This window comes from Chelonobacter oris, from assembly GCF_000772535.1.
Lineage (GTDB): Bacteria > Pseudomonadota > Gammaproteobacteria > Enterobacterales > Pasteurellaceae > Chelonobacter > Chelonobacter oris.
In genome coordinates, this window is sequence record NZ_JSUM01000001.1 from 1 (window position 1) to 57,500 (window position 57,500).

At 47.2% G+C, this 57,500-nt stretch carries 56 protein-coding genes, 1 tRNA gene and 2 pseudogenes (1 of these 59 running past the window's edge); 26 read left to right on the forward strand and 33 right to left on the reverse strand.

The annotated features are described in order from the left end of the window. Positions 1-102: 102 nt before the first annotated feature. Both OA57_RS12300 and OA57_RS00010 read right to left on the reverse strand, forming a co-directional pair. Positions 103-201: a methionine/alanine import family NSS transporter small subunit gene (locus tag OA57_RS12300; protein WP_034611790.1), complete on the reverse strand. Its 99-nt coding sequence runs from the start codon at positions 199-201 to the stop codon at positions 103-105. A 177-nt stretch (positions 202-378) separates the two neighbouring features. Then, positions 379-1,860, reverse strand: a pseudogene (locus OA57_RS00010) (sodium-dependent transporter); the annotation flags it as partial. 278 nt (positions 1,861-2,138) lie between these two features. On the opposite strand from OA57_RS00010, the gene OA57_RS00015 reads away from it, so the two are divergent. Next, a complete protein-coding gene (locus OA57_RS00015) occupies positions 2,139-2,741 on the forward strand; it encodes a nitroreductase family protein (RefSeq protein ID WP_034611792.1) in 603 nt (200 codons plus the stop codon). Positions 2,742-2,802: 61 nt separating this feature from the next. Here OA57_RS00015 and aroE read toward each other — a convergent pair whose 3' ends face one another. From aroE to OA57_RS00040, 5 genes are all read right to left on the reverse strand, one after another. Beyond that, positions 2,803-3,609, reverse strand: a complete 807-nt coding sequence (aroE, locus tag OA57_RS00020; protein WP_034611793.1) for a shikimate dehydrogenase — start codon at positions 3,607-3,609, stop codon at positions 2,803-2,805. Positions 3,610-3,613: 4 nt separating this feature from the next. Next, positions 3,614-4,168, reverse strand: coding sequence for a Sua5/YciO/YrdC/YwlC family protein (locus OA57_RS00025; protein ID WP_034611795.1), 555 nt, complete (start codon positions 4,166-4,168; stop codon positions 3,614-3,616). Positions 4,169-4,173: 5 nt separating this feature from the next. Further along, on the reverse strand, positions 4,174-4,713 hold the full coding sequence (locus OA57_RS00030; RefSeq protein ID WP_034611797.1) for a DNA topoisomerase family protein: 540 nt from the start codon (positions 4,711-4,713) through the stop codon (positions 4,174-4,176). 62 nt (positions 4,714-4,775) lie between these two features. Continuing rightward, entirely contained in the window at positions 4,776-5,921 is a 1,146-nt protein-coding gene (dprA, locus tag OA57_RS00035; protein ID WP_034611799.1) for a DNA-processing protein DprA, read from the reverse strand. 137 nt (positions 5,922-6,058) lie between these two features. Continuing rightward, on the reverse strand, positions 6,059-6,451 hold the full coding sequence (locus tag OA57_RS00040; protein WP_084589829.1) for a TRAP transporter large permease subunit: 393 nt from the start codon (positions 6,449-6,451) through the stop codon (positions 6,059-6,061). A 159-nt stretch (positions 6,452-6,610) separates the two neighbouring features. Here OA57_RS00040 and OA57_RS00045 point away from each other — a divergent pair, with 159 nt between their 5' ends. Then, positions 6,611-7,129 carry a FadR/GntR family transcriptional regulator gene (locus tag OA57_RS00045; RefSeq protein WP_052122301.1) on the forward strand — a complete coding sequence of 173 codons (519 nt, stop codon included), beginning with the start codon at positions 6,611-6,613 and terminating at the stop codon, positions 7,127-7,129. 446 nt (positions 7,130-7,575) lie between these two features. On the opposite strand, the gene mscL is transcribed toward OA57_RS00045, so the two are convergent. The 7 genes from mscL to selA all read right to left on the reverse strand — a co-directional run bounded on the left by mscL (position 7,576) and on the right by selA (position 15,723). Next, positions 7,576-7,974, reverse strand: a complete 399-nt coding sequence (gene mscL, locus OA57_RS00050; RefSeq protein ID WP_034611803.1) for a large-conductance mechanosensitive channel protein MscL — start codon at positions 7,972-7,974, stop codon at positions 7,576-7,578. Positions 7,975-8,135: 161 nt separating this feature from the next. Further along, on the reverse strand, positions 8,136-9,512 hold the full coding sequence (trkA, locus tag OA57_RS00055; RefSeq protein WP_034611806.1) for a Trk system potassium transporter TrkA: 1,377 nt from the start codon (positions 9,510-9,512) through the stop codon (positions 8,136-8,138). Positions 9,513-9,550: 38 nt separating this feature from the next. Then, entirely contained in the window at positions 9,551-10,849 is a 1,299-nt protein-coding gene (rsmB, locus tag OA57_RS00060; RefSeq protein ID WP_034611808.1) for a 16S rRNA (cytosine(967)-C(5))-methyltransferase RsmB, read from the reverse strand. Positions 10,850-10,863: 14 nt separating this feature from the next. Next, on the reverse strand, positions 10,864-11,820 hold the full coding sequence (fmt, locus tag OA57_RS00065) for a methionyl-tRNA formyltransferase (protein WP_034611811.1): 957 nt from the start codon (positions 11,818-11,820) through the stop codon (positions 10,864-10,866). A gap of 60 nt (positions 11,821-11,880) precedes the next feature. Further along, a complete protein-coding gene (def, locus tag OA57_RS00070; RefSeq protein WP_034611814.1) occupies positions 11,881-12,387 on the reverse strand; it encodes a peptide deformylase in 507 nt (168 codons plus the stop codon). 76 nt (positions 12,388-12,463) lie between these two features. Continuing rightward, on the reverse strand, positions 12,464-14,335 hold the full coding sequence (gene selB, locus OA57_RS00075; protein WP_034611818.1) for a selenocysteine-specific translation elongation factor: 1,872 nt from the start codon (positions 14,333-14,335) through the stop codon (positions 12,464-12,466). After that, positions 14,332-15,723, reverse strand: a complete 1,392-nt coding sequence (gene selA, locus OA57_RS00080; protein WP_034611821.1) for an L-seryl-tRNA(Sec) selenium transferase — start codon at positions 15,721-15,723, stop codon at positions 14,332-14,334. Before selA ends, selB begins: the two co-directional genes overlap by 4 nt. Positions 15,724-15,813: 90 nt before the next feature. On the opposite strand from selA, the gene OA57_RS12545 reads away from it, so the two are divergent. The 13 genes from OA57_RS12545 to OA57_RS00145 all read left to right on the forward strand — a co-directional run bounded on the left by OA57_RS12545 (position 15,814) and on the right by OA57_RS00145 (position 26,505). Beyond that, positions 15,814-15,908 (forward strand) — tRNA-Sec (locus OA57_RS12545). A 55-nt stretch (positions 15,909-15,963) separates the two neighbouring features. Next, positions 15,964-16,419 (forward strand): FMN-binding protein MioC, encoded by a 456-nt coding sequence (mioC, locus tag OA57_RS00090; RefSeq protein WP_034611825.1) that lies wholly within the window; start codon positions 15,964-15,966, stop codon positions 16,417-16,419. 410 nt (positions 16,420-16,829) lie between these two features. Further along, positions 16,830-18,734, forward strand: a complete 1,905-nt coding sequence (gene mnmG / locus OA57_RS00095; RefSeq protein WP_034611828.1) for a tRNA uridine-5-carboxymethylaminomethyl(34) synthesis enzyme MnmG — start codon at positions 16,830-16,832, stop codon at positions 18,732-18,734. Beyond that, positions 18,727-19,347 carry a 16S rRNA (guanine(527)-N(7))-methyltransferase RsmG gene (gene rsmG / locus OA57_RS00100; RefSeq protein WP_152596689.1) on the forward strand — a complete coding sequence of 207 codons (621 nt, stop codon included), beginning with the start codon at positions 18,727-18,729 and terminating at the stop codon, positions 19,345-19,347. Before mnmG ends, rsmG begins: the two co-directional genes overlap by 8 nt. A gap of 231 nt (positions 19,348-19,578) precedes the next feature. Next, positions 19,579-19,962 carry an ATP synthase subunit I gene (locus tag OA57_RS00105; RefSeq protein WP_034611833.1) on the forward strand — a complete coding sequence of 128 codons (384 nt, stop codon included), beginning with the start codon at positions 19,579-19,581 and terminating at the stop codon, positions 19,960-19,962. A 24-nt stretch (positions 19,963-19,986) separates the two neighbouring features. Then, entirely contained in the window at positions 19,987-20,787 is an 801-nt protein-coding gene (atpB, locus tag OA57_RS00110) for a F0F1 ATP synthase subunit A (protein WP_034611836.1), read from the forward strand. Positions 20,788-20,844: 57 nt separating this feature from the next. Continuing rightward, on the forward strand, positions 20,845-21,099 hold the full coding sequence (atpE, locus tag OA57_RS00115; protein WP_034611839.1) for a F0F1 ATP synthase subunit C: 255 nt from the start codon (positions 20,845-20,847) through the stop codon (positions 21,097-21,099). 57 nt (positions 21,100-21,156) lie between these two features. Then, positions 21,157-21,627 (forward strand): F0F1 ATP synthase subunit B, encoded by a 471-nt coding sequence (gene atpF, locus OA57_RS00120; RefSeq protein WP_034611842.1) that lies wholly within the window; start codon positions 21,157-21,159, stop codon positions 21,625-21,627. Positions 21,628-21,641: 14 nt separating this feature from the next. Continuing rightward, positions 21,642-22,175, forward strand: a complete 534-nt coding sequence (gene atpH / locus OA57_RS00125) for a F0F1 ATP synthase subunit delta (RefSeq protein ID WP_034611846.1) — start codon at positions 21,642-21,644, stop codon at positions 22,173-22,175. A gap of 12 nt (positions 22,176-22,187) precedes the next feature. After that, on the forward strand, positions 22,188-23,729 hold the full coding sequence (gene atpA, locus OA57_RS00130; RefSeq protein WP_034611848.1) for a F0F1 ATP synthase subunit alpha: 1,542 nt from the start codon (positions 22,188-22,190) through the stop codon (positions 23,727-23,729). Positions 23,730-23,753: 24 nt separating this feature from the next. Beyond that, positions 23,754-24,620, forward strand: coding sequence for a F0F1 ATP synthase subunit gamma (gene atpG / locus OA57_RS00135; RefSeq protein WP_034611851.1), 867 nt, complete (start codon positions 23,754-23,756; stop codon positions 24,618-24,620). Between the two features lie 22 nt (positions 24,621-24,642). Continuing rightward, positions 24,643-26,016: a F0F1 ATP synthase subunit beta gene (atpD, locus tag OA57_RS00140; RefSeq protein ID WP_034611856.1), complete on the forward strand. Its 1,374-nt coding sequence runs from the start codon at positions 24,643-24,645 to the stop codon at positions 26,014-26,016. Positions 26,017-26,076: 60 nt separating this feature from the next. Beyond that, positions 26,077-26,505: a F0F1 ATP synthase subunit epsilon gene (locus tag OA57_RS00145; RefSeq protein ID WP_034611858.1), complete on the forward strand. Its 429-nt coding sequence runs from the start codon at positions 26,077-26,079 to the stop codon at positions 26,503-26,505. A gap of 32 nt (positions 26,506-26,537) precedes the next feature. On the opposite strand, the gene OA57_RS00150 is transcribed toward OA57_RS00145, so the two are convergent. From OA57_RS00150 to cyaY, 6 genes are all read right to left on the reverse strand, one after another. Further along, positions 26,538-27,149 carry a protein-methionine-sulfoxide reductase heme-binding subunit MsrQ gene (locus tag OA57_RS00150; protein WP_034611861.1) on the reverse strand — a complete coding sequence of 204 codons (612 nt, stop codon included), beginning with the start codon at positions 27,147-27,149 and terminating at the stop codon, positions 26,538-26,540. Continuing rightward, positions 27,149-28,075, reverse strand: coding sequence for a protein-methionine-sulfoxide reductase catalytic subunit MsrP (msrP, locus tag OA57_RS00155; RefSeq protein ID WP_034611864.1), 927 nt, complete (start codon positions 28,073-28,075; stop codon positions 27,149-27,151). The genes OA57_RS00150 and msrP overlap by 1 nt, the downstream gene beginning before the upstream one ends. Positions 28,076-28,243: 168 nt before the next feature. Beyond that, entirely contained in the window at positions 28,244-28,786 is a 543-nt protein-coding gene (gene sodC / locus OA57_RS00160; RefSeq protein WP_034611868.1) for a superoxide dismutase family protein, read from the reverse strand. 106 nt (positions 28,787-28,892) lie between these two features. Then, complete coding sequence (locus OA57_RS00165) at positions 28,893-29,780, reverse strand: aldo/keto reductase (protein ID WP_034611874.1); 888 nt, start codon at positions 29,778-29,780, stop codon at positions 28,893-28,895. A 70-nt stretch (positions 29,781-29,850) separates the two neighbouring features. After that, a complete protein-coding gene (gene recQ, locus OA57_RS00170; RefSeq protein WP_034611876.1) occupies positions 29,851-31,716 on the reverse strand; it encodes a DNA helicase RecQ in 1,866 nt (621 codons plus the stop codon). Next, positions 31,716-32,024: an iron donor protein CyaY gene (cyaY, locus tag OA57_RS00175; RefSeq protein ID WP_034611878.1), complete on the reverse strand. Its 309-nt coding sequence runs from the start codon at positions 32,022-32,024 to the stop codon at positions 31,716-31,718. The genes recQ and cyaY overlap by 1 nt, the downstream gene beginning before the upstream one ends. A gap of 119 nt (positions 32,025-32,143) precedes the next feature. Here cyaY and lptM point away from each other — a divergent pair, with 119 nt between their 5' ends. After that, entirely contained in the window at positions 32,144-32,263 is a 120-nt protein-coding gene (gene lptM / locus OA57_RS12785; protein WP_084589831.1) for an LPS translocon maturation chaperone LptM, read from the forward strand. Positions 32,264-32,279: 16 nt separating this feature from the next. Beyond that, on the forward strand, positions 32,280-33,530 hold the full coding sequence (gene lysA / locus OA57_RS00180) for a diaminopimelate decarboxylase (protein ID WP_034611880.1): 1,251 nt from the start codon (positions 32,280-32,282) through the stop codon (positions 33,528-33,530). 266 nt (positions 33,531-33,796) lie between these two features. On the opposite strand, the gene fruA is transcribed toward lysA, so the two are convergent. The 4 genes from fruA to OA57_RS00200 all read right to left on the reverse strand — a co-directional run bounded on the left by fruA (position 33,797) and on the right by OA57_RS00200 (position 38,701). After that, on the reverse strand, positions 33,797-35,479 hold the full coding sequence (gene fruA, locus OA57_RS00185; RefSeq protein WP_034611882.1) for a PTS fructose transporter subunit IIBC: 1,683 nt from the start codon (positions 35,477-35,479) through the stop codon (positions 33,797-33,799). Positions 35,480-35,483: 4 nt separating this feature from the next. Further along, positions 35,484-36,425, reverse strand: coding sequence for a 1-phosphofructokinase (gene fruK, locus OA57_RS00190; RefSeq protein WP_034611883.1), 942 nt, complete (start codon positions 36,423-36,425; stop codon positions 35,484-35,486). Between the two features lie 2 nt (positions 36,426-36,427). Next, positions 36,428-37,972, reverse strand: coding sequence for a fused PTS fructose transporter subunit IIA/HPr protein (gene fruB / locus OA57_RS00195; RefSeq protein WP_034611886.1), 1,545 nt, complete (start codon positions 37,970-37,972; stop codon positions 36,428-36,430). A gap of 243 nt (positions 37,973-38,215) precedes the next feature. After that, a complete protein-coding gene (locus OA57_RS00200) occupies positions 38,216-38,701 on the reverse strand; it encodes a hypothetical protein (RefSeq protein WP_034611887.1) in 486 nt (161 codons plus the stop codon). Positions 38,702-38,863: 162 nt separating this feature from the next. On the opposite strand from OA57_RS00200, the gene OA57_RS00205 reads away from it, so the two are divergent. The 3 genes from OA57_RS00205 to glpE all read left to right on the forward strand — a co-directional run bounded on the left by OA57_RS00205 (position 38,864) and on the right by glpE (position 40,759). Continuing rightward, positions 38,864-39,406 (forward strand): TIGR00645 family protein, encoded by a 543-nt coding sequence (locus OA57_RS00205; RefSeq protein WP_407637065.1) that lies wholly within the window; start codon positions 38,864-38,866, stop codon positions 39,404-39,406. Between the two features lie 33 nt (positions 39,407-39,439). Continuing rightward, positions 39,440-40,318, forward strand: coding sequence for a DMT family transporter (locus OA57_RS00210; protein ID WP_034611891.1), 879 nt, complete (start codon positions 39,440-39,442; stop codon positions 40,316-40,318). A gap of 111 nt (positions 40,319-40,429) precedes the next feature. After that, positions 40,430-40,759: a thiosulfate sulfurtransferase GlpE gene (gene glpE, locus OA57_RS00215; protein ID WP_034611894.1), complete on the forward strand. Its 330-nt coding sequence runs from the start codon at positions 40,430-40,432 to the stop codon at positions 40,757-40,759. Here glpE and OA57_RS00220 read toward each other — a convergent pair. Then, on the reverse strand, positions 40,756-41,070 hold the full coding sequence (locus OA57_RS00220; RefSeq protein ID WP_034611897.1) for a DUF5389 family protein: 315 nt from the start codon (positions 41,068-41,070) through the stop codon (positions 40,756-40,758). The genes glpE and OA57_RS00220 overlap by 4 nt on opposite strands. Positions 41,071-41,162: 92 nt before the next feature. Between OA57_RS00220 and OA57_RS00225 the strand changes: the two genes are divergently transcribed. From OA57_RS00225 to OA57_RS00240, 4 genes are all read left to right on the forward strand, one after another. Next, positions 41,163-42,026: a rhomboid family intramembrane serine protease gene (locus tag OA57_RS00225; RefSeq protein ID WP_034611898.1), complete on the forward strand. Its 864-nt coding sequence runs from the start codon at positions 41,163-41,165 to the stop codon at positions 42,024-42,026. Between the two features lie 95 nt (positions 42,027-42,121). Beyond that, a complete protein-coding gene (gene ubiA, locus OA57_RS00230; protein WP_034611901.1) occupies positions 42,122-42,988 on the forward strand; it encodes a 4-hydroxybenzoate octaprenyltransferase in 867 nt (288 codons plus the stop codon). Positions 42,989-43,262: 274 nt separating this feature from the next. Next, positions 43,263-44,921, forward strand: a complete 1,659-nt coding sequence (locus OA57_RS00235) for a sulfatase family protein (protein ID WP_034611903.1) — start codon at positions 43,263-43,265, stop codon at positions 44,919-44,921. 80 nt (positions 44,922-45,001) lie between these two features. Next, positions 45,002-46,192, forward strand: coding sequence for an anaerobic sulfatase maturase (locus OA57_RS00240; RefSeq protein ID WP_034612083.1), 1,191 nt, complete (start codon positions 45,002-45,004; stop codon positions 46,190-46,192). A gap of 109 nt (positions 46,193-46,301) precedes the next feature. Here OA57_RS00240 and rpoH read toward each other — a convergent pair whose 3' ends face one another. Beyond that, complete coding sequence (gene rpoH, locus OA57_RS00245) at positions 46,302-47,144, reverse strand: RNA polymerase sigma factor RpoH (RefSeq protein ID WP_034611904.1); 843 nt, start codon at positions 47,142-47,144, stop codon at positions 46,302-46,304. A 362-nt stretch (positions 47,145-47,506) separates the two neighbouring features. On the opposite strand from rpoH, the gene OA57_RS00250 reads away from it, so the two are divergent. Beyond that, entirely contained in the window at positions 47,507-48,139 is a 633-nt protein-coding gene (locus OA57_RS00250) for a LysE family translocator (RefSeq protein WP_235424608.1), read from the forward strand. A 24-nt stretch (positions 48,140-48,163) separates the two neighbouring features. Here OA57_RS00250 and OA57_RS00255 read toward each other — a convergent pair whose 3' ends face one another. Together OA57_RS00255 and asd are read right to left on the reverse strand one after the other, a co-directional pair. Further along, positions 48,164-49,105, reverse strand: coding sequence for an alpha/beta fold hydrolase (locus OA57_RS00255; RefSeq protein ID WP_034611908.1), 942 nt, complete (start codon positions 49,103-49,105; stop codon positions 48,164-48,166). A gap of 143 nt (positions 49,106-49,248) precedes the next feature. Next, positions 49,249-50,358, reverse strand: coding sequence for an aspartate-semialdehyde dehydrogenase (gene asd / locus OA57_RS00260; protein WP_034611910.1), 1,110 nt, complete (start codon positions 50,356-50,358; stop codon positions 49,249-49,251). Between the two features lie 328 nt (positions 50,359-50,686). On the opposite strand from asd, the gene ytfE reads away from it, so the two are divergent. After that, positions 50,687-51,358, forward strand: coding sequence for an iron-sulfur cluster repair protein YtfE (gene ytfE / locus OA57_RS00265; protein ID WP_034611912.1), 672 nt, complete (start codon positions 50,687-50,689; stop codon positions 51,356-51,358). A gap of 83 nt (positions 51,359-51,441) precedes the next feature. On the opposite strand, the gene OA57_RS00270 is transcribed toward ytfE, so the two are convergent. The 5 genes and pseudogenes from OA57_RS00270 to OA57_RS00290 form a co-directional block, all read right to left on the reverse strand. After that, on the reverse strand, positions 51,442-52,116 hold the full coding sequence (locus OA57_RS00270; RefSeq protein WP_034611913.1) for a DNA-3-methyladenine glycosylase I: 675 nt from the start codon (positions 52,114-52,116) through the stop codon (positions 51,442-51,444). Beyond that, the gene (locus OA57_RS00275; RefSeq protein ID WP_034611915.1) at positions 52,113-52,877 is read right to left on the reverse strand and encodes a DeoR/GlpR family transcriptional regulator; all 765 of its coding nucleotides are present in this window, start codon (positions 52,875-52,877) and stop codon (positions 52,113-52,115) included. Before OA57_RS00275 ends, OA57_RS00270 begins: the two co-directional genes overlap by 4 nt. Positions 52,878-53,081: 204 nt before the next feature. Beyond that, positions 53,082-55,564 (reverse strand): annotated as a pseudogene (locus OA57_RS00280) (DEAD/DEAH box helicase). A gap of 58 nt (positions 55,565-55,622) precedes the next feature. Continuing rightward, positions 55,623-57,080, reverse strand: coding sequence for an Eco57I restriction-modification methylase domain-containing protein (locus tag OA57_RS00285; protein WP_235424610.1), 1,458 nt, complete (start codon positions 57,078-57,080; stop codon positions 55,623-55,625). Then, a protein-coding gene (locus tag OA57_RS00290; protein WP_200883576.1) for an SAM-dependent DNA methyltransferase crosses the window boundary here: on the reverse strand, positions 57,064-57,500 show its 3' portion. The gene runs 34 nt beyond the window's last position; only the last 437 of its 471 coding nucleotides appear in the window; the start codon falls outside the window, past its right edge; the stop codon is at positions 57,064-57,066. Before OA57_RS00290 ends, OA57_RS00285 begins: the two co-directional genes overlap by 17 nt.

Consider the following 57,500-nt stretch of genomic DNA (forward strand, 5'->3'; position numbering starts at 1 on the left):
CCCTTTTTTTATTTGCTCGCCTGTTTTTTGCTCAAATCATCATTATTTTGTATAAAAAAAGGCCGTTCCTTGTGAGAACGGCCGGATATTTCGCTTTTACAGCTATTTATCACTATGGATCAAACGAATAATCGCTGTCGCCAAACCGCCCCAGATAATTACCAGCGCAATAACCATCATAATAATTGCTGACGTACTCATACGGATCTCCTATTTTTCATCATGTGAGACTTGATTAACCGGCCCGTCCTGGGTCGCTATATTTAAACCGGCCGATTCGCGCAATTTAATCACTTTATAATCCAGTTGTCTGTCCAAAATCGGCGGCGCAACCGGCGCACCATCAATATCATGCTGGTATAATCCGGAACGTTTAGACCAGTTAACCCGTGACAGCAGGAATGAAACCACCACGATACCTATCGCCATTCCCCAACCGAAGGTATTCACAAACCAATCCGGATAACCGCCATAGCCTTCGGATAAACGTTTAACGATTTCAGTGATTAAAATATAGCCCAGCATTACCGGCGTAATACCGCCGACAAAAATCTGCCATTTACGCCCCAACCGGAAAGAAGACGTTGCATTTAAATGGTTACGTAAACTCGGCAATGCGCTGACGCCGGCAACCAAGAAAACCACCGACACCAATGCGGCGGCTACAATACCGAAATTATTCACATAAGCATCAACGACATCCAGTAATGACAGCCCCGTTGTTGTCGGGAACAACAATACGGACACCAGCATCATCGGAAGACTGACCACCAAGGTTGCTTTAACCCGTTTCATTCCCCATTTATCCTGAAATGACGAGATAATCACCTCCAGAATAGAGATCATCGAACTTAAACCGGCAAACACCAGTGAGCCGAAGAATAAAATACCGATTAACTCACCGAAAGGCGCCTCTGAAATAATGGTCGGAAAGGCAATAAATGCCAACCCGATGCCGGATGCCGCCACTTCGGAAACCGGTTTGCCCGCGGCAGTCGCCATAAAACCTAATGCAGCAAAAACCCCGATACCCGCCAAAACTTCAAAACTGCTGTTGGCAAAACCGACCACCAACCCGGAACCGGTCAAGTCCTCTTTTTTCTTCAAATAGGAAGAGTAGGTCAACATAATGCCAAAGCCGACCGACAACGAGAAGAAAATTTGCCCGTATGCCGCCACCCAAACGGAAGCATCGCTTAATTTAGACCAATCCGGCGTAAACAAAGTATTTAACCCTTCGACCGCCCCCGGTAAAAACAGCGAACGTATCACCAGAATCAGGAACATTAGCAACAATAACGGAATGAAAATAGCGGACGATTTGGCAATTCCTTTTTGCACACCCATTGCCAAAATACCGATCACCACCAGCCAAACCGCAATCAACGGCCAAGTCACCGAGGCGACAAAATCAAAACTCACCCCCGGTTCACTCGACATTTTCAGGTATTCACCGAAAAAGAAAGCCGCCGGATCACTGCCCCAGCTGTGATTAATCGAGAAAAAGGTATAAGATGCCGCCCAACCGATGATCACCGCATAGTACAACCCAATCATCACACAAATCATGGTTTGCCACCAACCGACGGTTTCCATACCGCCGAATAAACGGCGGAATGCCAACGGCGGCGAGCCGCGGTATTTATGCCCGATGGCATAATCCAAGAACAACAGCGGAATTCCTGCCGTTAACAACGCAATAACATAAGGCAGAATAAACGCCCCGCCCCCGTTTTCATAAGTTACATAGGGAAAACGCCAAATGTTTCCCAAACCGACTGCCGACCCGACCGCAGCAAAAATAAATGCCCGGCGACCGGAAAATGTCTCGCGTGAAGAAGGCACATGATGTTGAGCCATACTTCAACCTCCTAAAATAAATGTAATATGTTAAAATAATCAAGAATAGATAATATCTAATCATAGCAACTATATATCATATTTTCAGGCTTAAAAAGTAATTTGTTTTAAAAAATCACTATAAAATAACGTCAAACACTATTTTATGCTTTTTCAAACCGCACTTTTGGACGTTATTATTTCCTGTGGTGAAATGGTGGATCAACATTTTTACCATTTACAACGGCAATAGTTCAAAATAAGATACCAAAAACCCGCCCTAAATCAGGAGAAAATAAATGAGTTCCACCTTTAACCAATTACAAGCAAAACGCCGTTCTATTTATAACCTCGGCAAAAACGTCGCTTTACCGAAAACCGAATTAACCGCACTGATTAAACAAACCGTGCGCGAAACGCCTTCTTCTTTTAATTCGCAATCTTCTCGTGTCGTTATACTATTCGGCGCAGAGCATGAAAAATTATGGAATATCGTGCTGGAAACCCTGCGAAAAATCGTTGCCGCCGAAGCGTTTAGCGCAACCGAAGCCAAAATCAACAACAGCTTCAAAGCCGGTTTCGGTACCGTATTATATTTTGAAGATCAAGCTGTCGTAGAAGATTTACAACAAAAATTTGCGGCTTATGCCGACAATTTCCCGATTTGGTCGGAGCAATCCGGCGGCATGGCGCAATATGCGGTTTGGGTAGCATTAGCTGAAGCCGGTTTAGGCGCAACATTGCAGCACTACAATCCGATTATTGACGAAGAAGTGGCAAAAACTTGGAACATCCCGGCAAGTTGGAAGTTGCGTGCACAAATGCCATTCGGCAGTATTGAAGCCGCCGCCGGTGAAAAAACCTATATGGATGACGAAAGCCGGTTTAAAATTTTCGGCTAATCTCGAATAACATCAAAAAGATACACTGATGCGTGTATCTTTTTTTATGCAGAAAACCGTGCTAAACGCCCTGCTGCAATAACCGCTGACTGTCCGGCATGACTCCGAACCATAGTTCAAAAGCGTGCGCAGCCTGCCCAATTAACATACCTATTCCGTCAGTAGTACGAGTTGTACCGCATTTTTTCGCCAATGCCAAAAACGGCGTATCTTCGCCTTTGCTGTATTGCATATCATAAGCCGCACCGCACTTTTGTAGAATATCAGTTTGAATTTCAACCACTTTTCCCTGTAATCCAAGGGAAGTGGCATTAATCACCACATCAAATCGCTGATCGGGAATTTGATCTAACGCCACGGCCTGAATTGTGCCGTATGATTGGAGCTTTTCTGCCAATTGCTGTGCTTTATTCAAAGTGCGGTTTGCCACTATGATTTTCTGTTGAGCCTGCAATAATGGCATTAATACGCCTTTGGTCGCACCACCGGCACCCAAAATTAAAATAGTATTATTTGGTTTTAACCAGTCCAAACGCTGCAAATCGCTGACCAAACCAGCGCCATCAGTATTATCGGCATATAACCGCCCGTCCGGCATTTTTTTCAACGTATTACAGGCTTCAGCGCTTAAACAGCGTTCGCTATGCTGATCTGCCAAACGAAAAGCGCGTTCTTTAAATGGTGCGGTGATATTACAACCTTGTCCACCGGCGGCAAAAAAATCCTGTAATTGCTGTTCAAACCGCACTTCATCACCTAATATCCGTTCATATTGCAACGCAATATTGTGTTGTGCGGCAAAATGCTGTTGAATCTGCGGTGATTTACTCTGCTCAATCGGGTTGCCCCAAACAGCGTATTTATTCATTAACTTAGCCCTGTCTAATAATTTGATTAGTAAAAATATCCCGAATTTCCGACGGTTTATCAGCGTTGCCGACCGCACTTTGCAAGAGCGGAAACTTCCCGCCGAATTGTAATCGCACGTCTTGCGCAGTCCGACACGGCGGCATACCGCTGAGATTGGCACTGGTCGACGTCAATGCCGTTTGTGCCGCTTCGCAAAGTGCGGTTACCCCAGCATGGTGACAAAGCCGCACCGCAATACTGTCAAATTCCCCGCTGAGAAAATCGGGCGTGACCGCACTTTTCGGCACCACCCAAGTGACCGGACGATCATAATCGGCTTGCAAGCGTTGCCAATGTTCTGTCTGCAAACGGCGTTGATCAATAAACGGCAATAGATAATCCAAGTGCGGTGCAATCACAATCAACCCTTTTTCCGGCGGGCGTTGTTTCAACGCCAACAATTTCAGCACCGCACTTTCACTGTTCGGATCACACCCCAATCCGAACACCGCTTCGGTCGGATAGGCAATAACCTGTTGTTGTTTAATCAATTCTGCTAATTGCGAGATGGTATACATGCGATTTATTCAACTTCAAACTGGTGGCGGCAAGCTTTATGACAGCATTGATAATGGCGTTCATTTTTATGAAATGCCAACGTATAACCGCACTTCGGGCAAGTCCGGTTATACGGCTGATTAGGCAAACTAAAGCGACATTTCGGAAATTGATCGCAAGCATAAAAGACTTTTCCCTGTCTGCCGCGACGTGCCACCAGCAGCCCTTTTTGACAAGACGGACAAGGCACATTTTGCTGCGGCTCGGCACTTTCCACTTCATCGTGCACAATATAATCACAACTTGGAAAATGGCTACAGCCGATAAACATGCCGTAATGCCCTTGTCGCAACACCAACGGGTGAGCGCATTGCGGGCAGACTTGTTGCAACACTTTCAAAATTTTGCTGTCGTGTTGCTGTAACGGTTTCAGGTAATCACACGCCGGATAAGCGGAGCAGCCTAAAAACAGCTTTTTTTTGCCGCGACGCAACTGTAGTGCCGAACCGCACTTCGGACAGTGTTCAACGTGGCGGGCGGACTCAAACAGCGGTTCTTTATGCATGGCATGTCACTATTCTATTCATGGGTAGCGGTATATTAACCTGAATAGATTAAAGAATTCAATTAACGGCGGCAATATCCGCCGCTAACGCTGTGAACCGCCCCTTCCAGCTCCAATTCCAGCAATTGCGACAACACTGTTGCTATCGGCAGCTTAGCCGCTGTTGCCAAGTCATCGGGGCTGATAGGCTGAAACCCGATCTGTCGGTACAACTCGGGATAAGCAACCTGACGTTGGTCAACCGTTTGCGGTCGCTCAGGTGTTTGTTCGTTATCGATTGTCGTTTCGGATTGGCGGCATATCGTTGGTTTTCGAGCGTTTTTTGACGGCGGCAACCGCACTTCCTGCCCTAAATTTTCTAAAATATCCTGATAGGTTTCTACCAGCAAAGCCCCCTGTTTAATCAACGCATGGCAACCGCGGCTGAAGCGGTTTTGGATCGCCCCCGGCAAGGCAAATACATCCCGATTTTGCTCCAACGCATAACGGGCGGTGATCAGCGAACCGCTCTTGATATCGGCTTCAATGACTAACGTGCCTAAACTCAAACCGCTGATAATCCGGTTACGGCGCGGAAAATTTTCTGCCAACGGCGGTTGGTCGGGCATAAATTCACTGACCAATGCGCCTTGATCGATAATGCGCTGTGCCAGTTTGCGATTGCGTTTCGGATAGAGTTGATTCAAACCGCTGCCCAGCACGGCAATGGTTTTACCGCCGCTGTCGAGCGCCGCCCGATGGCTGTAACTGTCAATGCCCAACGCCATTCCGCTGGTGATCACCAAGCCCTGCCGGCTTAGTTCGCCGGCGAAATAGCGGCTCCAATACTCACCGTAATCGGAACAATCACGGCTGCCGACCAACGCAATTTGGCGCTCGTTCAACAAAGTGCGGTCGCCTTGCAAATATAATAGCAACGGCGCCGAAGCGATTTGTTTTAACAGATAGGGATAATCTTCATCAAAAATCGTTATCACCTGATTAACCGCACTTTGCGCCTGCCACGCCAATACGGGATCGATATACGCCCGATTTGGCTTTAACCAACGCTGAATCTGTTGTGAATTCCAACCGAAATGCACCAATTCAGCCGCACCATAGTGCAGCAAATCTTGCAACGCAACCTTTTTGAGTAAACGCAAAATAGTCGCAGCCCCCAAATTGGGGATTTGGTTTAAACGAAGCAATAATTCTAACGGCATAGTGATAAACCCGATAATAAAAGTACGTTATCATCGCAAAATTATTGTACTTCAGGCAATTGAAATAGTATTTTTGGAAGCAAGATCGCAAAGATTAAAAACATGGTGATAAAACGTGTTACCACCTTGTGATCCAAAAGACTTTATTTCACTAAAAAAAGTGCTATATCAGGAAAAAGAATCAACAAGGTCAATAAAATAATTTGGAGTAAAATAAATGGTAAGACCGATTTAAAAATATCGACTAATTCAATGCCTTCCGGTGCAACACTGTGTAAATAAAAAGCAGCGGGACCAAAAGGCGGAGATAAGAAGGAAACCTGCATATTGACACAAAATAAAACACCGAACCAAAAAAATAATCCCAATACTAAAAGAATCAGCATCATAATAAGGATAATCCCAATCGGCGGTAAACCAGACCCGACGAGTAATGATTCGACAAAATGATTGCCACCGACCAAATTATATACGCCAACTAAAATGTAAGCACCAATACCAAGCCGAGTGGGTAGACGCATTAAAGAAGAACGCATTGCTTGCGGCTATGAGTTGTCCTCATTTGCCCAAACCGCTGCTGAACGCATTGACGAATGGCACAAGAAGCGCGGTTTTAAACGCACTGCTAAAGCCATTGCCTTTAATCCACATTTAAAACATATCGGCTATCCATTATTCCCAAAAAGAGAAGTATCGTGAATGAAGTTGAGAGCTGGAATTGGTTAGATCCCGATATTTTAGATTTTTTCTCAAAAATACAGACAAACACGCTATTTGTTAAAAATTTATTGATAGCAAGATTGACTTTCGAACCCAGTATATGCGCAATTGCAGCTATAAATTCAAACGTAAAAGATTTAGCTGATATTGAACACGGATACAATATGATGCAGGAAGGCGCTAACAAAAACGACAGGAATTTATTTTTATCGGGGGACACTCTCTTTCACCACGCCGTTGTTAAAGCCTGTAAAAATCCTTTTTTATCTTCACTAGAAGGAATGCTATCGACGGCAATGTTAACTTCACTAAACAAAACATTAGAAGATCATATTGACAACACATTACCGGCTCTCAAATCACATGCAGAGCTACTAGAGCCTATCAGGATAAGAAATTCGGAAAAAGCAAAATCAATGTCAAAAAAAATTATACTTGAAGCGATTCGAAAAACATTCGATGATAATTTTGATAAAGCTATTTTAGAAATTTAAACTTTAATTTCTAAAATCAGCCTAATAAAATCCAAGATTAAAACAATAAATGTCGCTAATAACTCAATTAGGCACTATAACGGGCAAAGTTTCGCATTTGAAAGATCCGTACTCTGTATTTTCCATTTTGAGCAAACATAGCTGTCACTGGCTATATAAACATCTTCTTCAAACAACACCTTTTCCACTCGCTCTTTGCTATCCAAGACAGCGTGCAATACCAATCTTTTCAACTGTAAAAAATAACCTTTATTGTCATTTACTTAGTTTTACTCTGATGAGATACCGCACTTTCACCCTTACTAAATTTTAATCGCAGCTTCGTCTGCTGCCAAATCCAACCATGAAAATAAAAGTGCATGGTTAGATGATGAATTTAGCTGAATCAACATAAAAAAACCCTTTCGATTCGTACCGAAAGGGTTTTATTTGTCCAGACTCATGAATTATTTTTTCAACAAATCACGAATTTCGGTCAATAATTTTTCTTCGCTTGAAGGTTCTGCCGGGGCTTCTTCTTCCGCAGGTTGCTCACGTTTTAACTTGTTCAGGGCTTTGATCATCATAAAGATAGCGAAAGCAACGATAACGAAATCAAATACGTTTTGGATAAACGCACCGTAATTCAGGGTAACGGCTTCGGTTTCGCCCACGGCTTCTTTTAAGACGATATGCATATCTTTGAAATCAATGCCGCCGGTGAAAATGCCGAGCACCGGCATAACGACATCAGCCACCAACGAGCTGACAATTTTACCGAATGCACCGCCGATGATGACACCGACCGCCATATCGACCACATTGCCGCGCATTGCAAATTCACGAAATTCTTTCATCATGCTCATAACGAGATCCTCTATCAAAAATAAAAAATTAAGTTGTACAAAAGTTAATCAAAATGACTTTAGGAGCGTATTATAGTTATCCTTTACAAGATGTAAAGTTATATTTTTTAATTTTACATTTTTAAAATGTGATTAATTTGTTGTTAAAATATCACACGCTGTTAAATAAAGAACGGAGTCGGCTGGAAAAGCTTTTCGATTTCCGGCACTTGTTTTTTATCGTTTAAAAACAGTACCACGTGGTCGTTATCCTCGATCACCAAATGATTGCTGGCGATAATGGCGTTTTCACCGCGTAAAATCGCACCGATGGTACAGCCGCTCGGTAATTTCAGGTCTGCGATTTTGCGTCCGACCACATAAGAGGTTTCTTTGTCGCCGTGGGCAACGATTTCTATTGCTTCAGCATTGCCTTTACGCAGGGTGACGACATTGCGCACATCGCCTTTGCGCACATGTCCGAGCAGAGCGGAAATAGTGGCTTGCTGCGGCGAAAAACCGATGTCGATAGTACCGCCCTGAATCAAGTTCAAGTAAGCGATACGTTGGATAAGCACCATTGCTTTTGCCGCACCGAGCCGTTTTGCCAACAGCGCCGCCATAATATTGGCTTCGTCATCACTGGTTAATGCAATAAAAACATCAATATTTTCAATATGTTCTTCGAATAATAACGATTGATCGGAAGCATCGCCGGCGAAGACCATGGTTTTGGACAATTTTTCCGCCAGCTGTTCCGCCCGTTGCGGGTTGCGCTCAATCAGTTTTACCCGACAGCGATCCTCCAGATATTTTGCCAAACCGGCGCCGATATTGCCGCCGCCGATAATCATCACTCGGCGATACGGGCGCTCCAGTCGCTGTAATTCACTCATGACAGCCCGAATGTAAGGCGTGGCGCAGATGAACACCACTTCGTCGCCGGCTTCGATAATGGTTGAGGCTTGCGGACGGATATAGCGTTCCTGACGGGTAATCGATACGATTCGGGCGTCCAAGTGCGGTAAATGCTCTTTTAAGGCGGAAATGGCATAACCGACTAACGGGCCGCCATAATAGGCTTTGACCGCAACCAGACTGATTTTTTCATCGCCAAAATGGGCTATTTGTAATGCGCCGGGATAATCGATCAAACGGGCAATATCATCGATCACCAGCTTTTCCGGTGCGATAATATGATCGATCGGAATGATATCGGGTTGAAACAATTTGTCTTTTTCACGAATATATTCATTTTCACGAATACGGGCGATTTTGCTCGGCGTACCGAACAGCGTGTAGGCGATCTGGCTGGCAACCATGTTGGTTTCATCGGAGCTGGTGACCGCCACCAGCATGTCGGCATCGGCAGCGCCGGCTTCACGCAACACGCGCGGCGAAGAGGCATTGCCCAAAATCGCCCGCAAATCGAATTTATCTTGCAGCGTGGTCAGGCGCTCTTGATTGTTATCAATCACGGTAATGTCATTGTCTTCACTGACCAAATTCTCCGCCAGCGTGCCGCCGACCTGTCCTGCGCCGAGGATAATTATTTTCATTTTCCGCCGTCCGTTTTGTATTATCGTGAATGGTTATATTATGCGGTTTTGACTAATTTAGCATAATAAAAACCGTCACCGCCATTTTCCGTCGGCAAAAATTGTTTATCGCTTACCGTGTTTTGCCCCAAAATCGGCACAATGGCTGCATTCGGTTGATTTACCAAAAAAGCCTCGATTTGCTGCTGATTTTCCTGTTTTAGAATGGAACAAGTGGCATACAGCAACGTACCGCCGACTTTCAGCCGTGGCCAAAGTGCGGTCAGAATCCGGCGTTGTAATGCGCTCAATGCGGCAATATCCTGTTCTTGACGCAGCCATTTGATATCGGGATGGCGGCGAATTACACCGCTGGCAGAGCAAGGCGCATCAAGTAAAATACGATCGAACATGGCCTCATCGGCAAGCCATTGTTGCGGTTGCGCGGCATCGCCGCAAATGATTTCAGCCTGCTGTTTCAAGCGTTGCAGATTTTCTTTAACCCGTTGCAGGCGGGCGGCTTCAACGTCCAACGCCATCACCTCGGCTTGTGGGGAGAGTTCTAAAATATGGGTGGTTTTGCCGCCCGGTGCGGCACAGGCATCAAGGATCCGTTCACCGTTTTGCGCATCTAACAGCCATGCCGCCCATTGAGCATGGCTGTCCTGCACCGTGACCCAGCCCTGTTCAAAGTGCGGTAATTGATGGATACCGACCGCACTTTGTAATCGAATCGCACCGTCAGGCGAACCCGCTTCAGCGATAATCCCCTGTTCAGCCAATAAGTGCAAATAATGTGCGGTCGTACAATGCTGTTGATTGACCCGTAACCACATCGGTGGTTTTTGGTTATTGGCTTCGACAATTTCACGCCAATTTTCGGGATAATCTTTTTTCAGCCGATTAACCAACCACTCCGGATGCAAGGTTTGCCAGTGTTTATCCACCGTTGCCAAAATAGTTTGCCGTTCGCGCAAAAAAGCACGTAAAACCCCGTTAATCAAGGCGCGAAAATTGTCGCTTTTTAACATTTTGGCGGCATTCACCACTTCATCGACCGCTGCATGTGGCGGAATGCGCAGATACAACAGTTGATATAAACCGACCAACAACAGGCAATGTACGATTCGGGTTTTGCCTTTCAGCGGTTTTTGCACCAACAAGCCGATAATCCGCTCCAAGCGCGGCAATACCCGACAAATGCCGAAACAGATTTCCTGTAACAGCGGCAGATCCTGCGCTTTGATTTGACTTGCGGCTTCGGGTAATAATGCAGATAGCGATTTGCCCTGATCCAATACCTGTAGCATAACCCGTGCCGCAGCGGCGCGGGTTGAAAGGGCGGGAGATTTTTTCATGCTGATTTCCTTATTCAGGCTAAAGTGCGGTCGAGCGGAAACCAGTCACGGCGCGAATTGAGCAAATCTTGAATGCTCATCGGTTTTTTGCCGGCCGGCTGCAATAGGGTTAGGTTTAACACCCCATCGGCGGTGGCTATCTGAAGCCCGTTTTTATCGGCGGCTAAAATCGTACCGGCCGCTTTTGCCACATGCGGCAGCACATTTGCCTGATAGACTTTAATTGTTTGCGGCTGCTGTTTTTCATCTGTGGTAACAAAATAGCTGACCGGCCACGGATTAAAGGCGCGAATACAGCGTTCCAGCTGTGTTGCCGACAGATTCCAATCCAGTTTGGCTTCTTCTTTACTGAGTTTGGCGGCATAACTGCTGTCGGCTTCATGTTGCTTTTCTGCGGTAAATTGTTTGTTATCTAAGCCGTCCAACACTTCAATTAATGCCGGTGGTGCGATCCTCGCCAGTTTTTGATACAGCGAGGCGGCAGTTTCATCGGGGCTTAACGGACAACCGACTTTATGCAGCATATCGCCGGTATCCAAGCCGATATCCATCTGCATAATGGTAACGCCGCTTTCACGGTCGCCTGCCCAAACCGCTCTTTGAATCGGCGCCGCCCCGCGCCAGCGCGGCAATAATGAACCGTGTACATTCAGGCAGCCGAAACGGGGGGCGTCTAATACCGCTTGCGGCAATAACAGGCCGTAAGCCACCACCACCATCACATCGGCATCAAGTGCGGTCAATTGTTGCTGTGCTTCGGCATTGCGCAGTGATTTCGGTTGATAAACCGGCAAATTGTGCTGTTCGGCAAGCTGTTTGACCGCACTTTGCTGTAGCTTTTTGCCTCTGCCTGCCGGTTTGTCCGGTTGAGTATAAACGGCGATCACTCGGTGTCGGCTGTTTAACAATGCTTGCAAATGCTGAGCGGCGAAATCCGGCGTACCGGCAAAAATAATTTTGAGTGGTTTCATAATGTGCTGCGTCGTCTAAGTGATGAAAATAAAAACCTCTCAAACGAGAGGCTATTCAGGTTATTTGGCGGCCAAACGGTTCATTTTTTCCATTTTTTGTCGGATACGCTGTCTTTTTAACGGCGACAGGTAATCGACAAACAACACACCGTTGAGGTGATCGATTTCATGCTGAATACAGATTGCCAACAGTTCATCCGCTTTCAACGTAAATTCGTTACCGTTACGATCAAGCGCTTTGACCGTGATAAAGGCTTTGCGCGGCACTAAACCGCGGCAGCCCGGAATCGACAGACAGCCTTCTTCGATCCCGGTTTCGCCTGATGATTCCAGAATTTCCGGATTAATCAGCACAATTTGATTTTGTTTGTCGCCTTCGATGTCAATGGTAATAATTTGGCGGTGAATATCCACCTGCGTTGCCGCCAAACCGATACCTTCATCGTGATACATGGTGTCAAACATATCGTCGATAATCTCACGAATCGCATCGTCCACCGCTTCCACCGGTTTCGCTTGAGTTCGCAAGCGTTCGTCGGGATATTTCAAAACCGTTAAAATGCTCATATGGTTTTCTCGTTTGTCAAAATAAAAGAATGGGCTATTCTAACGATTTTTCCGGCATAAAGGAATAAAAGTGCGGTCAACTGATTTCAAAAATATCGCCATCACGCAACAGATGACTATCCCCTTTACGGCGTAAAAAACCGCACTTGTCAAAATATTCGATTAGCTGCACTGTCATTTTACGCCCGAATTGTAGCTGATCGCGCAGTTCGTTTACCGAAATCGCCCCATGCTGCCGAATATGTTGTTTAATCCTGTCCGCATAGGCATAAACGGTTTGGCTGAGGAAAAAACGATCACGGATAATTGCAATCAAGTAGCCCTGTTTGCCGGCTTTATACAAAAAATTGCGCATTGCCGTTTCGTCATATCCCAGCTGTTTCGCCAAATCGCGTACCCAGAGAGCTTGTCCCTGTGCCGCCGAAAATGCCGCTTCCACCTGTTGCCACAATGCCTGTTCTTGTACTGTAAATGCGATTTTGTGATCGGGCAGGTGTATCCAACCACGCGTCTGTGCCAGTTGCCCGCTATCCAATAAATCCTGAATAAAGCGGTAAATCACAATTTGCGGTTGCTTTAGCGCCGCTATGCGCTGTAAACGAGCTTTGGACACGCCAAGCTGATCGCCATACTGTTGATGGTAATGCCGCACCGCCTGTAGCAGGCGCTGCTGTTGCAAGTGTTCATATTCTCCATCAAACGAACAGTGTTGTACCGATTTAAACCCGAGGCATTGCTGCAAATCCAAAAACTGTCGATCATGCAATTGTTCCAACCAGCATACCGCACTTTGCTCGACACAGCCCTGTTGCAGATATAATGCCATGCGCTGCTCGATGTTTTTCGCCTGAACCAGCCTCCACAAATAGGCTAACCGCACTTCGTTGCGTTTATAACGTGTCGGTGAATTGATCTCCAATACCTTTGCCCCGGCGACAGTCTGCCGATTATCACCGCTGCGCAAAATCAGCTTATCGCCGAACGCCAAAAACAGCGGCTGCTGCAATACCGCTTCCGCCAATACCGTTTCACCGGATTTAGCCGCTGTTTTTTCAAGCAGAGTTAATGTTGCCGTGGTATGGCTGGCGGCGTGGTAAAGATGAATTGCGTGACTGGATTTTAATCCTTGAATCGGGTTGAGCAGCAGCGTAATCCGCTCGGAACTGATTGCCTGCGGTGTTGAAAACAACCAATCGCCGCGCAAGATCGGTTGTTTTTCCGTCTCTCCGCCCAAATTGAGTGCCAGTCGCTGTCCGGCGACGCCGCTGCCGTTCGGTCGGTTTTGCGCATGAATTTGTTTAACCCGCAGCGGCGTCGCCGAACTGCTCGACAGATAAACCCGATCATCGCTCTCCACTTTGCCGCCAAATGCCGTACCGGTCACCACTTTGCCCGCCCCTTTCACATGGAAAATCCGATCGATCGCATAACGAAACGGCTTACTGCTATCGTGGCAAAGTTCAAGTGCGCTCAAATGCCGTTTTAATTCCGCAATCCCTGTCCCATTGACGGCAGAGGTGATGAAAACCGCACTTTGCGTTAAAAACGGGTAACGGGTGAATAACTGCCGTTGCAAGTCGGTAATCCGTTGTGAAGAAACCTTATCCGCTTTCGTGATCACCAACATAATCCGTTTGAATTCAAGCAGCTGCAAAATCGTCAGATGCTCTTCGGTTTGCGGTTTAATGCCTTCATCGGCGGCAACCACCAACATGGCATAATCCACTCCGCCGACTCCTGCCAACATATTGGATAAAAAGCGTTCATGCCCCGGCACATCGATAAAGCCAAGTATTTTCCCGTCTGCCGACGGCAAATAGGCATACCCCAAATCAATGGTCATGCCGCGTTTTTTTTCTTCCGGCAGATGGGTGGTATCGACACCGGTCAAAGCCCGTATTAGCGCTGTTTTGCCGTGATCGACATGGCCTGCACTGACTATAATCATAATTCGTCCAAGGTGGTTAAAAGCCTTTCAGGATTGGCGACACCGCGCAAATCCAGCCAGAGCTTGTTATTTTCAATCCGTCCGATAATAGGCCGGCTCAATTGTTTCAGTGAATGGATCAGCTGCATCAAATCGCTGTTTTTGTCCGAATACGGACATAAGGTCAGCGCCAGTGACGGAATGCGAGACATCGGTTGCGAACCGCTGCCGATTTGTGCCGAACTCGCTTCGAGTTGCAGACAATAATCCGCGCCGAGTTTTTCCTGTAATTTTAGCAGCAGTTGCTCGGCGGTTTGCCGCAAGGTATCAAGATCCCGAGTCAACAGCTGCAACGTCGGATTTACTTCCGTCAATTTTTCGGGAAACAGATAATCGCGCAATGTTGCTTCCAATCCGGCCAAAATCACTTTATCACAGCGTAATGCCCGTTTCAGCGGATGCTGTTGCAAACGTTCGATATACGCTTTTTTACCGACAATAATGCCGGCTTGCGGGCCGCCCAACAGCTTATCGCCGGAAAACGACACTAAATCAACCCCGTCCGCCAACATTTTTTGCGGTGTCGGTTCGCCCGGTAAACCGTATTGCGTCAAATCAATTAATGCGCCGCTGCCTAAATCACTGATTAACGGCAGTTGGTGCTGCCGAGCCAGCTGTGCCAATTCCGCTTCGGCAGTGCTTTCGGTAAAACCGCAAATTTGATAGTTACTACAGTGAACTTTCATCAAAAGTGCGGTATTTTCGTTAATTTGCCGTTGATAATCGGATAAACGGGTACGATTGGTGGTGCCGACTTCCACTAACCGGCAATTCGCCTGCTGCATAATATCGGGAATTCGAAACGCACCGCCGATTTCGATCAGCTCGCCGCGCGAAATAATCACCTCTTTTCCATTGGCGAACGTTGCCAACATCAACAAGACTGCCGCAGCGTTATTATTGACGATACAGGCGGCTTCCGCCCCGCATAATTGTGCCAATAGTTCGCCGATATGCTGATCGCGATGGCTACGCTTGCTCTGTGTCAAATCAAATTCCAGCGCGACATTTTCCTGCATTGCGCCCAATGCCGCCTGTTGTGCCGAGCGACTCCATAATGCTCTGCCTAAATTGGTATGCAACACTGTACCGGTCAGATTGTGTACTTTTTTGATTGCGACCTGTTGCTGTAGTTGCAAATCATGCGCCACTTTTTTATAAAGCACTGAAAAATCGCTGAAATAGCGCGGCAATTGCTGTTGTTGCTGAATATGTTGCCGCGCCTGCCGCAACTGACTGCGCAGCTGGGCGACCACCGCCGCATGGCCGAAACGGGCGACAAGCAATCCGCCTTGCTCGCTGTTGAGGATCTTGTCGATAGACGGTAAGGCACGGTAAAGAGTATTCATAACACCACCACAGCAATATAATCATAATTATTGCGTTTGATTTTAATGTTATTTCGATTAAAATTCAGTACAATATTACAAAATTTGCGGGGAAGATCGTCGTTTCCGGTGAAGCGGCAGGACTTCAAATCCTGTTGAGGCTGCCAGCAGTCTCGGGTGGGTTCAACTCCCATGATCTTCCGCCAATTTCTCAAAATCCTTCCCTACCCGAAAAACAACCTTATTAAACAGGAATCGTTTATGCAACAAACGCTTTGTATAATCAGCGGCAGTACACTGGGCAGCGCCGAATATTTGGCGGAACATTGTGACGATATAATGCAGCAACACGGCATTCAAACCGCACTTTTTCATGGGCCGGACTGGGATCAAGTCAAGGATTATCAAGCTTGGCTGCTGGTCACTTCAACCCACGGAGCCGGCGATCTGCCGGATAATTTACTGCCGTTATTCGAACAAATCGAAAGTGCGGTCGATTCCTTATCGCACTTGACTTTTTCCGTGATCGGACTGGGAAATTCCGATTACGACACATTCTGTTTTTCCGTCGATAAAATTGAAAAAATATTAACCGAAAAACAAGCGGTGCAGCTTTGCGACAGCTTGAAGATAGATGTCCTGAGCGGTTTTGATCATGATCAGCAAGCGGACAACTGGCTGCCGGGATTTATCGCTCAGCTTAAAAAAACAGCATAACAATAAAAAAAGACCTGTGGATAAATCAGATCAAAATTGTATACAAGCTGTATTTTTTCATTTAACAAATTAATCAAAACATCGGTCTGTGGATAAAACCGCACTTTATCCACAAGTTGTTTAGATACCGAAAGGATCTTCTCCACAAGATAGTATCGTAGTTAAGATCTTATGAACAAAGAAAAAAAGGATCTTTTCTACAGGATCGTGGCATGCTAATAATCACTATAATAAGATCTTTATATATAAAAAGATCTTATCTTTATAAACACCACGGATCTTTTTTGATCGGCAATTATCCGCACAATAAATTTGCTTTCACCCACCGATTAAATTCAGTAGAATAGCGCCCAATTTCATGATTCTTACATAACGACTTGATCGCGAATCTGATCAAGCAAAGGTTTTTTATGATCTATAACAAAACATACGATGTGATCGTTGTCGGCGGCGGACACGCCGGCACGGAAGCCGCACTTGCACCGGCAAGAATGGGGCTGAAAACGTTACTGCTGACGCATAATATTGATACTTTAGGGCAAATGTCCTGTAATCCGGCGATCGGCGGGATCGGTAAAGGTCATCTGGTTAAAGAGATCGATGCCATGGGCGGTTTGATGGCAACGGCCGCCGATCAGGCCGGGATCCAGTTTCGTACGTTGAACGGCAGTAAAGGCCCGGCGGTACGTGCGACGCGTGCGCAGGCCGATCGGGTTTTATACCGCCAAGCGGTTAGGATCGCTTTGGAAAATCAGCCGAATCTGGATATTTTCCAACAGGAAGTGATCGATATTTTACTCGATCAAGATCATGTCAGCGGCGTTAAAACCAAAATGGGTCTGATTTTCCAGGCTAAATCGGTGGTGTTGACCGCCGGTACGTTTTTGGCAGGTAAGATCCATATCGGTATGGAAAACTATGTTGGCGGTCGTGCCGGCGATCCGGCTTCGGTTATGCTCGCTGATCGTTTGCGCGAATTGAATTTGCGTGTTGATCGTTTAAAAACCGGTACGCCGCCGCGTTTGGACGCGCGGACGATTGATTTTTCGGTGTTGGAAAAGCAGCACGGCGATACGATCCTGCCGGTCTTTTCGTTTATGGGATCAGTCGATCAACACCCTCGTCAGATCCCGTGTTATATCACCCATACCAATGAAAAAGCGCATGATCTGATCCGTGCCAATTTGGATCGCAGTCCGATGTATGCCGGCGTGATCGAAGGGATCGGCCCGCGTTATTGCCCGTCGATCGAAGATAAAGTCATGCGTTTTGCCGAACGCAACAGCCATCAGATCTATTTGGAACCCGAGGGGCTGACCAGTAACGAGATCTACCCGAACGGGATCTCAACCAGTTTACCGTTTGATGTGCAGATTGGGATCGTCAATGCCATGAAAGGGCTGGAAAATGCACGGATCGTCAAGCCGGGTTATGCGATCGAATACGATTATTTTGATCCGCGCGATTTGAAACCGTCGCTGGAAACCAAAGCGATCAACGGGCTATTTTTTGCCGGACAAATTAACGGTACTACCGGTTATGAAGAAGCGGCTGCGCAAGGCTTACTGGCCGGGATCAATGCCGCGTTGTCGGTACAGCAGAAAGCGCCATGGTATCCTCGCCGCGATCAGGCTTATTTGGGCGTATTGGTCGATGATCTTTGTACGTTGGGCACCAAAGAGCCGTATCGGGTCTTTACCTCACGCGCCGAATACCGCTTGTTATTGCGCGAAGACAATGCCGATTTACGTTTAACGCCGATAGCCAAGGAACTAGGCTTAATTGACGATCAGCGTTGGGCGCGTTTTAATCAAAAACTGGAAAATATCGAACGTGAACAACAGCGCTTGCGTCAAATATGGATTCATACGCAATCGATGCATTTGGCTGCGGTCAATGCCGTTTTGAATACGCCGTTGACCAGAGAAGCCAGTGGTGAAGATTTACTGCGTCGACCGGAAGTGGATTATCAAAAACTGACCGCACTTTCGGTTTTTGCGCCGGCGATTGAAGACAAAGAAGCGGCGGAACAAGTTGAAATTTCGATTAAATATCAAGGTTATATCGAACATCAACAGCAAGAAATCGAACGGCATAAACGCCATGAAAGCACTGCAATTCCGGCTGATTTTGATTATGACAAGGTTAGCGGACTTTCCAATGAAGTTCGTGCCAAGTTGACCCAGCACCGTCCGGTTTCAATCGGGCAGGCGTCACGGATTTCCGGCATTACGCCGGCGGCGATTTCGATTTTGTTGGTCAATTTGAAAAAGCAGGGCATGTTAAAGCGCGGGGACGAACATGAATCTGTCTGAAAAACTGGATCAGCTATTAGCCGAAACCGCACTTGAAGTCAGCCTGCCGCAACGACAACAACTAATCGCATTTGTCGAATTGTTGCACAAGTGGAATAAAGCTTACAACCTGACCTCGGTGCGTGATCCGCAAGATATGCTGGTAAAGCATATTTTGGACAGTTTGGCGGTAACTCCTTATTTACAGGGAAAACGTTTTATCGATGTCGGTACCGGTCCCGGTTTGCCGGGTATCCCATTGGCGATTATTAATCCCGATCAGCACTATTTTCTGCTTGATAGTCTGGGAAAACGGATCACCTTTATCAAACAGGCTATTCGCCAGTTAGGATTAACTAACGTGACGCCGATTCAAAGTCGAGTGGAACAATACCGGCCTGAAGAGCGGTTTGACGGAGTGCTGAGCCGAGCGTTCGCTTCGTTGCAGGATATGACCGAATGGTGTTGCCATTTATTAGCCGATTCCGGTCGTTTTTATGCGTTAAAAGGCATTCTTCAAAGCGAAGAGCTGGAAAATTTGGAGTCTGATTTTTATTTGCATGAAAAAATTAAGCTTTTTGTTCCACAATTAATCGGTGAAAGGCACTTGATTGTGCTTTCGAAGGTTTCATAAAATCGTTAAAAAACAGTGTTAATGCATAATTGTGATAAAAAGGTAAAAAAATTTTAGTAAATGTTAACTAAATAACATTTTTGCCGCCTTTAATCATTGCAATAATTAAATCTGACCGTATAATTTAACCAGTTTTGCTTAGTTGCAGTTTACCTCTTCGGAGGTAGTCTTTTAAGCGTCAAGCAACCGAAACAGGCAAACAGAAATGTCGGTTTGTTAACAGGATATCAAATGTCGGCCGTACTGGATAAAAATAAAGCACATTATCGCAAAATATTCTTGGTTCAATTTGTGTTGATAGTGGTCGGTTATACATTGATCAATCTGTCGCAACCCGCACTTTCCCTTTCCTTGTTATTGGGCGCCTTAATCGGCTGGTTGCCGCAGCTGGCTTTTGCCGTTTATGTTTTTTATCTGCGGGCAAATGTGCCGTTGCAAGATAAACTCAAAATTTTTTACCAAGGCGAAGGCATTAAAATCGCGTTAACCGTGATTTTATTGTTGTTGGTTTTCGTTAACATTACTATCGACCCGCTGCTGTTCTTTGCGGGTTATTTTGGTTTAATATTACTTAATAACCTTTTACCTTTTATTTTGACAAAAAGTAAAAATTAACTCACTTGCGAAGTAGGAAATTGTATGGCTGCTGAAGGTTCATCCCAAACTTCTATTGAATATATTCAACATCACCTTTCATTTCTCACCCATGGCGACGGTTTCTGGTCGGTTAATCTTGACTCTCTGTTTTTTTCATTGCTGACCGGTATTTTGTTTCTGTTTATTTTCCGCAAAGTAGCCAAAAAAGCGACCAGCGGAGTGCCGGGGAAATTTCAGTGTGCGGTTGAAATGCTGGTGGAATGGATTGACGGCGTAGCCAGGGAAAATTTCCACGGCAGCCGAGAATTTATCGGGCCGTTGGGTTTAACGGTATTTGTCTGGGTATTGCTGATGAATACCGTTGATTTGATTCCGGTCGATTATTTGCCGCAAATCGCACATGCGCTGGGATTTGAATATTTACGGGCGGTGCCGACTGCGGACATGAACGTAACTTTCGGGATGTCGATTGCGGTTTTCTTTCTGATTATTATCTATACGGTAAAATCCAAAGGATTCGGCGGCTTGGTGAAAGAATACACCATGCATCCGTTCAATCATCCGCTCTTTATTCCGGTCAACTTCCTGTTGGAAACCGTCACTTTACTGGCAAAACCGGTTTCGCTGGGCTTGCGTCTGTTCGGTAACCTGTATGCCGGCGAACTGATTTTTATCCTGATTGCACTGACCTACTCCGCCAATTATCTGGTGGGCGGGCTCGGTATCGGTTTGCATTTGGCATGGGCGATTTTCCACATTTTGGTGGTGGTATTGCAGGCGTTTATTTTTATGATGCTGACCATTGTCTATATCAGTATCGCTTACAATAAAGCGGAACACTAATTTTTATTTTTAACCCGGCAATTTTGCCAATACTTTAACTTAAACATGGAGAAAATCATGGAAACTGTAATCTCGGCAACAATTATCGCTTCTGCAATTATGATTTCAATTGCAGCATTAGGCACGGCTTTAGGCTTCGGTTTATTGGGCGGTAAATATTTAGAGTCGGCAGCACGTCAACCTGAACTGGCTAACTCTTTGTTAACCAAAATGTTTATCGTTGCAGGTTTACTTGATGCGATTTCAATGATTGCAGTGGGTATTGCGCTTTACTTTATCTTCACAAATCCGTTCGCTGCGTTGCTGGGCTAATTTTCTCGTTACGGCTGAAAAGCTGTATCACCGGTAACCATTATTGAGGAGGACGTTGTGAATATTAACGCAACACTGATTGGACAATCGATTGCATTCCTGCTGTTCGTCTGGTTCTGCATGAAGTTTGTCTGGCCGCCGATTATTAAGGCAATCGAAGAGCGTCAATCCGGCATTGCCAATGCGTTGGCATCGGCAGAAGCCGCCAAACAGGAACAGGCGGACACCAAGGTGCTGGTTGAACAAGAACTGAATGCCGCTAAAAGACAGGCGCAGGAAATCGTTGATTTGGCCAATAAACGCCGCAATGAAATGTTGGACGAAGTGCGGTCGGAAGCCGAATCCGTCAAAGCCAAAATTATCGAACAAGGCTATGCCGAAGTGGAAGCCGAGCGTAAGCGTGCACAAGAAGAGCTGCGCGTCAAAGTCGCTTCATTGGCGTTGGCCGGTGCGGAAAAAATTGTGGGTCGTTCGATTGATGAAGCGGCTAACAGCGATATCATCGATAAACTTGTTGCAGAACTATAAGGAAGGTGGGGCTAATGTCAGAATATATCACAGTCGCACGCCCCTATGCTAAAGCTGCATTTGATTTTGCGGTTGAACAGAACCGGTTGGATCAATGGCTGCAAATGTTGAATTTCAGTGCCGCCGTGGCGGAAAACGATCAGATGAAAATTTTTCTGAAAGAAGCGTTTTCACCGCAAAAAACCGCGACCGCATTCATTCAGATTTGTGGTGATCAGCTGGATCAGTACGGGCAAAACCTTATCCGTTTAATGGCAGAAAACAAGCGGTTAACCGCACTTCCCGACGTGCTTCGGCTGTTTCAACGCTTTGTTGACGACTATAAGGCGCTGGCTGACGTTGAAGTGATTTCCGCTGAACCGTTAACGCAGAAACAACAACAAAATATTCTCCAGGCAATGGAAAAGAAACTTGCCCGCAAAGTGAAATTAAATTGCAGCATTGATAAGAGCTTGATTGGCGGCGCGATTATTCGCGCAGGTGATTTGGTCATCGACGGCAGCAGCCGTGGTCAGTTAAACCGCTTGGCCAATGAGTTGCAATTATAAGAGGAAGATAAGATGCAACTGAATTCTACAGAAATTAGTGAACTGATTAAGAAACGGATTGCCGATTTTAACGTGACCAGCGAAGCGCGTAATACCGGCACTATCGTTTCGGTAAGCGACGGAATTATCCGGATTAACGGCTTGAGCGATGCCATGCAAGGTGAAATGATCGCCCTGCCGGGTAACCGTTTTGCCATTGCCCTGAACTTGGAAAGAGACTCGGTCGGTGCGGTGGTGATGGGGCCTTATTCCGATTTGGCGGAAGGTATGGAAGTACAGTGTACCGGCCGTATTTTGGAAGTGCCGGTCGGACGTAACCTGTTGGGACGTGTCGTTAATACGTTGGGACAGCCGATTGACGGAAAAGGTGAAATCGTTGCCGATGCCTACTCGCCGATTGAAGTGATTGCACCGGGGGTTATCGATCGTAAATCGGTTGATCAGCCGGTACAGACCGGTTATAAAGCGGTTGACTCCATGGTGCCGATCGGACGTGGTCAGCGTGAATTGATTATCGGTGACCGCCAAACCGGGAAAACCGCACTTGCGATTGATGCGATTATCAATCAGCGTGATTCCGATATTAAATGTATCTATGTTGCTGTCGGGCAAAAAGCCTCGACTATTGCCAATGTGGTGCGCAAGCTGGAAGAACACGGCGCATTAGCCAATACCATCGTGGTGGTGGCGTCTGCTGCGGAATCCGCCGCATTGCAATATTTGGCGCCGTATGCCGGTTGTGCAATGGGAGAATTCTTCCGTGACAACGGTGAAGATGCGCTGATTGTTTACGATGATTTATCGAAACAAGCGGTTGCCTATCGTCAAATCTCCCTGTTGTTGCGCCGTCCGCCGGGTCGAGAAGCGTTTCCGGGCGATGTTTTCTATCTGCACTCCCGTTTATTGGAACGGGCGGCTCGCGTCAGTGCTGACTATGTAGAGAAATTTACTAACGGACGGGTGAAAGGCAAAACCGGTTCTCTGACCGCACTTCCGATCATTGAAACCCAAGCCGGAGATGTTTCCGCATTCGTACCGACCAATGTGATTTCGATTACCGACGGCCAGATTTTCCTTGAATCGGATCTGTTCAACTCCGGCATTCGACCGGCGGTCAATCCGGGGATTTCGGTTTCCCGTGTCGGCGGCGCAGCACAAACCAAAGTGGTGAAAAAGCTGGCTGGCGGAATTCGTACCGCACTTGCGCAATACCGTGAACTGGCGGCATTTGCCCAGTTTGCCTCGGATTTGGATGATGCGACCCGTAAACAGCTTTCTCACGGTCAGAAAGTTACCGAGTTGTTGAAACAGACCCAATATTCGCCGTTAAGTGTCGGCCAGCAAGCGCTTGTGCTGTTTGCGGTGGAATTCGGTTATCTGGATGATGTCGAACTGGAGCGTATCGGTTCGTTTGAAAACAGTCTGTTTGATTTTGCCAATAATACCGAAGCGGAATTTCTGAAAGAATTGTCCAGAACCGGGGATTATAACGACGAAATCAAAGATAAACTGAAAGCTATCTTGGATAACTTTAAAGCCAAAGGTTCATGGTAAGTATTGACCTAACGGAGAGATGAAATGGCAGGTGCGAAAGAGATCAGAACCAAAATTGCCAGTGTGAAAAGTACGCAAAAAATCACCAAGGCAATGGAAATGGTTGCAGCCTCAAAAATGCGCAAAACGCAGGAACGCATGTCTTCTTCACGTCCGTATTCGACAGCAATACGCAACGTAATTAGCCATGTTTCCAAAGGGAATATCGAGTATCGGCATCCTTTTTTAGTTGAACGTGAAATCAAAAAAGTCGGTTTTTTGGTCATCTCCACTGATCGCGGGTTATGCGGCGGTTTAAATGTTAACTTGTTTAAAACCGCACTTAACGAATTTAAGCAGTGGAAAGACAAACAGATCAGTGTGGAAGTCGCGTTGCTGGGTTCGAAAGCGATTAGTTTCTTCCATTCGTTGGGATTGACGATTCGCGGGCAGACTTCCGGTATGGGGGATACGCCCTCGGTCGAACAAATCATTGGGATTGCCAATACCATGTTCGACAGTTACAGCAGCGGCGAATATGACGCCATCTATATTGTTTATAATAAGTTTGTCAACACCATGTCACAAAAACCGGTGGTGCAGCAGCTGATTCCTTTGCCCGAATTGGAAGAAGATGAACTGACGACTGAAAACAGCTGGGACTATCTGTATGAACCGAACTCCAAATATTTATTGGATAAACTGCTGACCCGTTATCTGGAAGCGCAGGTTTATCAGGCTGTAGTGGAGAATCTGGCGTCGGAGCAGGCTGCACGGATGGTGGCAATGAAATCAGCAACGGATAATGCCGGCAACTTGATTAATGACTTGCAGTTGGTTTACAACAAAGCTCGTCAAGCCAGTATTACAAATGAATTAAATGAAATTGTTGCCGGTGCGGCCGCAATTTAAAGAAAATAGTAGAGGATCGGTAATGGCAACAGGAAAAATTGTACAAATCATCGGTGCCGTCATTGACGTTGAGTTTCCGCAAGATGCAGTGCCAAAAGTTTATGATGCGCTGAAAGTTGAAACCGGGTTAACCCTTGAGGTTCAACAACAGTTGGGCGGCGGAATCGTGCGTTGTATCGCGATGGGGTCGTCAGACGGATTGAAACGCCATTTGAGCGTCATCAACACCAATAACCCGATTTCGGTTCCGGTAGGTGTGAAAACACTGGGTCGTATCATGAATGTGTTGGGTGATCCGATTGATGAGTTGGGGCCTATCGGGGCGGAAGAAAGTTGGTCGATCCACCGCGAAGCGCCAAGTTATGAAGATCAAGCCAACAGTACCGAACTTTTGGAAACCGGCATCAAAGTTATCGACTTGGTTTGTCCGTTCGCCAAAGGGGGAAAAGTCGGCTTATTCGGTGGTGCCGGGGTCGGTAAGACTGTGAATATGATGGAATTAATCCGTAATATCGCGATTGAGCACTCAGGTTATTCGGTTTTTGCCGGTGTTGGTGAGCGTACCCGTGAAGGGAACGACTTCTACCATGAAATGCAAGACTCTAACGTATTGGACAAAGTATCGTTGGTTTACGGTCAAATGAACGAACCGCCGGGCAACCGTTTGCGTGTTGCCTTAACAGGGTTAACCATGGCGGAAAAATTCCGTGACGAAGGGCGCGATGTCTTATTCTTCGTGGATAATATCTATCGTTATACCTTGGCAGGTACCGAAGTTTCGGCATTGCTGGGGCGTATGCCGTCGGCGGTAGGTTATCAGCCGACCTTGGCGGAAGAGATGGGCGTTTTACAAGAACGGATTACGTCAACCAAAACCGGTTCGATTACCTCGATTCAGGCGGTATACGTACCGGCGGACGACTTGACCGACCCGTCACCGGCAACCACGTTTGCCCACTTGGATGCAACGGTGGTACTTAGCCGCCAAATCGCCTCATTGGGGATTTATCCGGCGGTGGATCCGCTGGATTCGACTTCTCGTCAGCTCGATCCGTTGGTCGTCGGCAAAGATCACTATGAAGTGGCGCGCGGTGTGCAATCGACGCTGCAACGTTATAAAGAATTGAAAGATATTATTGCGATTTTGGGGATGGACGAGTTGTCGGAAGATGACAAACTGGTTGTTGCCCGAGCGCGTAAAATCGAACGTTTCTTGTCGCAGCCGTTCTTCGTGGCAGAAGTCTTTACCGGTTCCCCGGGTAAATATGTGTCACTGAAAGATACGATTGCAGGCTTTAAAGGTATTTTGGACGGCGAATATGATCATATTCCGGAACAAGCGTTCTATATGGTCGGTTCTATCGATGAAGTATTGGCAAAAGCCGAGAAAATGTAATCACTCCTCAGGGTATGTGAGATACAGCGGAACGACATAACCAAATGATAGGAGAAGAAGATGGCATCTTCATTTGAACTGACGGTAGTTAGTGCGGAGAAACAGATTTTTCACGGTAAAGTCAGCAGTATTCAGGTTTCCGGTATTGAAGGGGATCTGGGGATTTTGCCGGGACATACGCCATTATTGACGGAAATCAAGCCCGGTGTTTTGCAAATCAGGCAAGAGGGCGGTCAAGAGGTGATTTATGTTTCAGGCGGCTTCCTTGAAGTACAGCCGGAAGTGGTTACTGTGCTGGCAGATACGGCGATTCGGGGCGACGAACTGGATAAAGACCGGATTCTGGCTGCTAAACGGCGGGCTGAGGAAAATACGCATTCCAAGCATGGTGATGTGGATTATTCCTTGTTGTCATCGAAGTTATCACGCGAATTGGCAAAACTGCACGCCTATGAATTGACTGAAAAACTGACTAAAACCAAACGTTAGTAAAATCATTGCAATATAAACCCGCTAGCTTTTCAACAGTCGGCGGGTTTGTTTTTATAGGCGATAATCGGTTTGGCAAAGCATTTCCAGAAAAGCACCATAACGGCAAATCCGAGAAAAAATCGAGGTTGTAACGTAAGTCCTTTGCTCGACCAATAATAGTGAATAACCGCCAACACGATGGCTAAATTGCTGAATTGATGCAATATAAACCAATTTTTTGCCATTTTACCGCGCAAATAAGGAATCGAGCTGACGGCAATTGCCAATAAAAGTAAGAATGCGATAGCGCCTAGCAGTAAATAGGAGCGCTTTATGATTTCAGAGAAAAATAATCTGTAATCGAAGGCAAGTTCTAAAAACAGATAGCTGCCGAGATGCAGCATCAGCCAAAATAATCCCCATAATCCTAAATCACGGTGTAGGCTGCGTAAGCGCTGATGACCGCTGAGTTGGGTGATAATTCGTAATATAAACAGCGCACTAAAAATATAAAGTGCGGTCAGTCCCAGGAAGTGAATTAACTCTTTCACCGGATCGGCGCCGAGTGTTTGATCGATATCGCCGTAACGAAGGATATAACCCAGCCATAACAACGGCGACAGACAGCAAATGTGAATGAGCAGACGAATTAAATTAAACATTAAAAATAAGTCCGTAAATCCAGATCACGATATAACCAAGCGACTTGTTCCGCATAGCCGTTAAACATCAATGTCGGTTGGCGTTTGGCTGAAAACAGACCGCCGCTGCCGATAACACGCTCACTGGCTTGCGACCAGCGAGGATGATCCACTTGCGGATTGACATTGGCATAAAATCCATATTCATTCGGTGCCAGTTTCTGCCAAGTATTTAACGGTTGCTGTTCGGTCAGCGTGATTTTGACAATCGATTTAATACTTTTAAAGCCATATTTCCACGGCACAGCCAAACGTACCGGCGCACCGTTTTGCGGCAATAGTGTTTTACCGTATACGCCGACCGCCATTAACGTCAGCGGGTGCATTGCTTCTTGTATGCTCAGGCCTTCAATGTAGGGATACGCGATTCCGCCGCCGAAATAACGATCACGCTGTCCCGGCATTTGCTGCGGATCATACAATGTCTCAAAACGGACATATTTGGCATTGCCGGTCGGATTGGCGGCTTTTAACAATTGATTGAGCTCAAAACCCAGCCACGGAATGACCATTGACCAAGCTTCGACACAGCGGAAACGATAAATTCGTTCTTGCAAGGCAAAGCGTTGATGTAAATCGTCCCAGTCGAGGGTTAACGGGTTATGTACCTCACCGTCGACGCTCAACGTCCAGGGATTGGTTTTAAAATCACGGGCATATTGCTGCGGATCTTCTTTGCCGACACCGAATTCATAGAAATTGTTATAACCGATCACTTTATCTTCCGGTGTGGGATTCAGTTCGCTATTCTCCGTTAATACGGCTTGTGCACGGGCAAAATCGGGCAGCAGCAAACTGCTGCCGGCAATACCCAGTGCGGTCAGAATCTTACGGCGTTGGTGAAAGATCCGCTCGTCGGTTACATCGTTTTCCAGATATTTTTTCATGTGTAATGCCTTTATTATTAATTGATTACGTTGCGATACTGTTTATGACAGAAATAAAGTGGAAAAGTGCGGTCTATCGATTGTTGTTTGGTATAAAAAATGTGTGGAATCATCTAAAAAATAACCTTGATAAGATATCAAGGTTATCACTAAATGGCATATTCGGTGTTATTGAATGACACCGCAGGCCATTCTGGCGCCACCGCCGCCCAATGGTGCCGGATGATCGGAATGGTTATCGCCGCCGGCATGAATCATGATAGCGCGCCCTTTAATCTGCTCAAGTTTTTTGAGTCGCGGCGCTAAAACCGGATTGGTTGCGCTGCCGTCCTGATTGACGGTTAACGCCGGCAAGTCGCCTAGGTGGGCGTTGTCTTCCCAAGGAAAGCCGTGTCGTTCGGTTTTATTCGGATCCCAATGTCCGCCGGCGGATAATCCGGCAACCGTCTTGCCGTCCTGCTCTTTGGCGTCGCAGCTCGGGTTTTGATGGATATGGAAACCGTGCAAACCCGGGGTGAGATCGCGTAACTCAGGCGTGAAGACCAAACCGTATTTTGATTCCGTTACCGTAACCTTGCCGATATCTTTGTTGCCATCGGTCGGATTCAATAGCTGAACATGAATAATGATATTTGCTTCATCAGCGAATGTTGTTGCCGGAAAAGACAGTGCACAGAGTGAAAGTGCGGTGACCAGTAACGTTTTTTTCATACAATCTCCTTAGTGGACGAGAAAATCCGATCAGTAATAACCGGATAATTTTACGATAAAGCATTATTGCCCGAATCTTAAGTGATCCGCTTCACAAATTTGAATATTAAGGAATATCGAACCCTTGCGCCGCTTTATACACTTCAATCCACTCCTGTTCGCTAAAGCGGATCGAAAGTGCATTAACCGCTCTTTTAATCCGCCGTAATTCGCCGGAGCCGATCACGGGCGTGATTTTTGCCGGATGATTCAACAACCAAGCGAACGCCAGCGTATCCAAATGGGTTTCGTTAACACGTTGTCCGATATCCAGTAATGCTTTGCGCACTCGCACGCCGGCAGGGTTGTCTTTGTTGAACAGCTCGCCGCCCGCCAGTGGCGACCATGCCATCGGTCGAACCCGTTTTTCCATCAGATAATCCAGCGTACCGTCATCAAACGGTGCCAAATGCAGCGCTGAAATTTCAATTTGGTTGGTGATCAGCGGTTGCTTGACGTAGGATTGCAGCATACTGAATTTGGACGGCGTATAGTTCGACACCCCGAAATACCGCACTTTGCCGCTGTCGTACAGCTGTTCAAAAGCGCTTGCCACTTGTTCGGGGTCTACGCAAGGCGATAAACGGTGGATCAGCAACACATCCAGATAATCACAGTGCATTTTTTTGATTGAACGTTCGGCGGAGGCGACAATGTGTTCACAACTGTTGTCGTAATAGTGGCTGTCGATATTCGGAAATTCTTGGCTTGGAAACAGAATACCGCACTTGGTTATCAGCTTGATTTGCTGCCGTAGCGACGGCTTCAGTTTTAACGCTTGTCCGAAAGCTTCTTCATTAGTGAATGAACCGTAGCAGGCGGCATGGTCAAAGGTGCTGATCCCTAATTCAATAACTTGTTCGGTCAGTTGCAACAGCTGTTGTGCGGTCAGATTCCATTGCTTTAAACGCCAATAACCGTGCACTAAGCGATCCAGTTGAAATGTGCTTGTCATGATCTCCCCTCTTTTTAACGGTGAATAAGCGGAATCATAACGCAAAAGTGCGGTATGGCGACAGGTTATTTTAGCGGTTTTGCAAATTTGCCCGATGTTCTTTAATCAAGGCGATAAACGGCTGTGCGAAGCGATCCAGTTTGCGCAGGCCGACACCGTTGATTTGCAACATTTCGGTTTGAGAGGTCGGCAATAGTTGCGCCATTTCCTGTAAGGTGGCATCGTTAAATACGATATACGGCGGAATACTTTCCCGATCGGCAATTTGCTTGCGCAGAAAACGCAGACGGGCGAACAAATCTTTGTCGTAATTTTTCAGGCCGCTGCTTTGTGAGCGCTGAATAACCGACATCGATAATCGCGGCATTGCCAGCGAAAGTGCGGTTTCGCCGCGTAAAATCGGGCGGGCGGCTTCGGTCAGGCGCAAGGCGGAAAACTGCATGATATTCTGTTCGATATAACCGAGATGGATCAGCTGGCGAATGACATTAAACCAATATTCCTGGCTTTGCGTTTTGCCGATGGCAAAGACCGACAGTTTGTCGTGCCCGTATTCCTTAATCCGTTGGTTTTGCAAGCCGCGCAAGACGGCGACCACATAATGAATCCCGAAATTTTGCCCGACCCGATAAATCACCGACATCACTTTTTGTGCATCGAGCAAGCCGTCATAGGATTTCGGCGGATCAAGGCAAATGTCGCAGTTTTTGCACGGCGTATTGCGGTGCTCGCCGAAATAGTTGAGCAGCACCAGACGGCGACAGGTTTGTGATTCGGCAAACGCGCCCATGGCTTGTAATTTATGTTGTTCGATCTGGCGTTGCTTGTTGTCCGCTTTTTCCAGCAGCATTTTATTCAGCCAGGCATAATCGGCGGGGTCATATAACATCACGGCTTCTGCCGGCAGGTCATCGCGTCCGGCACGGCCGGTTTCCTGATAATAGGCTTCGATGCTGCGCGGCAGGTCAAAATGCAGTACAAAACGGACGTTGGATTTATTGATGCCCATGCCGAAAGCCACGGTTGCCACCACCACTTGAATATTGTCACGCTGAAACGCCAGCTGGGTGGCTTCACGCTGTGTAATTTCCATGCCGGCGTGATACGGCGCACAGTTTATTCCGCGTTTGCTCAGGCTTTCGCATAACTGCTCGGTTTTTTTACGGCTGTTGCAATACACAATACCGCTCTTGCCCTTTTGTCCCAATACAAAACGGCACATCTGCTCAACCGCCTTATATTTTTCCACCAAGGTATAACGAATATTGGCGCGATCGAAACTGCCGATATAGAGATACGGCCGATTAAAATCCAAATATTGCAGAATATCCTGTCGGGTCGCTTGATCGGCGGTGGCGGTCAGCGCCATGACCGGCGTGTCGGGGAAGCTTTTTTTCAAGCCGCCAAGTGCGGTATATTCAGGGCGAAAATCATGCCCCCATTGGGAAATACAGTGTGCTTCATCAATGGCGATAAAGCTGACCCGACATTGACGGATAAATTGGAAAAAGCCGGTGGTCATGACTTTCTCCGGGGAAATGTATAACAGTTTCAGCTCGCCGCTAATCGCTTTATTCTGCACCTGCTGCTGCTCGGCGAATGATTGGCTGGAGTTGAGATAGGCGGCTTCCACCCCGTTGCTCAACAGCTGATCGACCTGATCTTTCATCAACGAAATCAGCGGTGAAATCACTAAGGTCAAACCGGCAAAACAGAGTGCCGGTACTTGGTAACAAAGCGATTTTCCGCTGCCGGTCGCCATGACCACCAACGTATCCTGCCCGTCCAGCACCGCTTCGATAACCTGCTGCTGCCCTTGGCGAAAAGCGTGATAACCGAACACTTGCTGCAAGACATCAAGTGCGGTTTGCAGCCCGGGCGCGGTAGATGATAATTCGGTAGAAGCGGCGATCTGCGCCGCAGAAGGGGATAACATCAGGCGAAATCGACCTGTTCGCCGTAAGCCGCCATAGCCGCCTGCAACAGCCGGAAAAACTCCTGTTGATCGTTGGTCAGCCAGGCGCCGTCACGATATTTGAAATGGTAGCCGCCCAGTTTGCTGGCAAGCCATAATTCCAACAGCGGCTCCTGCTTGTTGATTACGATTTGCTGCCCGTTTTCAAAGCTGATTGAAAATACCGAACCCTGAGTGTCGCAATCGACGTCGATCGCCTGTTGCTCTAGCTGTTCTTCGATATAAGCCCAAGTGGTTTCAACTTGGCGGTGAAATTCTGCTGTGTTCATAACGATTATTCATTGGTTAAGGGGAAGTGATAAATTATAGTAATTCTAACACAATAGTGATAGCACAATAGCTTAATTAATGGTAAAAAGAGCGGTAATCACAGCAATCAGAGGCAACTATGAACAAATGGCTATACCGCACTTTGGCGGTGATAATGATATTATCGGCAACGGCGTGCGGCGTAAAAGGGCCGCTGTATTTTCCGCAGGAAGAACCGACACAGACAGAAACGCAATAACAGTACAGGATTCAAGATGGATTTTTTTCAGTATCGGCAAAACCGCCTCATGGCAGAACAATGCGCTGTCGCCGACATCGCCCGACAATTCGGAACTCCGCTTTATATCTATTCGCGCGCCACATTGGAACGTCACTGGCATGCTTTTGACAAAGCATTCGGCGATCACCCGCACTTAATCTGTTTTGCGGTGAAATCCAATCCGAATATTGCCATTTTAAATGTCATGGCAAAATTGGGATCGGGCTTTGATATTGTGTCGCAAGGCGAGTTGGAACGGGTGTTGGCGGCAGGCGGTGAGGCCGGCAAAGTGGTGTTTTCCGGTGTTGCCAAAACCGAACGGGAGATTGCGCGGGCGTTGGATGTCGGCATTCGCTGTTTTAACGTCGAATCGGTTTCCGAGCTGAAAACAATCAATCGAATTGCCGGTGAAAAGGGCAAGATAGCGCCGATTTCATTACGGGTCAACCCGGATGTCGATGCCAAAACCCACCCTTATATTTCGACCGGCTTGAAAGAGAATAAATTCGGTATCAGTGTCGACGAGGCAAGTGCGGTTTACCGTCTGGCGGCAGAGTTGCCGCACATTGAAATCTGCGGCATGGATTGCCATATCGGCTCGCAACTGACCGAACTGCAACCGTTTTTAGATGCAACCGATCGCGTGCTGGTGCTGATGCGGCAATTGAAACAAGACGGCATTGAGTTGCGTCATCTGGATCTGGGCGGCGGACTGGGGGTGTCTTATCGCAATGAAACACCGCCGCATCCGACGGAATACACCACCGCACTTTTACAAAAACTGCAAGCCTACCCTGATCTGGAAATTATTCTGGAACCGGGGCGGGCGATTACCGCCAATGCCGGCATTTTGCTGAGTAAAGTGGAATACCTGAAAAGCAACGAATCACGCAATTTTGCGATTGTTGATGCCGGCATGAACGACATGATTCGCCCGGCACTGTATCAGGCTTACATGGAAATTATCGAAGTTGACCGCACTTTGGCACGCCGGCCGGCGCTATACGACATTGTCGGCCCGATCTGCGAAACCTCTGATTTTCTCGGCAAACAACGTGAATTGGCGATTGCCGAAGGCGATCTCATCGCCCAACGATCCGCCGGCGCTTACGGCGCGAGTATGTCTTCCAACTACAATTCCCGCCCCCGCACCGCCGAAGTCATGGTAGACGGCGAGCAGGCGCATCTGATCAAACGTCGGGAAACCTATCCGGAATTGTGGCAGTTGGAACAGATGTTACCGTAATTTAAGCGATACCGATTCAAACGAGTGATTTTTACGGTAACTCATTATGAATCAACGCAATGCTGTTTTTTAACGTTTTCTTTGCGGTATTGAGATGTTTTTTTAACTCAGTGGTTGCGCCTGCAAGAAATATGCATTAACAGACAATGTTATCCCAATAGGATACAAATTATCCCTAAAGAAAGATGGCTGTCGGGGTTGATGTTCAAATAAAAATTAACCCCCGTTTTTTACGGGGGTTATCGTCAGTTTAAAAGTAAGTATGGTTAAACCAACTCTTCCTCTTTCGGTTTAATTGCGGCGTACAGGAAGCCGGTGACAGCGGTGCCTGCCAGAATGGCGACTAGGTATAGCAGTACCGGTTGGATAGCGCCGGGGATTGCCAGTACGAAAATGCCGCCGTGCGGTGCCATTAGTTTTGCACCGAACAGCATGGATAGGGCGCCGGTCAATGCGCCGCCGATCATGCAGCTTGGGATGACGCGCATCGGATCGCGGGCGGCAAACGGAATCGCGCCTTCGGAGATAAAGCATAAGCCTAATACGAATGAGGCTTTGCCCCCTTCCCGCTCGTTGGCGGAGAATTTTTTACGTGCAAGGAATGTTGCTAAACCCATGCCCAATGCCGGCACCATGCCTGCCGCCATAACCGCGGCCATCGGTAGATAAGATGCGGACGCCAACAGACCGACACCGAAAGTATAAGCCGCTTTATTGACCGGCCCGCCCATGTCGAAACACATCATTGCCCCCAAGATAATGCCCAGTAGAATCGCACTGCCGGATTGCATACCGGTCAGGAATTCGGTCATGCTGGTCATAATCCAGGCAACCGGTTCACCAACGATATAAATCATCACCAGACCGACAACCAATGTCGCCAGGAACGGGATAATCAGAATCGGTTTTAAGGCATTCATGGTCGGCGGCAGTTTTACATGATCGGCAATCGCTTTGGCGACATAACCGGCTAGGAAACCGGAAATAATTCCGCCGAGGAAACCGGCGCCGATTGAGCTGGCGAGCATGCCGCCGACTAAGCCCGGCGTCAGTCCCGGACGATCTGCGATCGAATAGGCGATATAACCGGATAAGACCGGAATCATTAAACCGAAGGCGCTGCCGCCGCCGATTTGCATTAATGCGGCGGCAAGCGTGCCTTCTTCTTTAAAAGCTTCGATCCCGAAAACAAATGACAGGGCGATAATCAAGCCCCCGGCAACCACGACCGGCAACATATGCGAAACACCGGTCATCAAATGGCTGTATATGCCTTTTTTCTCGGTTTTGACTTCTTGTTTGACCGCACTTTGTGCTGCTGCGGTAAATACCTTGGCTTCCTTAAAGGCTTTATCAAATTCCTGAGCGGTTTTTTTCAACGCCAGACCGGTTGAAGTGCGGTACATTAGTTTGCCGTCAAATTTGCTTAAATCGACATCAATATCAGCGGCGACAAAAACCAAGTCTGCGCCTGCCACTTCTTCGGGACTGATCGGATTCCCGGCACCGACTTGACCGCGGGTTTCGACTTTGACGTTCCAACCTTGTTGTTTGGCATAGGCTTCGATGGCTTCCGCCGACATAAAAGTATGGGCGACGCCGGTCGGACAGGCGGTGACGGCAACGATATTTTTTACACCGGCTGCGCTTAGTGTATTGCCGACCGCACTTTCTGTCGGCGCTACATAATCGCTGGCGTGATCCAATGCATCGGATAAGGTTTTTTCCGGCGCGGAAAATGCACTTTCCAAGTCTACCAAATAGACTTTTTTCCCGTTCAGTTGCGGATTATGCGGCAGAGTGTTACCCAACACGACAGCGATATCGGCATCGGCGGTATTCTCGACCACGTTATGTGAAGCATTGGCAGCGGCAGCGGCGAAAACCTGACGGACCAAAAAGGTTTTGGCTTTGCCGGTGGCGGCATCTTCTATCAGTAGAATATTCATTTAATTATCCTTCTAAAACGTTAATTTCAACTTGCTGCAAAATAGTATCGACTAAAGTGCGGTCACTGATGCCGACATTGCTCTGTGAAACGGCAAAAGCCGAAACGGCGCTGGCAAATGCCAGTGTTTTTGTCTGATCCCAGCCTTGGCTGATACCGTAAATCAGTCCGGCGACCATAGAATCGCCTGCACCGACCGTACTGACCACATTTTCACATTTCGGCGGTTTTGCTTGTACAACGGCATCGTCACTCAGCCAAACCGAACCTTCGGCGCCCATTGAAATGATGACATTGGCGATGCCTTGCGCTTTTAACTGTTTCGCGGCGGCAATAATTTGTTGCAGATTGTCGAGCGGTTTGCCGATCCATGCTTCCAGTTCGCGGTGGTTCGGTTTAACCAGCCATGGATTAGCTTTTAAGCCGGCGGTTAAGGCGGCATTGCTACTGTCGAGCACCACTTTTACTCTGTTTTGCGATAATTTGCTCAACCAAGCGGTAAATTGTGCGGCACCCACGCCGTGCGGTAGGCTGCCGCAAACGGCGACGATGTCGTAATTTTGGCTCCAATTCAATGAATCTTGAGAGAATTTTGCCCAACCGGCATCATCAATTTGATAGCCTGAAAAATTGAGGTCGGTGACGTCAGCCTCAGTTTCAGTGATTTTTACGTTGATTCGTGTCTTACCGGGAACACGCTGGAATTTGTCTTCCAGATTCAACGCCTGAAACATTCGGCTGAAGTCACCTTGGTTCTCTTCGCCGAGAAAGCCGCCCACCGTGACATCAACGTCCAAATCATGCAGCACTTTTGCCACATTGATGCCCTTGCCCGCCGGAAACAGGCCGAGGGTTTCGACCGTATTGACTTCGCCCGGTTCAATCCGTTTTAAGCGTCCGACCAGATCATAGGCGGTATTCAGGGTGATAGTTGCGATCTTTGCCATGCTTATTCTCCTAAGCCGGCGGCAATTGCCGCACCGATGGCATCAATCGCCTGTTGTGCATCATCGCCTTTGGCGACAAAGCGCATTTTCTGCCCTTTCACGACACCCAGCGCCACCACTTTCATCATACTTTTGGCACTAACTGCGGCGGAGTGGCGATCCAAGTTTTCCACTGTGATGGCGGATTGGAATTTTTTGGCTTCCTGCACCAATAATGCGCAAGGTCGGGCGTGTAGGCCGTGTTCGTTTTTCAGAATGAAGACGCCTTCCGCCTGTCCATCGTTTGACGTTGTTGCTGAAGACGTTGTGCCGGTGGCAACTGCGGTTTCAGCAGCGATCGGCGTATTGATTTCTTCAATGCTGTCAGCCTGTTTCGGCGTAATACCGGCGCCTTCGCCCAAACCGTCGGCAATAGCACTGCCGATGGCTTCAATGGCGGCTCTGGCATCGTCACCTTCGGCGACAAAACGTAAACGGTGGCCGACAGTGACGCCCAAGGCAACCAATTTCATCAAACTTTTTGCATTGACGGGGTTACTCGGGCGATCCAAATTCTCTACCGTTACTTTAGCTGTAAACGGTTTGACGGCGCTGACCAGTAATGCGCCCGGTCGGGCATGCAGGCCATGTTCGTTACGAATGGTAAACGTGCCGATGACCTGATTAACCGCACTTTGCAGCGTGTTGTTTTTTGTCGTTTCGACAGCCGCCGTAGGCGCGGTTTTTCCTTCCAATACGGCAATAATCTGATCGGCTGTCGCGGCATTCAGCAAGGCTTGTCGGGTTTCTGCCGTCAGTAAGCGGCTTAATAGCGGGTTGAGTTGATCATCTATTGCCGCGACAGTGACAACAGCCTGTGCGGTTTTGCCATTGGCGGTTGTGAAAGGCTGTTTGGCACGACTGAATGCAACGGCATTGTATCGGTTGCCCTGTGCATTGTCGTTCAGCCAGATACCGTCGCCGACCGCCAGTGGGCGGTCGGTAATAACATTGCTGACAAAACGGTTGTCAACCGCACTTTTAGCTTCCAGTTTGCCCGCATTAACGGCGGTTAAGGTCAGAAGGCTGTCGGTGTCAATCGCCAGTGAGACAAAGTCGTTTTGCAGCGCCGCTTCTGTTTTTTCGCCCATTAAGACGGCGCGGAATGCCGCTTTATCCTGCATATTCACCAGCGAAGCGGCGGTATCGTCGTCGCCCAATACGTGGGTCAGCTGGCGTAATAATGCCAAATGTTCATCAGAGCGTGCGGCAATTCCGATCACGATATAGGCGGTGTTGTCTTCACCCCATGGGATCCCTTGCGGGAATTGAAAAATTTGGACGCCGGTTTTTTTCACCAGCTCACGGGTTTCCAGTGTGCCGTGCGGAATGGCGATACCGTTACCCAAGAATGTGGAGGTCTGCTGTTCGCGTGCCAACATGCCTTGTAAATAGCCTGCCTCGACATAACCGCCTTGCACTAGCGCATTGGCGGCCATTTCGATCGCATGTTGTTTATTATCGGCGCTCGCCGATAAGTGAATGTTGTTTTCCGGTAAGTTAAACATTCAGTGCTCCTGTTGATGTGAAGAAAAAGAAATCATCATTCCCTGTTGCTGCACGAAAATCAAGCAAAACGCTTGATTTTTATTAATTGAAACGTTTCAGCTTGCGGGTAAAAATTTTGCCATCGCATAAAGGAAACAGCGTGGCAAATTCAGATTTGCGTTATTATTAGCCATTCGCCTGTTCTGTTCAAGGCGGGCAAAAGGAAATATGCTCAAAAAGTGACGTATATCACGTTTTATCCGCTATTTTTGACACGTTGCCAAGAATTGTTCGGTGCCGGTAGTCAGGTAGGGATCATTTTCTGCCCGTAACCGCACTTTGCGTAAATCACGCATCGCATCATAAATCCCTTGCGTCAAACTGGGTTTGTTCAGTTGTGACCAGCAGTCTTTACTTAAACGGGAAAAATTGTGCTGCAACTCGCCGGCAAAGACAATGCCGCTGCGGAAGGCGTAAACATCGCTGTCTTGCAGTTGGTTATACAGTGTTTGGCGAATTTCGGATACGCTTTGTTTGATATCGCCGCGATACCACGCCTGAGCGCCACGGGCAAAAGCGTCGACTTCATAATTTTTATCGACAATGCCGTCAAACGATTGTACGGTCGTTTGATAAGCGACGGCATAGGATTTTGCATCACGCTGGTTTTCCGGCAGATCGATCACTGCGGTTGTGCTACAGCCTGCCAGCAGCAGTGCGGCGACCGGATAAAGTATTTTTTTTAACATCCGTTTTCTCCTTAAACCGCACTTTTAGCAAGTGCGCTTTATTTTATGCCACTTCCTGCGGTTTTTGTCGATAATTTTCTGTGTGCAATCTTGCTATTTGACGTGAAAATGGGTAATTTTCCACACACTTTATTTACCCTACCGTTTACCGAGAAGATGAAAATGGATACAACAAGCGAAAAACAAGATCGGGTCAGAAGAACCTCGATTTTCAGTAAAATTATTTTTGCCAGTCGCTGGATTCAGCTGCCGATTTATATCGGGCTGATAGTGGTGCAGGTTATTTATGCCTATAAATTTATCAAATCGTTGTGGGAGCTGCTGGTCAATCTCAACCAGATGAACGAAAATGCGATTATGCTGGCGGTGCTTAACTTGATTGATGTGGTGATGATTGCCAATCTGTTGATTATGGTGATTGTCGGCGGTTATGAAACCTTTGTTTCCAAGCTGAACACCGACGGTCATCCGGATCAGCCCGAATGGTTGAACCATGTCAACGCTTCGGTGTTGAAGGTGAAACTGTCGATGGCGATTATCAGCATTTCTTCGATCCATATGCTGCAAACCTTTATCAATGTGGCAAATCTGCCGGAAAAACAGATGATGTGGCAATTGTTACTGCATTTAGGATTTCTTGCTTCGGCGTTGGCGATGGCGTACACCGATAGAATTCTGTACGGCACAACCCATAAAAACCATTAATCCGATAAAGTCTAACGACAAGGTGCGGTCAAGATGACAAATCTGAGTAAAGGCATTCTCGCCATGCTGATCTCCGCCTTGGGCTTCACCCTGATGGCGGTGTGCGTCAAACTGGCGGGCGATTTGCCGGTAGTGGAAAAAGCCATTTTCCGCAATGGAATTGCCGCGCTGTTGAGCGGGTATCTGGTGTGGAAAAACCGCACTTTGTTTTTCGGCCAAGCGCTTAACCGTAAAACGTTGCTGTTGCGCTCGTTCTTCGGGCTGTGCGGCGTGCTGCTTGGATTTTATTCGATTGATCATCTGTTGTTGAGCGATGCCGACATGATCATGAAGCTTTCGCCGTTTATCTTGATCGGCCTGTCGGCGGTTTTTCTGCAAGAGCGAGTGACGGTACGACAAATTCTGTTGTGCCTTGTCGCGTTTGGCGGCGTATTACTGATTATTCGCCCGAATTTCGGCGCAGACGAGGCACAAACCGCACTTTATGTTTACTTGCTTGCCGTTCTCGGGGCGGTTTTTGCCGCCGCCGCTTATTTGATGCTGCGGGTTCTGGCGTTGAGCCCGAAAGCGGAATCGCCCTATACCATCGTCTTTTTCTTTTCATTTTTTTCCACCGTTATGTTGATTCCGCCGCTGCTTTGGCAGTTTCAGCCAATGTCGCCGGCGCAATTCGGGTATTTATTGCTGTCCGGTGTGATGGCGACGGTGGGACAATTCGGAATTACGCTGGCATACCGTTACGCCAGCGCCAAAGAGGTGTCGATTTATTCCTACGCTTCGGTGCTGTTTGCCGCACTGTTCAGCGTGCTGCTGTTTGAACAATATCCTGACTTATTCAGTTGGCTGGGGTATCTGCTGATTTTTATCGGTGGTTATCTGATGTTTTTGCTCAACAGCAAAAACGGGTACTGATACTGCGGTCACCGCACTTGAATAATCTGCAATAAAGCGGTGGAACGCTTTTATTCGACCGCTTTAACTGTTAACATTCCGTTAACGTTTATATTGATATAAGGAAACCTGATGACCACTGAAATCGAAACGGTAACACCGCAACAAGCTTGGCAACAGGTGCAGGACGGCACGGCGGTGTTGTTGGACATTCGTGATTTGAAAAACTTCAGCTATCGCCGTGCGCCGCAGGCTTTTCATTTGACCAACCAGAGTTACGGCGCTTTTTTGGATCGTTATGACTATGATTTTCCGATTTTGGTCAGCTGTTACCACGGCATCAGCAGTCTGAACGTCGCCCATTTTTTGATTGAACAGGGCTTTGATCGGGTTTACAGCGTGCAGGGCGGTTTTGAGGGCTGGTTACGTGCCGGTTTGCCGACGGAAAGCGATTTGGATTAAAGCCAAACCGAACGGATTACATAAGCGGCAAAGGCATAAAACAGGATAAATCCCACCAAGAGTAACCCCAGCGCCGTTCTAGGCGAATGTTTACGCAGTTTCGCCAACCACAGCGCAAGCCCCAACAGCACCGCCGGATAGAGCCAAAGTGCGGTTGAAAACCAGTAAACGGCATGGCTGTCCAGATTCGGATTATCGGCAACGGACGGGGAAATCAACAAGGCCAGCGGCCATAAAATCGCCGGCAGGCAAAACAGCGCCAATGCCCATGAAAAGCCGGAAAAGCCCGTAGGTTGTTGAGGTTTACGCACGTTTTGTTATCCTTGTCCTTTTAATTTTGAGCACAAGCCGTTAGTATAACCCAACTTGCCCGATTTGTTCCATTTACAATAAAAACTCCGTGATGAAAATACTGTTCAGCAGTGAAAATGCAGAGCTGGCGCTGCGTTTTCGCGATTATATCCGCCAGCAATACCAACGGGATCTGCCGCTTTACCGCCAGCAGACACACTATGTTTTTGCCTTGTCGGAAACCGATCCGCAGTTGGACGTTCTGTCGGCCGAGGCCGAACAATACCGTCAACATCCGTCGGACGAAAAATATACCCGGGCAAGCTGGCAAAGCGGACAGACTTATTCGCTCAAAGGGCGTTTCGGTCATTTGCTGCCGTCGATTTCGCAATGGCAAACCGCATTTCGGCAGGCGCCGATGACTTGGGGGATTGCGTTGCTTTGCGTGGCGGTTTATCTATTGGAATTGAGTGGTTACCGCAACGTCATCTATCAATTGACCCATTTTCCGGAAAACAGCACGCAATACGGTGAAATATGGCGGTTTTTTAGTCATGCCGTAGTGCATTTATCGTTTCCCCATCTTCTATTTAATCTGACCTATTGGCTGATTTTTGCGGCAATGATCGAAAAAAACAATTTGTCGGGGCGCAGTAGCGGCAAAATAGTGTTTCTGTTTTTGCTGATCGCTTTGATTAGCGGCGTGGTACAGAATTATTTCAGTGGTGCGGCATTTTTTGGTTTGTCCGGCGTGGTTTACGGTGTGTTGGGTTATGTGTATCTGATGAGCCGTCTTGATCCGCAGCAGCGTTTTCGTCTGCCGAACGGTTTTGTCTTTGTGTTGTTGATCGGGATTGCGCTTGGTTTTGCCGGACCGTTGATCGATTTACATTTCGGCAATGCCGCCCATATTTCCGGCTTACTGGTCGGTCTGGCTGTCGCCCGGTTTGACGGTAAAAGTGCGGTCAACGGTTAAAATTCCGTGTTTTGACAGCGCATTTCTGCCTATTTTGCGGTAAGATAGCGCCATCTTTTGATTGCTTGATTTTTTGTGGCTTAATTCTGGTTGAAATGTCTGAAGTACTCACTCGTAAACTGTCCGCTTATGCACGTTTAATGCGCCTTGATCGACCGATCGGCACATTGCTGTTACTGTGGCCGACTCTGTGGGCGCTATTTTTGGCGGCAGACGGTTTACCGGATTTTGGCATTTTGTTGATCTTCCTGTGCGGCGTGTTGTTGATGCGCGCCGCCGGCTGTGTGATAAACGACTATGCCGACCGCCATATTGACGGGAGTGTCAAACGTACCGCACTTCGTCCGCTGGCAACGGGCGAAGTCGGTGAAAAAGAGGCTAAACGGCTGTTTGTCGGGCTGAGCGCGCTCTCTTTTCTGCTGGTGTTAAACCTGAATACTTATGCCGTTGTGCTGTCGTTCATCGCGGTGGCATTGGCGTTTGTTTATCCGTTTATGAAGCGTTACACCCATCTGCCGCAGTTTGTACTCGGCGCCGCATTCGGCTGGTCGATTCCGATGGCGTATGCCGCAGTGAGTGAACAGTTACCGCTGATCTGCTGGCTGTTGTTTGCCGCTAACTTGTTGTGGACGGTGGCTTACGACACCCAATATGCGATGGTTGATCGTGATGACGATTTGCGTATCGGTGTGAAATCGACTGCGATTCTATTTGCGCAGTATGATAATAAAATCATTGCCTTATTGCAATTTATCACCTTACTTTTGTTTTTTATCATCGGTTACCTGGCAAAGCTGCATCCGGCGTATTATGCGGCTGTCGCCGTTACCGCACTTTGCTTTGTTTATCAGTGTAAACTGACCCGTGAACGCAGTCGGGAAGCGTGTTTCAATGCATTTTTGAATAATAATTACTTCGGTATGGGTATTTTTATTGCCTTGTTGTTGGGATTATTTTTGTAGCATTCGATTCTTTTTTCACAATAAAAAATAACAAGATTTTCCTGATTCTTTTTCTCCGCTTTTAAGATCGATTTGTCATAAAAAAGCGTATTATTTGCGATTTATACTGAATAATTATGCTGAATTTAGGTGAAATACCTATTGTTTGTGATGTTTCTCTAATTTTTCGGATTTGTTTATTGCCAATGAAAATCGGCAAGCGTACTCTTTATCTTGACTTATTTCTAGTCGAGAAACAATTGGCTTGAGAAAGCCGGACAATAAGGAGAGTACAATGCTTAAGCGAAGTAAACTTTCTGTTGTGATTGCAGCGACGTTGGCTACAAGCATAACCGGTGCAGTACAGGCGGCGGATGTAAAAGATAAGGGAACGGCAACAAATGTGGCGTTTAATCAGGCTTTTACCCCGACTGAATATACGTTGAAAGACAAACCGACCATTATTTTGGTTTCGGTGGATGATTTGGGTTATGGGCAGCTAAACTATGATGAAGCCGCCTATAATCAGGATATTCTAAAACAGAATGCCATTCCGGAACGTTATCAGGTGGCGTTGGATAAAGCGATTGAAGCGGCAAAAAGTGCAACACCGACTCTGAAATCGTTACAACAAGACGGGGTGAAGCTGACGCAGGGATTCGTAGCACACGGGGTGAGCGGTCCTTCCCGTGCATCGATGATGACTTCCCGTTTCCCGGCGCGTTACGGCATTTACAGTAATGACGATGCGCAAGACGGCATTTCTGTCGATGAAACATTCCTGGCGGAGTTATTGCAAAACCACGGCTATGAAACCTCGGCGATTGGCAAATGGCATTTGTGTCGGATCACCAATGTGCCGATTCCGAAGGAACAGCAAACCCGCGACTACCATGATAATTTTACCACTTACTGCGATGAGCCGTTTCAGCCGCAAAATCGCGGATTTGATTATTTCTACGGTTTCCATGGTTCCGGCGCTTCCTATTACCGTTCCCCGTCGCTGTTCGAAAACCGGGAACGGATTGCGGCTACCGATTATATCACCGATGAATTGACCGATAAAACCATTCAGCGTTTGCGTGAAGCGGGCGACAAACCGGCGTTTATCTATTTGGCATACAATGCTCCGCACATTCCTTTGGAACAAGATGCCCCGCAAAAATATCAAATTTTCAATACCGGCAATCATGAAGTGGATAACTATTATGCGTCGGTCTATGCGGTAGATCAGGGCGTTAAGCGTATTCTGGCGGAATTGAAAGCGCAGGGTAAAGACAAAAACACGCTGATTTTCTTCACGTCCGACAATGGTGCGGTGATTGATTCGCCACAGCCGATGAACGGTGTTTTCAAAGGTTATAAAGGAGAAACCCAGCAAGGCGGGGTGCATACCGCTATGTTCCTGAACTGGCCGGATCGTTTTGACGGCAAAGTGTATGACAAGATGGTGTCGGCGACCGACTTTATGCCGACCGCACTTGCCGCCGCCGGTATACCGATTCCTGAAAAACTGGAAAAAACACTCGACGGTAAAAATCTGTTGCCGTTTTTAGACGGTAAAGACAGCGGTGAGCCGCATCAATACTTGTATTGGGCGCAGCCGAAAGCATTCCATTGGGATCCGATCAATATTCCGTTCTGGCACAATTACGATAAATATGTTACCGGTAAATCCGATGATTATCCGAAAAATCCGTATATGGAAAAACTGTCTAAATTCACTTGGACGGTACGTGATAACGAATGGACATTACACTACTATATCGGTGATGAAAAAACGGAATTGTTCAAAACCGAAGATGTCGGCGAAACCACAGAGCTTTCTAAACAGAACCCTGAGGTGGTCAAACGTCTGAAAGGGAAAATGAATGAATATTTGCTGGCGGCGAAAAAACCGAATACGGAAAATAACTTGCCGAAATATCAGGATTTATTGAAAGCAACAGAATAGCGCGGCATACAGGGAAGAAAGGTCAAACTTTCTTCCCGTTTTGGGCGTTTGATTTTTACGAGGGTATTATGCTGAGCTTTATGCTGAAACCGACCAGTTTTAAATGTAACATTAAGTGTGATTATTGCTTTTATCTTGAAAAAGAACAGTTTATGCCGCACGATAATGCCTCGCTGTCGATGTCGGTGCAGACTGCAAGCGTGTTTATTCGGCAGCATATTGCGCAAAGTGAAGAAAAAGACGTCTATTTTACTTGGCAAGGCGGCGAGCCGCTGATGGCGGGGCTTGCCTTTTTTGAGGAGGTGATCCGCATTCAGAGCCGTTTTGCTGCGCAGTATCATAAAACGGTGCATAATGCGATTCAGACCAACGGCATATTGATTAATGCCAAATGGGCTGAGTTTTTCAGGCATAACCGGATTTTAATCGGCATTTCCATCGACGGCGATGAAGAGCTGCATGATCGCTATCGAATCAGTAACAGCGGAAAAGGCACATTCCGACAGGTAAAACAGGCTATCGAGCTGTTGAAAGCGCATCAAGTGGCGTTTAATACCCTGACGGTGATTAACAATATCAACGCCGCTTATCCGTTACGGGTTTATACTTTTCTTAAACAGCTGGGCAGTCGCCATATGCAGTTTATTCCGGTGGTGGAAACCCGTGGGCTGGATCAAAACTTTAAACCCGCTTGGCTAAGTGCCGGCAGTATTATACCGCTGACTACCGATTTCTCCGTCGGTGCCGAACAGTATGCCGACTTTATAAAGACGCTGTTTGACGAGTGGTTAGAGAAGGATATCGGCAAAATTTCGGTTCAATTGTTTGAATCTATTTTTGCCCGTTTTTGCGGTGTCGAAGCATTAATGTGTATCTACCGCCAACATTGCGGCGGTGAAAATCTGGCACTGGAGGCTAACGGCGATGTGTATGCTTGCGATCACTTTGTTTATCCGGATTATAAATTGGGCAATATCACCACCTTATCCGAAGCGGATATTGAGCGGCAATCAGCCGCACTTTCGGCACAAAAAGCGGATTTAAACCGAGCGTGTAACGAATGCGAATGGAAAGCGTTGTGTTATGGCGGTTGTCCGAAACATCGTTTTATCAGTAATCAATACGGCGAGCGGCATAACTATTTTTGCCTTGCCTATCAACAAATTTTTCGACATGTAACGCCGGCAATGAATTTTATGGTGACGTTGAAAGAACAGAATGTGCCGCTGGAATGGATTAAACAGTATCGAGACAGGATTTATCCGCAATAAGCGTAAAATGCCGGGCTAAGTAAAAACCGAATTCCGCTGTGAACAGAATTCGGTTTTTCTCATTATCGGTTTCCTATCCGTGTACGGACAGGGCATGAGCCGATGAGCGTTAGAAACTCACTGCACCTTTCAGTTTTTTCAGCGCATTGTTTTCCAGTTGGCGCACACGTTCGGCAGAAATATTGTATTTTGCCGCCAAATCTTGCAGGGTCGCTTTTTCATCGTCCAACCAGCGTGAGCGGATAATATCCAGGCTGCGTTCATCAAGTGCGGACAAGGCTTCATTTAATTGTTCGCTCGCCTGATTGTCGTAGTTCTCATCTTCCAGATCAGCGGCGAAATCAGAGCTTTTGTCCTCCAGATACAGCGCCGGGCTATAGCTTTCTTCCGCATCGTCGGTCGGCAAATCAAACGCCATGTCATGCCCGCTCATGCGTGATTCCATCTCTTTCACATCGGCAACGGAAACACCCAATTCATCGGCGACCATCGCCACTTCGCTTTCGTTAAACCAACCGAAACGCTGTTTGGTTTTGCGCAGGTTAAAGAACAGTTTGCGTTGTGCTTTGGTGGTAGCAACTTTGACAATCCGCCAGTTGCGCAACACATATTCGTGAATTTCTGCTTTCACCCAATGCACCGCAAAAGAAACCAGACGCACACCGACTTCGGGGTTGAAACGGCGAACCGCTTTCATCAAGCCGATATTGCCTTCCTGAATCAGATCCGCTTGCGGCAAGCCGTAGCCGGAATAACCGCGCGCAACATGGATCACGAAGCGCAGGTGCGACAGAATCAATTCTTTCGCTGCCTCTAAATCCTGTTGGTAATACAAACGCTCCGCCAACTCCTTCTCTTCCTCTGCGGTCAGCATCGGGTATTGGTTAGCCGCCCGAATATACCCTTCGAGGCTGCCTTGAGGGACAAGCATCATTTGCATATCTTTGGTCATTATATTCCTTCTCTCTTTCAATATAGGGCGTTGCATTTCACACAACGAAGTGTACTTATACCACAAATCGAACCAAGTTCAAAATTTCAGGCACGATCGGCATTACAGTACGGACGATAATTTAGACGGTTTTTTTGTTGAAAAGTTCAACTTTTGTTGAGTTTATTGTACATCTCAAACCGCACTTGCCGCCGTTTCCGTTTTCAGCCAAGCCGGAAATGCAAAGATGTGGGATAAGCCATTTCAGCGCATTAAGCGGCAGGTTTTTAATCTATTCCAAAATCTCACTTCTTTGTCAAAACATTTCGATTTTATTTTCCTGTAAAACTATTTAACATCAGGACTAAGCACAACATTTTTGAATGAAAAATAGTTTGAGTATGAATGAATTACTGGCAGTAATAACGATTACGGTTTTGGCGGTCATCAGTCCCGGCGGTGATTTCGCCATGGTCACGCGCAACAGTTATTTATACGGCAAACGGGCGGGCGTGATCACTGCCCTAGGCATTGCAAGTGCGGTTTGGGTACACGTCGGTTACACCTTGCTCGGCGTCAGCGTATTATTGTTGCAATCGCCGTGGTTGTTTAATCTGGTAAAAGTTTTCGGGGCGTTATACTTGATTTACATCGGCATCAGCACCTTCCGCCATCGTGTATTGATGTCGAATTTAACTGCTGAAAGTGCGGTCTTGCCTGATAAACAGGCATTTAAAAATGGTTTTGTCACTAATGCGCTCAACCCGAAAACAACGTTATTTGTGCTCAGCACTTTCAGCCAAATCATCAATCCGAAAACCCCATTGACGGTGCAACTCGGCTACGGTGTGTTTATGTCGGCGGCGCATTTGCTGTGGTTCGGCATGGTTGCAGTAATGTTGTCCACACCGCGTATTCGCACCGGTCTGTTAAGCCGGCAGATCTATGTTAATCGGGTGATCGGGCTGATTTTGTGTGCATTAGGGGCGATGTTGTTGCTTTCTTCCGCCGATTGACCGAAAAAGCGATAATTATTGATATTAAGCGACCAAAAAAGCATGAATTTTATCCAGTGCCGATTGGCGAATGCCGTCACGCTCAAACAGGATTTCATGTTTGGCGTGATCAATGATTTCATGCTGTAAATGTGTGAACAGCGCCGCATATTTTTCGATTTGGCGATTGGAGACGATCACCTCTTTTTCCGCTTGCAGCAGCATCACCGGAATCGTAATTTTACCGATTGCACGCGGCAGTTTTTTAAACTGGTTGAAGCATTGGTGCGCCCAGCGGAAAGTCGGGCCGCCCAAGTGAAGCGCCGGGAAGCGGCGGTTTATACGGTTGGTCCACATCATGCGGCTTTTGCAACAGCTTAATTCGTTGTCTTCCGGGTTGATCGGTTTATAGGCATTTCGACCGAAAACATAACGTTGATCTTGCCCGAGCAACACCATTAAATGCACGATTAACGGATCCAAACACGGATTTTTCAGCGGCAGGGCAAATAACGGCGCATTGAGTATCAATTTATCGATCTTGTGCGGATATTTTGCCAGATACAGCGTGGCGATCAGACCGCCCATCGAATGTGCCAGAATGACTTGCTGTTGGTAATCATGCCGTTGGTTGACACTGTGCAGCACGGCATCCAAATCGTCGAGATAATAATCAAAACGGTCGATATAGCCTTTGTCCGGATCGGGCAGCAGCCGCTGTGAATAGCCCTGTCCACGGTGGTCAAAGGTTAAGACGTCATAACCCTGTCGATAAAAATCGTAGGCGATTTCTGTCCATTTCAACAGGTTTTCCCCACGACCGCTGACCAACAACATCAGCTTGCGCGGCTGTTGTTGCGTATGCTCAAAGAAGCGGTAGGCAATTCGGCAGCGCCGTTGCCCGTCGAGATAGTGCAGCGGAAATTGTTCGGCAAACGGTTTCAGCGTTTTTAATGCAAACCGACCAAAGTGCGGTTCTCGTTCCATTTGATTTCCTTGCCTTTTATTTTTTTGATGCAGTTTACTGCTTACACGACAGGATTTCGAGTGAAAATGATAAAAAAACCAATGTAAAGTGCGGTTTTGAACCTACCAAAACCGCACTTTCTATTCACCATTTTGTCTGAAAATTATGCGATCAATAAGCGCAAAATACGGCGTAACGGCTCTGCCGCACCCCATAACAATTGATCGCCGACCGTGAATGCCGCCAGATATTCAGGCCCCATATTCAGTTTGCGCAGACGGCCGACCGGAACGCTCAATGTGCCGGTCACTTTGGTCGGGGTCAATTCACGCAAGGTGGCTTCTTTTTCATTCGGAATGACTTTTACCCATTCGTTGTGTGAGGCGAGGATTTGTTCAATCTCTGCCAGCGGCAGATCTTTTTTCATTTTGATGGTGAATGCCTGACTGTGGCAGCGCAGCGCCCCGATGCGCACGCACAGCCCGTCAATCGGAACCGGACTGTCGGACAAGCCCAGAATTTTATTGGTTTCGGCATAACCTTTCCACTCTTCTTTGGTTTGTCCGCTGTCCAACAGTTTGTCGATCCACGGAATTAAACTGCCAGCAAGCGGTGCGCCGAAATTTTCGGTCGGCAAATCGCCGCGCATTTTATCGGTAACCGCTCTTTCGATCTCCAGAATAGAAGATGCCGGGTTATCCAAATCGGTTTTTACCACATCACGCAGTTCGCCCATTTGTACCAATAATTCACGCATATTTTTCGCACCGGCGCCGCTTGCCGCTTGATAAGTCGCAACGGAAATCCATTCGACCAAATCATGTTCGAACAAGCCGCCCAGCGCCATCAACATCAGGCTGACGGTGCAGTTGCCGCCGACATAGGTTTTCACGCCTTTTGCCAAGCCGTCGCGGATAACGTGTTCGTTGACCGGATCCAGTACGATAATCGCATCGTCTTCCATGCGTAGGGCGGAAGCGGCGTCAATCCAGTACCCGTCCCAGCCGGTCGCACGCAGTTTGGCATAGACCTCGTTAGTGTAGTCGCCGCCTTGGCAGGTGACGATAATATCCAGTTTTTTCAGGGCTTCGATATCATAAGCATCTTGCAACACGCCGCTGTCTTTGCCGCCAAATTCAGGCGCTTTTTGCCCGGCTTGCGAGGTGGTGAAATACACCGGGTTAATATGGGCAAAATCTTGCTCTTGCTGCATACGATCCATTAAAACGGAACCGACCATTCCGCGCCAACCGATAAAACCGACGTTTTGCATATGATTTCCTTGTTTTTGATGTTGTGATTGATGTTGTGATATTAAATTTATTGTTCTAATTAATTACAACATCACTTCAATAAAAGCAACTCTTTTAGCAAAAAATTTTCTTGGCGGTCGGGTTTTGATGTCGGTTCTGCTAACGAACAGGCTTTGGCAGCCGATTAATGGCGAGGGCGGCAAGAGCGGTTATGCTACCTAATTCAAGGTATTCGGCTTGATACAGATCAAAAGATAGATTAAAAATACAGATTTTAACGGCTAAATAACCTACTATTTAACTCAAGCTTTAGTTCTTACACAACCTAACGAGTAGCACGAGGAAATTATGTCATATCAAGAGAAAAAATTGAGCGAATTGGCGATTACCGTTCCGGGCGCAACCAAACTGTTCCGTGAATATGATCTGGATTTTTGCTGTGGCGGAGCCAATACGTTGGGCTTTGCAGCCAAGCTGAAAAATCTGGATTTGGCGGCGATTGAAAAACGGCTGGCAGCGCTGGAAGGACGGCAACAAAGCGGACAAGAGCAGGATTGGACACAGGCGGCGTATTCGGAGATGATTGCACATATTATCGCCCGCTATCATCAGCGCCACCGTGAACAATTGCCGGAACTGATTTTGATGGCGGAAAAAGTCGAGAACGTGCATGGTGAGCGACAAGATTGCCCGATGGGGGCTTCTGCGGTGTTAAAAGAGATTTATGCCGAACTGAGCCTGCATATGCAGAAAGAAGAGCAAATTCTGTTCCCGATGATTCAAGCCGGACAATATGCGATGGCAAGAATGCCGATTCAGGTGATGGAACATGAGCATGACGATGCCGGACAACAAGTAGAGGTATTGAAATCGATCACCGATAATGTTACCCCACCGGCAGACGCCTGTAATACTTGGCGTGCCTTATATCGCGGAATTAATGCGTTTATCGATGATTTAATGCTGCATATCCATTTGGAAAACAACATTCTGTTCCCGCGTGTCGTGAGCGAAGCCTAACCGTTGCGAGCCGACCGCACTTTGCTTGGCTTAAAAGGCAAGTTTAGCTATCAAAGTGCGGTGTCGGCGGACATACGGTATGCTTATTCCCCCATACTGAATGCGACAATCTGGCTGATATGCGCCAGTGGGCGGCCGGATTGCCGTTGCCATTCCTGAAAAATCTGCTGTGCGGCGGCAAAGGTGCGTTGGGTTTGAATGCCGCCGTCAATCAAGTGGTGATTGCGCAAATAGGCTTCTACATCGTGGGTCAATAAAAACGTATCTTTGCCGACCGCTCTCAGGCTGTAAGCGCCGGTATTGCCGCCCAACCGTTTGCCGTTTTTCTTCAAATATTGCCAAAGTGCGGTAATATCCTCACCCGGCCATTCGGCAATCAACTTGGAAAATCCGCCGTCCAGATTTGCTTGATAGATCATCTGTGCGTTGTATTTGATGGTTGCCACTTTCGGCCAATAACGGATAATTCCCGGATCCTGCGCTTTCTTTTCCCACAGTTCGTCCGGCATCATCAGCAGTTTCTCAATGTCGAAGCCCCAGAAAACCTGTTCGAAGTTATCCCATTTTTTATTCACCACTTTCCAGACGATGCCGCATTGGAAAATCTTGCGTGTCATTTCCGACAACCAACGGTGATCCGGCACGGCAAGCAGCTCCCGAGTGGTTTTTATACGGCATAATGCCGCTTCCAGTTGCGTTTCGCCGCCTTTGCGGGCGGCGGCACGCTGATAAATATCGCTAAATTTTTCTAAAATCATGATTCGCAGCAAATCTCCAGTTGTACACCGCTTTGTTGCAGCAGGCGGATAATTTTTTCATGCGGTTCTTGGTCGGTCAACACCACGTCCAGATCCTGAATAGCGCCCAGCCGTACAATTGCCCGACGGTTAAATTTGGAGTGATCGATTGGCAGCAAGACTTTGCGCGAACTGTTAATCAATGCCCGTTTGACCTGCACCTCGTGAAAATCATAATCCAGCAGTGTGCCGTCTTCGTCAATGGCGCTGATGCCTAAAATGCCGTAATCGAGGCGGAATTGGGAAATAAAATCCACGGTTGCTTCGCCGATCATGCCGCCGTCTTCACGCAAATTGCCGCCGGCAATGGTGATATTGAAATCGGCTTTTTTCATCAAAATATGGGCGGCGTTTAAATTATTGGTGACGATTTGCAGATTTTGATGTTCCAGCAAGGCATAGGCAACGGCTTCCGGTGTGGTGCCGATATCGATAAACAGCGAGGCGCCGTTCGGAATCAGGGCGGCGACCTGCTTGGCAATCGCCTGTTTTTCTTTGGAAAAAAAGAATTTCCGTTCCTGATAATCGCTGTTTTCGGTGCTTGACGGCGAGGCTGCGCCACCGTGATGGCGGCGTATCAGATTTTGTTCCGCCAGCTCGTTCAAATCGCGCCGAATGGTTTGTGAGGTGACATCAAACACCGCCACCAGCTCTTCGGTGCTGATATACCCCCGTTGCGTGACCAAGTCGACGATTTGTGTATGGCGCATCGATTGTTTCATTAATTTCTCCTTTTACTGAAAGCAACAGCTGTCGTCCGTTAGTTTTGAGAGATTTTACCTTAAAGTGCGGTGATTGGGGGAGTGTCGGCATAAAATTAAACAAAAAACCGCACTTTGTTTTTGCAGCGTTAAACAAAGTGCGGTGACGGCTTGAACCGTCGGCGGGTTTAAGCGTCGGGCGATTGCCCGAGCGGCGTAACCGGTTTAGCGGTGATACAGTTGGTAATCCAGCCGGCTGATGCTGGTATCATACAAGCCGATTTGCGCTTCTTGATGTTTTAATATGCCGGCGTATTCCAAACTGGAATCTTCATAACGTTTGAATTTATAGACCGCATCATTCATCAATGCGCTGTTAAACACATTTAAGCCGACCAACAACTCAAAATCCCGTTGCGACAATCCCGTCACTTTTTTGAATAATGCCGGTTCAAGCTGCGTGATGACATCTTTTAAACAATGTTCACGGTAGTCGGTCAAATACATAAAAACAGGAATGCGGGTGGCAAACTTAATCAACTTTTCCTGAATCTGTTTGCGTAACGATTTGTACTCTTTTTCTTCTTCGCTTAACTGTTTTTTCTCCTCTTTTGTCAAATCCCGCTCGTTGGCTTCCTGCTTGGTTTTTTTCACCGATTCCGATTTATTGATGATGGTTTCGATATCTTGGTTTAATGAACGGAAACCTTCGATATTCATTAACGCCTCTAGTGTGGTTTCATTTTGCATTAAGCGTTGTAAGGTATCATTATCGACATTGACCAACAGCGCACTTTCCCAACGTCGAGCCAATAACGTTGCCGTCGTGCCGCTCATCGCCATGTCCAATACGCCGGCGGCGTCGATTTGCTTCATTGAACTGCCGTCATAGGCAAGCACCGCTAAAAAACGGATAAATTCCGCCACTTTGATTTCGGGGCTGGTTTCGTCGACATTCAAGCGGTAGCTATAATCGCTGATTTGGCGTAATGCGCGATCCGGTGCGAAATCAAAAATATAACATTCATGCTTAACGATTAATTCATGGTTGGGATCATTGGCATCGTGTCCGCGCAAGACCCAAGGCGTTTGCACACGGAACGCCGCCTGAAAATAGGTTTCCGGACTGGAGGCGTTGCGCAGCATAAAAATGCCTGTCCACGGCGGCACCGAAACACCGGTGGTTAATTTGCCGCAAGACAAGGTGATGGTTTTACTTTCCAGCGCATTGCCCATGGCGTTTTTCACCGGCGGTAGCGCATCAACGCCGATACCGGCTTCAGCGCCTGCGGCGACAATCACTTGATAACCGGCATAAAACTGATTTTGTTTTTGTTTCAACAGATTGCGCATCGCATAACAAGAAGCGACCGTCGGCAAAAACCAAAAGGTATGCAACAAACTGTCTAATAACTCCACGTGGGAAAACGGCATCGGCGGTTTTTGTGTGCCGAGTTTCAGCGTGTCCGTCGTGGTTTCCGGCAAGGCATTGCGGATTAAATCCAGCCATTTTTGCACTTCCTCTTGATAAGTAAAGGTCGCATGATCGCCCTCACCTTGCGCAGAGAAAAAGGCGTTCAAATCAAATTCGTTAAATTCCCCTTTCAGCGCAACATCATGAATACTGTCCGGCAATTGATAGGTCATCATCACCATGCGCGGCAACGTGCGGTACGGATTATCGTCTCCTTTCCAAGCGATTTTCGCTTTTTGTTCGTCGGAATAGGTCCAGTTGAAAATCTGTTCTTCGATAAACTCACCGGAGGTAATCGCCCGAAAAGGCGTGCCGGATAAGTAGAGGTAATGATTGGTGGTGATCGGCAAATTGTCTTCGTCGAAATAGTCGGCGGCTTCGCCTTCGGCAAACGCCAGCTCACGTTTCTCTTCCGCGGCAAACAAATCTTTGGCGTTTTCACGCCAAGCGCCGTAGTGATATTCATCAAAAATCACGCAATCCCAGTTGATGGTATGCAGCCATTCGTTCTGCTCTTTGATGCCGCCGGCTTTATTTTTGCCCAAAAAATCTTGGAATGAGCCGAAACAGACCAGCAGCTTGCTTTTGTCGCAATCCTGATAACGCAATTCGCCTTCACGCACCACAAACTGCCAATCCTGAAAATCCACATGCTTTGCAAATCTTCCTGCCATGCGCTTTGTACCGCAGGTTTAAACGTCATAATCAAAATCTTTTGCCAGCCCATTTGTTTTGCCAATTGGTAGGCGGCAAAGGTTTTGCCGAAACGCATTTTGGCGTTCCACAAAAAGTGCGGTGTTTTGCCCTGATTTTTCGGGTCGGATTGATAACGTTCAAAATAGGTTTTGGCTTTTTCCACGGCGGCTTGCTGCTCCGGCCGCATGGCAAACGACAGCGTGCGTTTCTGTTTGTTTTTCTTGCCGGTTTTGACTTCCCATAATGCGGCTTTGACGGCATTCAAATCGCAAGCGAACCATTCGCCGTTTTTACGTTCGATATGGTGTTTTTTCAAGACCTTATGCACGTCTTTATCGGTAAACAGCTCACCGTTGTTGCGCACGGCGATTTCGTCTAATTCAATGCGGTAAGATTGCTGCGGTAACAAAACGGGATATTGCTCTTTGATCCGCTCTTGAACACGTTTGGTGGTATACCCCACTTTTAAACAGCCGGGGAAACGGCTGTCGGAATAGGCATAAATTCGGGGCGGATTTAACGGGAAAAAAGGGATTATTCATTGCTCAACTCCATTGGGCGAATCATCGATTCGATAAAGGCGATTTCGTCTTCACTTAAACCATATTTTTATACAGCTCGGCATCTGTCCACGCTTTGGAAAAGTCTTGCATTGGGACGAATTGATAGACTTTTTGGGTGGTATGTTGAGTATTCTTTTTTAATCCGAGCATAAAATGGAAAAATTTTGTTTTGATATATGAAATAACATTCATACAAGTTTTTTGATCAGAGAATGGACCAATAACTAAATAAGTTTCAGAACAACAACTATTTGGTTCGGAATAAATTGGTTTCACCAAATCTGTTTTGGAATCGCCCGAACCAACAGCATAAGGAACAATTACTTTATGCTGATCAATCCATGATGGATTTCTGGAAATAGCCGCTCTGGCAACATAACCGACATTTCTATTGGCAAAGATTTTTACTGATTCGGAAAATGGATTGGGTTTTCCTTTAAAAAACGTCCTGAATCCAAACGGTTTTTGTGAGCTTACGATGCTACTAAAACTTTTTTCATTAAGTTTTTTAATTTTATGCAAAACGGCAACACCTTCATTTTGACGAATAAAAATATCAACGCCTTTTTCTTTTATCGGACGCCGCATTTGAGAAACACATTGATGATTTTCATAGGTTGAGACCAAGCAATCGCCGCAATAATCTTTCTGCCAAAGAAAATAATTGACGCCGCCTTCGATTACGACACCGGGAAAACAATCTGCGGCATTTGGGTAATCATGAATTTCCTTAATCCGTTTATCCGCCAGCATATTCGCTCTAAACGTATCCAACCCTTTTCCGCCGGCAAACCAGCGTGACGGCGTAATCATGACTAAATAGCGCGGATTGAGTTTTTTCGCTTGTTCTACGAATTTATGGTAAATCGGCGATGCACTGGCTTGCGCACCGCCGTCACTTAATTGATACGGTGGATTAGTAATAATGACATCAAATTTCATGTGTTTTATTGTCGCCAATTTCGGCGTGGTATTGTGGTGGATAAAACCATAGGCGTGGTTTTCAAAATGGTTTTCCCGCAGATAGACGTTTTCCGTGGCGCCGCAGGTTTTGCACTTTCCGTTTTGCCAATGGTGTTCTGCCGGTGTGTAGACAATATTGCCTTGCTCGTCCTCAAATTCGGTGCAAAGCGAATATTCGCCGTCGGCACGTTTGGCACAATACACGCTGCGGCGGGCAAGCAAGCCGGTCATTTCAGTGATGGCAATGCCGTACAGCTGATGTCGGAAAATATGATTCAACCGCACTTGCAGATCGGGAAAGTGCGGTTTTAAGCCTTCGATTAACCGTTTGGCGATTTCACGCAAAAACACGCCGGATTTACACGCCGGATCCAGAAATGTGGCGTTCGGATCTTGCCAAAGGCTCGGCGGCAGCAGATCCAACATGCGGTTCGCCAACTCCGGCTCCGGCGGCGTAAAGACTTCATCGTTGGACAAATTGGCAAGGCAGTTCAATACATCGGGATTGTAATTAATCGATTCCGCCATTTGCCACCTCCAAGAAATGAATTAACGGATAGTCTTTTATCGGTTTGGGGATAAATACATCGTCGATGGAATCGGGCGCACGCCGCACGGTGTGGGATTCGGTACGTTGTACGAGATTGTCATAAACAAAATCACGCCGTTTCAATGAATTCACGCCGACAAGCGACCATTCGGAAAAGATAATCGGCTGATCATCGGCAACCCTCCGCAGTGTCAGCGCATTACCATGCAAAATATTGCACGATAAAATATAGTCGACCGATTTCAAAAACCGTTTGCAATTGCGGCCGTGGTAGCCGAATAAGCGAAAATATTGGGATTCTACAAGCTTGAGCAAGCGTTTGCGGCAATGATCAACGTTGTCTTGTAACAGTTCAACGCCATAAAGGCTGCTGACCGCCAACACTGCAAAACGCTCAT

What these genes read in the sequence shown, in the direction of transcription:
- OA57_RS12300 (WP_034611790.1), bottom strand. Translation starts at nt 201, where the DNA reads ATGAGTACGTCAGCAATTATTATGATGGTTATTGCGCTGGTAATTATC.
- OA57_RS00015 (WP_034611792.1), top strand. Translation starts at nt 2,139, where the DNA reads ATGAGTTCCACCTTTAACCAATTACAAGCAAAACGCCGTTCTATTTAT.
- aroE (WP_034611793.1), bottom strand. Translation starts at nt 3,609, where the DNA reads ATGAATAAATACGCTGTTTGGGGCAACCCGATTGAGCAGAGTAAATCA.
- OA57_RS00025 (WP_034611795.1), bottom strand. Translation starts at nt 4,168, where the DNA reads ATGTATACCATCTCGCAATTAGCAGAATTGATTAAACAACAACAGGTT.
- OA57_RS00030 (WP_034611797.1), bottom strand. Translation starts at nt 4,713, where the DNA reads ATGCATAAAGAACCGCTGTTTGAGTCCGCCCGCCACGTTGAACACTGT.
- OA57_RS00040 (WP_084589829.1), bottom strand. Translation starts at nt 6,451, where the DNA reads ATGCGTTCTTCTTTAATGCGTCTACCCACTCGGCTTGGTATTGGTGCT.
- mscL (WP_034611803.1), bottom strand. Translation starts at nt 7,974, where the DNA reads ATGAGCATGATGAAAGAATTTCGTGAATTTGCAATGCGCGGCAATGTG.
- trkA (WP_034611806.1), bottom strand. Translation starts at nt 9,512, where the DNA reads ATGAAAATAATTATCCTCGGCGCAGGACAGGTCGGCGGCACGCTGGCG.
- rsmB (WP_034611808.1), bottom strand. Translation starts at nt 10,849, where the DNA reads ATGAAAAAATCTCCCGCCCTTTCAACCCGCGCCGCTGCGGCACGGGTT.
- fmt (WP_034611811.1), bottom strand. Translation starts at nt 11,820, where the DNA reads ATGAAACCACTCAAAATTATTTTTGCCGGTACGCCGGATTTCGCCGCT.
- def (WP_034611814.1), bottom strand. Translation starts at nt 12,387, where the DNA reads ATGAGCATTTTAACGGTTTTGAAATATCCCGACGAACGCTTGCGAACT.
- selB (WP_034611818.1), bottom strand. Translation starts at nt 14,335, where the DNA reads ATGATTATAGTCAGTGCAGGCCATGTCGATCACGGCAAAACAGCGCTA.
- selA (WP_034611821.1), bottom strand. Translation starts at nt 15,723, where the DNA reads ATGAATACTCTTTACCGTGCCTTACCGTCTATCGACAAGATCCTCAAC.
- mioC (WP_034611825.1), top strand. Translation starts at nt 15,964, where the DNA reads ATGCAACAAACGCTTTGTATAATCAGCGGCAGTACACTGGGCAGCGCC.
- mnmG (WP_034611828.1), top strand. Translation starts at nt 16,830, where the DNA reads ATGATCTATAACAAAACATACGATGTGATCGTTGTCGGCGGCGGACAC.
- OA57_RS00105 (WP_034611833.1), top strand. Translation starts at nt 19,579, where the DNA reads ATGTCGGCCGTACTGGATAAAAATAAAGCACATTATCGCAAAATATTC.
- atpB (WP_034611836.1), top strand. Translation starts at nt 19,987, where the DNA reads ATGGCTGCTGAAGGTTCATCCCAAACTTCTATTGAATATATTCAACAT.
- atpE (WP_034611839.1), top strand. Translation starts at nt 20,845, where the DNA reads ATGGAAACTGTAATCTCGGCAACAATTATCGCTTCTGCAATTATGATT.
- atpH (WP_034611846.1), top strand. Translation starts at nt 21,642, where the DNA reads ATGTCAGAATATATCACAGTCGCACGCCCCTATGCTAAAGCTGCATTT.
- atpA (WP_034611848.1), top strand. Translation starts at nt 22,188, where the DNA reads ATGCAACTGAATTCTACAGAAATTAGTGAACTGATTAAGAAACGGATT.
- atpG (WP_034611851.1), top strand. Translation starts at nt 23,754, where the DNA reads ATGGCAGGTGCGAAAGAGATCAGAACCAAAATTGCCAGTGTGAAAAGT.
- atpD (WP_034611856.1), top strand. Translation starts at nt 24,643, where the DNA reads ATGGCAACAGGAAAAATTGTACAAATCATCGGTGCCGTCATTGACGTT.
- OA57_RS00145 (WP_034611858.1), top strand. Translation starts at nt 26,077, where the DNA reads ATGGCATCTTCATTTGAACTGACGGTAGTTAGTGCGGAGAAACAGATT.
- OA57_RS00150 (WP_034611861.1), bottom strand. Translation starts at nt 27,149, where the DNA reads ATGTTTAATTTAATTCGTCTGCTCATTCACATTTGCTGTCTGTCGCCG.
- msrP (WP_034611864.1), bottom strand. Translation starts at nt 28,075, where the DNA reads ATGAAAAAATATCTGGAAAACGATGTAACCGACGAGCGGATCTTTCAC.
- sodC (WP_034611868.1), bottom strand. Translation starts at nt 28,786, where the DNA reads ATGAAAAAAACGTTACTGGTCACCGCACTTTCACTCTGTGCACTGTCT.
- OA57_RS00165 (WP_034611874.1), bottom strand. Translation starts at nt 29,780, where the DNA reads ATGACAAGCACATTTCAACTGGATCGCTTAGTGCACGGTTATTGGCGT.
- recQ (WP_034611876.1), bottom strand. Translation starts at nt 31,716, where the DNA reads ATGTTATCCCCTTCTGCGGCGCAGATCGCCGCTTCTACCGAATTATCA.
- cyaY (WP_034611878.1), bottom strand. Translation starts at nt 32,024, where the DNA reads ATGAACACAGCAGAATTTCACCGCCAAGTTGAAACCACTTGGGCTTAT.
- lptM (WP_084589831.1), top strand. Translation starts at nt 32,144, where the DNA reads ATGAACAAATGGCTATACCGCACTTTGGCGGTGATAATGATATTATCG.
- lysA (WP_034611880.1), top strand. Translation starts at nt 32,280, where the DNA reads ATGGATTTTTTTCAGTATCGGCAAAACCGCCTCATGGCAGAACAATGC.
- fruA (WP_034611882.1), bottom strand. Translation starts at nt 35,479, where the DNA reads ATGAATATTCTACTGATAGAAGATGCCGCCACCGGCAAAGCCAAAACC.
- fruK (WP_034611883.1), bottom strand. Translation starts at nt 36,425, where the DNA reads ATGGCAAAGATCGCAACTATCACCCTGAATACCGCCTATGATCTGGTC.
- fruB (WP_034611886.1), bottom strand. Translation starts at nt 37,972, where the DNA reads ATGTTTAACTTACCGGAAAACAACATTCACTTATCGGCGAGCGCCGAT.
- OA57_RS00200 (WP_034611887.1), bottom strand. Translation starts at nt 38,701, where the DNA reads ATGTTAAAAAAAATACTTTATCCGGTCGCCGCACTGCTGCTGGCAGGC.
- OA57_RS00205 (WP_407637065.1), top strand. Translation starts at nt 38,864, where the DNA reads ATGGATACAACAAGCGAAAAACAAGATCGGGTCAGAAGAACCTCGATT.
- OA57_RS00210 (WP_034611891.1), top strand. Translation starts at nt 39,440, where the DNA reads ATGACAAATCTGAGTAAAGGCATTCTCGCCATGCTGATCTCCGCCTTG.
- glpE (WP_034611894.1), top strand. Translation starts at nt 40,430, where the DNA reads ATGACCACTGAAATCGAAACGGTAACACCGCAACAAGCTTGGCAACAG.
- OA57_RS00225 (WP_034611898.1), top strand. Translation starts at nt 41,163, where the DNA reads ATGAAAATACTGTTCAGCAGTGAAAATGCAGAGCTGGCGCTGCGTTTT.
- ubiA (WP_034611901.1), top strand. Translation starts at nt 42,122, where the DNA reads ATGTCTGAAGTACTCACTCGTAAACTGTCCGCTTATGCACGTTTAATG.
- OA57_RS00235 (WP_034611903.1), top strand. Translation starts at nt 43,263, where the DNA reads ATGCTTAAGCGAAGTAAACTTTCTGTTGTGATTGCAGCGACGTTGGCT.
- OA57_RS00240 (WP_034612083.1), top strand. Translation starts at nt 45,002, where the DNA reads ATGCTGAAACCGACCAGTTTTAAATGTAACATTAAGTGTGATTATTGC.
- rpoH (WP_034611904.1), bottom strand. Translation starts at nt 47,144, where the DNA reads ATGACCAAAGATATGCAAATGATGCTTGTCCCTCAAGGCAGCCTCGAA.
- OA57_RS00250 (WP_235424608.1), top strand. Translation starts at nt 47,507, where the DNA reads ATGAAAAATAGTTTGAGTATGAATGAATTACTGGCAGTAATAACGATT.
- OA57_RS00255 (WP_034611908.1), bottom strand. Translation starts at nt 49,105, where the DNA reads ATGGAACGAGAACCGCACTTTGGTCGGTTTGCATTAAAAACGCTGAAA.
- asd (WP_034611910.1), bottom strand. Translation starts at nt 50,358, where the DNA reads ATGCAAAACGTCGGTTTTATCGGTTGGCGCGGAATGGTCGGTTCCGTT.
- ytfE (WP_034611912.1), top strand. Translation starts at nt 50,687, where the DNA reads ATGTCATATCAAGAGAAAAAATTGAGCGAATTGGCGATTACCGTTCCG.
- OA57_RS00270 (WP_034611913.1), bottom strand. Translation starts at nt 52,116, where the DNA reads ATGATTTTAGAAAAATTTAGCGATATTTATCAGCGTGCCGCCGCCCGC.
- OA57_RS00275 (WP_034611915.1), bottom strand. Translation starts at nt 52,877, where the DNA reads ATGAAACAATCGATGCGCCATACACAAATCGTCGACTTGGTCACGCAA.
- OA57_RS00285 (WP_235424610.1), bottom strand. Translation starts at nt 57,080, where the DNA reads ATGGCGGAATCGATTAATTACAATCCCGATGTATTGAACTGCCTTGCC.